The sequence below is a fragment of the Curtobacterium sp. RIT-PI-V genome, from assembly GCF_025642935.1.
GTDB lineage: Bacteria > Actinomycetota > Actinomycetes > Actinomycetales > Microbacteriaceae > Curtobacterium.
In genome coordinates this window covers 1-56239 of sequence record NZ_JANZKM010000004.1, presented here as the reverse complement: position 1 = coordinate 56239, position 56239 = coordinate 1, and the positions used below count along the sequence as shown (strand labels likewise).

Annotated in this window: 54 protein-coding genes and 2 tRNA genes (1 of these 56 cut by a window edge); 17 read left to right on the top strand and 39 right to left on the bottom strand. The window is 71.3% G+C overall.

Features of this window, described 5'->3' with window-relative positions; genetic code table 11:
* The 5 genes from OGL88_RS04535 to OGL88_RS04515 form a co-directional block, all read right to left on the bottom strand.
* Nucleotides 1-2210: the 5' portion of a transglutaminase family protein gene (locus OGL88_RS04535; protein WP_263090036.1), read on the bottom strand. The gene continues 136 nt to the left of window position 1, outside the view; only the first 2210 of its 2346 coding nucleotides appear in the window; the start codon lies at nt 2208-2210; its stop codon lies beyond the left edge, outside the window.
* Nucleotides 2207-3538 (bottom strand): DUF58 domain-containing protein, encoded by a 1332-nt coding sequence (locus OGL88_RS04530; protein ID WP_263090034.1) that lies wholly within the window; start codon nt 3536-3538, stop codon nt 2207-2209. The genes OGL88_RS04535 and OGL88_RS04530 overlap by 4 nt, the downstream gene beginning before the upstream one ends.
* Nucleotides 3538-4530 carry an AAA family ATPase gene (locus OGL88_RS04525; protein WP_235035938.1) on the bottom strand — a complete coding sequence of 331 codons (993 nt, stop codon included), beginning with the start codon at nt 4528-4530 and terminating at the stop codon, nt 3538-3540. The genes OGL88_RS04530 and OGL88_RS04525 overlap by 1 nt, the downstream gene beginning before the upstream one ends.
* 172 nt (nt 4531-4702) lie before the next feature.
* Complete coding sequence (locus tag OGL88_RS04520) at nt 4703-5707, bottom strand: sugar phosphate isomerase/epimerase family protein (protein WP_263090031.1); 1005 nt, start codon at nt 5705-5707, stop codon at nt 4703-4705.
* Nucleotides 5704-6933, bottom strand: coding sequence for a Gfo/Idh/MocA family protein (locus tag OGL88_RS04515; protein ID WP_263090028.1), 1230 nt, complete (start codon nt 6931-6933; stop codon nt 5704-5706). The genes OGL88_RS04520 and OGL88_RS04515 overlap by 4 nt, the downstream gene beginning before the upstream one ends.
* A 98-nt stretch (nt 6934-7031) precedes the next feature.
* Between OGL88_RS04515 and OGL88_RS04510 the strand changes: the two genes are divergently transcribed.
* Nucleotides 7032-8027, top strand: coding sequence for a LacI family DNA-binding transcriptional regulator (locus OGL88_RS04510; protein ID WP_263090026.1), 996 nt, complete (start codon nt 7032-7034; stop codon nt 8025-8027).
* 65 nt (nt 8028-8092) lie between these two features.
* On the opposite strand, the gene OGL88_RS04505 is transcribed toward OGL88_RS04510, so the two are convergent.
* A complete protein-coding gene (locus OGL88_RS04505) occupies nt 8093-8542 on the bottom strand; it encodes a MarR family winged helix-turn-helix transcriptional regulator (RefSeq protein ID WP_263090025.1) in 450 nt (149 codons plus the stop codon).
* A 157-nt stretch (nt 8543-8699) separates the two neighbouring features.
* On the opposite strand from OGL88_RS04505, the gene OGL88_RS04500 reads away from it, so the two are divergent.
* The gene (locus OGL88_RS04500) at nt 8700-9896 is read left to right on the top strand and encodes an MFS transporter (protein ID WP_263090024.1); all 1197 of its coding nucleotides are present in this window, start codon (nt 8700-8702) and stop codon (nt 9894-9896) included.
* A gap of 59 nt (nt 9897-9955) precedes the next feature.
* On the opposite strand, the gene OGL88_RS04495 is transcribed toward OGL88_RS04500, so the two are convergent.
* The 4 genes from OGL88_RS04495 to OGL88_RS04480 form a co-directional block, all read right to left on the bottom strand.
* Nucleotides 9956-10044: transfer RNA gene (locus OGL88_RS04495), tRNA-Ser, on the bottom strand.
* A gap of 405 nt (nt 10045-10449) precedes the next feature.
* Nucleotides 10450-11784, bottom strand: coding sequence for an LCP family protein (locus tag OGL88_RS04490; protein WP_263090023.1), 1335 nt, complete (start codon nt 11782-11784; stop codon nt 10450-10452).
* A gap of 171 nt (nt 11785-11955) precedes the next feature.
* Nucleotides 11956-12636 carry a GntR family transcriptional regulator gene (locus OGL88_RS04485; protein WP_205462989.1) on the bottom strand — a complete coding sequence of 227 codons (681 nt, stop codon included), beginning with the start codon at nt 12634-12636 and terminating at the stop codon, nt 11956-11958.
* 170 nt (nt 12637-12806) lie between these two features.
* Nucleotides 12807-14261 (bottom strand): MFS transporter, encoded by a 1455-nt coding sequence (locus tag OGL88_RS04480; RefSeq protein ID WP_308202602.1) that lies wholly within the window; start codon nt 14259-14261, stop codon nt 12807-12809.
* Between the two features lie 203 nt (nt 14262-14464).
* Here OGL88_RS04480 and OGL88_RS04475 point away from each other — a divergent pair, with 203 nt between their 5' ends.
* Nucleotides 14465-15850: an AAA family ATPase gene (locus OGL88_RS04475; protein ID WP_205462990.1), complete on the top strand. Its 1386-nt coding sequence runs from the start codon at nt 14465-14467 to the stop codon at nt 15848-15850.
* Nucleotides 15843-17861, top strand: coding sequence for a vWA domain-containing protein (locus OGL88_RS04470; RefSeq protein WP_263090020.1), 2019 nt, complete (start codon nt 15843-15845; stop codon nt 17859-17861). The genes OGL88_RS04475 and OGL88_RS04470 overlap by 8 nt, the downstream gene beginning before the upstream one ends.
* A 330-nt stretch (nt 17862-18191) precedes the next feature.
* On the opposite strand, the gene OGL88_RS04465 is transcribed toward OGL88_RS04470, so the two are convergent.
* From OGL88_RS04465 to OGL88_RS04450, 4 genes are read right to left on the bottom strand one after another with little or no spacing between them, the layout of a single operon-like run.
* Nucleotides 18192-18950: an SCO1664 family protein gene (locus OGL88_RS04465; RefSeq protein ID WP_263090018.1), complete on the bottom strand. Its 759-nt coding sequence runs from the start codon at nt 18948-18950 to the stop codon at nt 18192-18194.
* A complete protein-coding gene (locus tag OGL88_RS04460; RefSeq protein ID WP_111084657.1) occupies nt 18947-19474 on the bottom strand; it encodes a DUF3090 domain-containing protein in 528 nt (175 codons plus the stop codon). The genes OGL88_RS04465 and OGL88_RS04460 overlap by 4 nt, the downstream gene beginning before the upstream one ends.
* A 33-nt stretch (nt 19475-19507) precedes the next feature.
* Entirely contained in the window at nt 19508-20230 is a 723-nt protein-coding gene (locus tag OGL88_RS04455) for an MSMEG_4193 family putative phosphomutase (protein ID WP_263090016.1), read from the bottom strand.
* Between the two features lie 54 nt (nt 20231-20284).
* Complete coding sequence (locus OGL88_RS04450) at nt 20285-20665, bottom strand: winged helix-turn-helix transcriptional regulator (protein ID WP_263090015.1); 381 nt, start codon at nt 20663-20665, stop codon at nt 20285-20287.
* Nucleotides 20666-20759: 94 nt separating this feature from the next.
* Between OGL88_RS04450 and OGL88_RS04445 the strand changes: the two genes are divergently transcribed.
* The 4 genes from OGL88_RS04445 (at nt 20760) to OGL88_RS04430 (ending at nt 24744) form a co-directional block, all read left to right on the top strand.
* Nucleotides 20760-21713 (top strand): nuclear transport factor 2 family protein, encoded by a 954-nt coding sequence (locus tag OGL88_RS04445; RefSeq protein ID WP_263090014.1) that lies wholly within the window; start codon nt 20760-20762, stop codon nt 21711-21713.
* A 107-nt stretch (nt 21714-21820) separates the two neighbouring features.
* The gene (locus OGL88_RS04440) at nt 21821-23035 is read left to right on the top strand and encodes an MFS transporter (protein WP_263090012.1); all 1215 of its coding nucleotides are present in this window, start codon (nt 21821-21823) and stop codon (nt 23033-23035) included.
* 71 nt (nt 23036-23106) lie between these two features.
* The gene (locus tag OGL88_RS04435; RefSeq protein ID WP_123291852.1) at nt 23107-24252 is read left to right on the top strand and encodes an AI-2E family transporter; all 1146 of its coding nucleotides are present in this window, start codon (nt 23107-23109) and stop codon (nt 24250-24252) included.
* A gap of 63 nt (nt 24253-24315) precedes the next feature.
* Entirely contained in the window at nt 24316-24744 is a 429-nt protein-coding gene (locus OGL88_RS04430) for a BLUF domain-containing protein (RefSeq protein WP_263090010.1), read from the top strand.
* Here the strand turns inward: OGL88_RS04430 and OGL88_RS04425 are convergent.
* The 4 genes from OGL88_RS04425 to OGL88_RS04410 all read right to left on the bottom strand — a co-directional run bounded on the left by OGL88_RS04425 (nt 24707) and on the right by OGL88_RS04410 (nt 28828).
* Nucleotides 24707-25339 carry a ScbR family autoregulator-binding transcription factor gene (locus OGL88_RS04425; protein WP_263090008.1) on the bottom strand — a complete coding sequence of 211 codons (633 nt, stop codon included), beginning with the start codon at nt 25337-25339 and terminating at the stop codon, nt 24707-24709. The genes OGL88_RS04430 and OGL88_RS04425 overlap by 38 nt on opposite strands.
* A gap of 156 nt (nt 25340-25495) precedes the next feature.
* Nucleotides 25496-26869: an ABC transporter substrate-binding protein gene (locus OGL88_RS04420; protein WP_263090006.1), complete on the bottom strand. Its 1374-nt coding sequence runs from the start codon at nt 26867-26869 to the stop codon at nt 25496-25498.
* A 24-nt stretch (nt 26870-26893) separates the two neighbouring features.
* Complete coding sequence (locus OGL88_RS04415) at nt 26894-27835, bottom strand: carbohydrate ABC transporter permease (RefSeq protein ID WP_111084668.1); 942 nt, start codon at nt 27833-27835, stop codon at nt 26894-26896.
* Between the two features lie 15 nt (nt 27836-27850).
* The gene (locus OGL88_RS04410) at nt 27851-28828 is read right to left on the bottom strand and encodes a carbohydrate ABC transporter permease (protein ID WP_228506149.1); all 978 of its coding nucleotides are present in this window, start codon (nt 28826-28828) and stop codon (nt 27851-27853) included.
* 200 nt (nt 28829-29028) lie between these two features.
* Between OGL88_RS04410 and OGL88_RS04405 the strand changes: the two genes are divergently transcribed.
* Both OGL88_RS04405 and OGL88_RS04400 read left to right on the top strand, forming a co-directional pair.
* The gene (locus OGL88_RS04405) at nt 29029-30261 is read left to right on the top strand and encodes a Gfo/Idh/MocA family protein (protein WP_374114419.1); all 1233 of its coding nucleotides are present in this window, start codon (nt 29029-29031) and stop codon (nt 30259-30261) included.
* Between the two features lie 74 nt (nt 30262-30335).
* On the top strand, nt 30336-31349 hold the full coding sequence (locus OGL88_RS04400; RefSeq protein WP_263090000.1) for a LacI family DNA-binding transcriptional regulator: 1014 nt from the start codon (nt 30336-30338) through the stop codon (nt 31347-31349).
* Between the two features lie 57 nt (nt 31350-31406).
* On the opposite strand, the gene OGL88_RS04395 is transcribed toward OGL88_RS04400, so the two are convergent.
* Both OGL88_RS04395 and OGL88_RS04390 read right to left on the bottom strand, forming a co-directional pair.
* Nucleotides 31407-31841: a hypothetical protein gene (locus OGL88_RS04395; RefSeq protein ID WP_263089999.1), complete on the bottom strand. Its 435-nt coding sequence runs from the start codon at nt 31839-31841 to the stop codon at nt 31407-31409.
* An 89-nt stretch (nt 31842-31930) separates the two neighbouring features.
* Nucleotides 31931-32392 (bottom strand): winged helix-turn-helix transcriptional regulator, encoded by a 462-nt coding sequence (locus OGL88_RS04390; RefSeq protein WP_263089998.1) that lies wholly within the window; start codon nt 32390-32392, stop codon nt 31931-31933.
* Nucleotides 32393-32477: 85 nt separating this feature from the next.
* Here OGL88_RS04390 and OGL88_RS04385 point away from each other — a divergent pair, with 85 nt between their 5' ends.
* Together OGL88_RS04385 and OGL88_RS04380 are read left to right on the top strand one after the other, a co-directional pair.
* Nucleotides 32478-33173, top strand: coding sequence for an SDR family oxidoreductase (locus OGL88_RS04385; RefSeq protein ID WP_263089996.1), 696 nt, complete (start codon nt 32478-32480; stop codon nt 33171-33173).
* A 113-nt stretch (nt 33174-33286) separates the two neighbouring features.
* Nucleotides 33287-33688 (top strand): hypothetical protein, encoded by a 402-nt coding sequence (locus OGL88_RS04380; protein WP_263089994.1) that lies wholly within the window; start codon nt 33287-33289, stop codon nt 33686-33688.
* Nucleotides 33689-33698: 10 nt separating this feature from the next.
* Here the strand turns inward: OGL88_RS04380 and OGL88_RS04375 are convergent, their stop codons facing one another.
* From OGL88_RS04375 to serS, 5 genes are all read right to left on the bottom strand, one after another.
* Nucleotides 33699-34262, bottom strand: a complete 564-nt coding sequence (locus OGL88_RS04375; protein ID WP_263089991.1) for a GrpB family protein — start codon at nt 34260-34262, stop codon at nt 33699-33701.
* Nucleotides 34259-34801, bottom strand: coding sequence for a GNAT family N-acetyltransferase (locus OGL88_RS04370; RefSeq protein ID WP_263089990.1), 543 nt, complete (start codon nt 34799-34801; stop codon nt 34259-34261). Before OGL88_RS04370 ends, OGL88_RS04375 begins: the two co-directional genes overlap by 4 nt.
* Nucleotides 34801-34888, bottom strand: a tRNA-Ser gene (locus OGL88_RS04365). The genes OGL88_RS04370 and OGL88_RS04365 overlap by 1 nt, the downstream gene beginning before the upstream one ends.
* 88 nt (nt 34889-34976) lie before the next feature.
* A complete protein-coding gene (locus OGL88_RS04360; RefSeq protein ID WP_263089988.1) occupies nt 34977-35840 on the bottom strand; it encodes an HAD-IIB family hydrolase in 864 nt (287 codons plus the stop codon).
* Nucleotides 35837-37099, bottom strand: a complete 1263-nt coding sequence (serS, locus tag OGL88_RS04355) for a serine--tRNA ligase (RefSeq protein WP_123938376.1) — start codon at nt 37097-37099, stop codon at nt 35837-35839. The genes OGL88_RS04360 and serS overlap by 4 nt, the downstream gene beginning before the upstream one ends.
* A 72-nt stretch (nt 37100-37171) precedes the next feature.
* On the opposite strand from serS, the gene OGL88_RS04350 reads away from it, so the two are divergent.
* A complete protein-coding gene (locus OGL88_RS04350) occupies nt 37172-38248 on the top strand; it encodes a diacylglycerol/lipid kinase family protein (RefSeq protein WP_263089987.1) in 1077 nt (358 codons plus the stop codon).
* A gap of 140 nt (nt 38249-38388) precedes the next feature.
* On the opposite strand, the gene pheA is transcribed toward OGL88_RS04350, so the two are convergent.
* The 4 genes from pheA to OGL88_RS04330 are packed head-to-tail and all read right to left on the bottom strand — an operon-like array spanning nt 38389 to nt 41801.
* Nucleotides 38389-39345, bottom strand: a complete 957-nt coding sequence (gene pheA / locus OGL88_RS04345; RefSeq protein ID WP_123338582.1) for a prephenate dehydratase — start codon at nt 39343-39345, stop codon at nt 38389-38391.
* A gap of 53 nt (nt 39346-39398) precedes the next feature.
* Nucleotides 39399-39944 (bottom strand): MarR family winged helix-turn-helix transcriptional regulator, encoded by a 546-nt coding sequence (locus OGL88_RS04340; RefSeq protein WP_263089984.1) that lies wholly within the window; start codon nt 39942-39944, stop codon nt 39399-39401.
* A gap of 28 nt (nt 39945-39972) precedes the next feature.
* On the bottom strand, nt 39973-40422 hold the full coding sequence (locus OGL88_RS04335; protein WP_263089982.1) for a hypothetical protein: 450 nt from the start codon (nt 40420-40422) through the stop codon (nt 39973-39975).
* Nucleotides 40419-41801 (bottom strand): molybdopterin-dependent oxidoreductase, encoded by a 1383-nt coding sequence (locus tag OGL88_RS04330; RefSeq protein WP_263089981.1) that lies wholly within the window; start codon nt 41799-41801, stop codon nt 40419-40421. The genes OGL88_RS04335 and OGL88_RS04330 overlap by 4 nt, the downstream gene beginning before the upstream one ends.
* A gap of 21 nt (nt 41802-41822) precedes the next feature.
* Between OGL88_RS04330 and OGL88_RS04325 the strand changes: the two genes are divergently transcribed.
* Genes OGL88_RS04325 through OGL88_RS04315 form a run of 3 tightly spaced genes read left to right on the top strand, consistent with a single transcriptional unit; the run spans nt 41823 to nt 44575 of the window.
* Nucleotides 41823-43262, top strand: a complete 1440-nt coding sequence (locus tag OGL88_RS04325) for a glycosyltransferase family 87 protein (protein ID WP_263089980.1) — start codon at nt 41823-41825, stop codon at nt 43260-43262.
* Between the two features lie 5 nt (nt 43263-43267).
* Entirely contained in the window at nt 43268-44332 is a 1065-nt protein-coding gene (gene moaA, locus OGL88_RS04320) for a GTP 3',8-cyclase MoaA (protein WP_263089979.1), read from the top strand.
* Nucleotides 44333-44335: 3 nt separating this feature from the next.
* Complete coding sequence (locus OGL88_RS04315; RefSeq protein WP_263089978.1) at nt 44336-44575, top strand: MoaD/ThiS family protein; 240 nt, start codon at nt 44336-44338, stop codon at nt 44573-44575.
* Nucleotides 44576-44731: 156 nt separating this feature from the next.
* On the opposite strand, the gene OGL88_RS04310 is transcribed toward OGL88_RS04315, so the two are convergent.
* Genes OGL88_RS04310 through OGL88_RS04285 form a run of 6 tightly spaced genes read right to left on the bottom strand, consistent with a single transcriptional unit; the run spans nt 44732 to nt 50002 of the window.
* Nucleotides 44732-45832: a calcium:proton antiporter gene (locus tag OGL88_RS04310; RefSeq protein ID WP_263089977.1), complete on the bottom strand. Its 1101-nt coding sequence runs from the start codon at nt 45830-45832 to the stop codon at nt 44732-44734.
* Nucleotides 45833-45844: 12 nt separating this feature from the next.
* Nucleotides 45845-46870 carry an ABC transporter ATP-binding protein gene (locus tag OGL88_RS04305; protein ID WP_263089976.1) on the bottom strand — a complete coding sequence of 342 codons (1026 nt, stop codon included), beginning with the start codon at nt 46868-46870 and terminating at the stop codon, nt 45845-45847.
* On the bottom strand, nt 46867-47667 hold the full coding sequence (locus OGL88_RS04300) for an ABC transporter permease (RefSeq protein WP_263089974.1): 801 nt from the start codon (nt 47665-47667) through the stop codon (nt 46867-46869). Before OGL88_RS04300 ends, OGL88_RS04305 begins: the two co-directional genes overlap by 4 nt.
* 3 nt (nt 47668-47670) lie before the next feature.
* Entirely contained in the window at nt 47671-48480 is an 810-nt protein-coding gene (gene modA / locus OGL88_RS04295; RefSeq protein WP_263089973.1) for a molybdate ABC transporter substrate-binding protein, read from the bottom strand.
* A complete protein-coding gene (locus OGL88_RS04290) occupies nt 48477-48893 on the bottom strand; it encodes a TOBE domain-containing protein (protein WP_263089972.1) in 417 nt (138 codons plus the stop codon). Before OGL88_RS04290 ends, modA begins: the two co-directional genes overlap by 4 nt.
* A 53-nt stretch (nt 48894-48946) precedes the next feature.
* Nucleotides 48947-50002, bottom strand: a complete 1056-nt coding sequence (locus OGL88_RS04285; RefSeq protein WP_263089969.1) for a ThiF family adenylyltransferase — start codon at nt 50000-50002, stop codon at nt 48947-48949.
* 95 nt (nt 50003-50097) lie between these two features.
* Here OGL88_RS04285 and OGL88_RS04280 point away from each other — a divergent pair, with 95 nt between their 5' ends.
* The gene (locus OGL88_RS04280; RefSeq protein ID WP_263089966.1) at nt 50098-51750 is read left to right on the top strand and encodes a glycosyltransferase family 39 protein; all 1653 of its coding nucleotides are present in this window, start codon (nt 50098-50100) and stop codon (nt 51748-51750) included.
* 12 nt (nt 51751-51762) lie between these two features.
* On the opposite strand, the gene OGL88_RS04275 is transcribed toward OGL88_RS04280, so the two are convergent.
* The 4 genes from OGL88_RS04275 to OGL88_RS04260 form a co-directional block, all read right to left on the bottom strand.
* Complete coding sequence (locus OGL88_RS04275; protein ID WP_263089965.1) at nt 51763-52695, bottom strand: 4-(cytidine 5'-diphospho)-2-C-methyl-D-erythritol kinase; 933 nt, start codon at nt 52693-52695, stop codon at nt 51763-51765.
* Nucleotides 52696-52704: 9 nt separating this feature from the next.
* Entirely contained in the window at nt 52705-54024 is a 1320-nt protein-coding gene (locus OGL88_RS04270) for an O-acetylhomoserine aminocarboxypropyltransferase/cysteine synthase family protein (RefSeq protein WP_263089964.1), read from the bottom strand.
* Nucleotides 54024-55064, bottom strand: a complete 1041-nt coding sequence (locus tag OGL88_RS04265; RefSeq protein ID WP_263089963.1) for an LLM class flavin-dependent oxidoreductase — start codon at nt 55062-55064, stop codon at nt 54024-54026. The genes OGL88_RS04270 and OGL88_RS04265 overlap by 1 nt, the downstream gene beginning before the upstream one ends.
* Before the next feature lie 108 nt (nt 55065-55172).
* Nucleotides 55173-56162, bottom strand: coding sequence for an ATP-grasp domain-containing protein (locus OGL88_RS04260; protein ID WP_263089961.1), 990 nt, complete (start codon nt 56160-56162; stop codon nt 55173-55175).
* Between the last annotated feature and the right edge of the window lie 77 nt (nt 56163-56239).

Sequence of the window (56239 nt, the reverse complement as noted above, 5' to 3'; positions counted from 1 at the left end):
ACGTGCCGCACGAGGGCACCGCCGTCGACCGCTGCGACCCCGCCGGCCGCGAACCGTTCACGGTCGACGGCATCGACCACGGCGTCGAGGTGCGGGAGCGCTGAGGCCGGCAGCACCGGACGGAGTCGTCCGAGGACGGCACGGGCGGTCCGGGCCGCAGCCGCTGCGTCGCCGGGCGGCGCCAGCCCCGGCGCGTAGCCGTGGTCGGCGACGTCGTCGAGGGCCTCACGCCAGGCGTTCACCGCCGGTGAGCGACCAGCGGCGACGGCCGACAACCGCGAGCGCCGTCGGAGCACTCGGACGAGTCCGGGGGCGATGAGCAACGCGAGGACGAGTGCCGCGCCGAACAGCAGGCCAGCCGGACCGCCGCCGCCCGAGGCACCGGCCGAACCGGGCTCCGCCGACGCCGAGGGGGTCGGCGTCGCCGAGGACTCGGCGGGGGCGGACTGCTCGGGCGCGGGCAGCGGGGACTCGGGCGTCGCCGCGGTCGGGGTCTCCGTGGGTTCGGTCGAGGGCTGCGCTGCCGCGTCGGAGTCCGGCGTGGGCTCGAACGCGACCCAGCCGGCCCCCTGGATGTACAGCTCGGGCCAGGAGTGCAGCTGCCGGTTCGACACCGCGTACTCGCCGTCGGGCTGCGCCGCCCCCGCCCGGTACCCCACCGCGATGCGGGACGGGATGCCGAGCGTCCGGGCCATCACGGCCATCGCCGACGAGAAGTGCACGCAGTAGCCCTCGCGCACCTGCAGGAAGGTCGAGACGACGTCCATGCTGTCGCCGTCGTAGCCCTGCTCGACGGGGGCCGTCTCGGAGTAGGTGAACAGGTCGCTGCGGAACCACTGCTCCAGGGCGCGGGCCTGGGCGTAGTCGTCGGACGCGGCCCCGGCCACCCGCTCAGCGGTCGACGAGATGTTCGCGGGCAAGTTCTTCGGCAGCGTCAGGTCGGTCTGCAGCTGGTCGCCGCTCGGCTCGCGGAACCCCCGGCCGTCGGCACGGGACAGGACACCCGAGGCCGCGACGGCGTCGAGGTACGCGTTCGCGAAGGTCGAGGCGCCGTAGACCTCGTACGTCGCACCGCGCGGCGTGGCCGGACCGGTCGACCGCACGGTGCTCGAGGAGCCCATCCAGCGCCACTGCGACAGGTCGAGGTTGGTGGAACGCGAATCGATCGACACCGCCCCGGACGGCACCGGCAGGTACGTGCTCGACAGACCCGTGATCCGGACGGTGACGTCGCCGCGGGTCGCCAGGCGGGGGTTCACTCCCTCGGCCCACTGCTGCTGGTCGGCGGTGTCGGCCTCGGCGGCGTTCGTCACCGTCGGCACCCAGTCCCCGGTGCCGAACTCGTCCAGGTCGGCGAGCTTGAGGTACTCGGGCTGGCCGTCGGACGACCGGTAGCGGAGCACCTCGAGCTCGCTCGGCTGCCGGAGGTCGTTGCCGAGCTCGAGCAGGGTGCCGGGTCGCCCGGGCTGGATCGGCGACTGGATGGCCCCGGTGACGCCGGACAGCCAGCTCGCGTTGAGCGGCACGATCGCGGGCAGACCGATCGCGACGACGAGCCCGATCACACCGACGACCGCGGCCGGGACCGCTCGCTGCACGGGTCGGACCGACAGCCACAGCAGGGCGAGGAAGGCGACCGCCGTGGTGATCACGAGCGCGGTGCCCGCCGGCTGTCCGGTGATGATCCCCGGGACGATGAGGATGACGAGTGCGGGCGCGGCGGCGAGCGACGGGATCCGGGCGATCGCGGCGAGGAACAACGAGACGCCCGCCACCCAGGCGATCGACACGGTCACGACCAGCCGGATCGCGTCGGTCTGCGGCAACGGCGCGGGGTTCAGACGGATGGCGGCGAGCGTCTCGCCCAGGGCCCCGTCGGCATCGAGCCAGCCGAGGGGTTGCACGTCGTTGACCAGGGCTGCGGCGCACGAGCACAGCACGAGCGTGGCGACGAGCGCCACGAACCGGACCCCGGGGGCCCGGCGACGCGCCGCGAGCATGACGGCCACGAGCACCGCGACGACCACGACGCCGGACACCCACCAGGCGGTGCCCTGCACGAGCGGGCGGATCGCGAGCGCGGCGATGAGCACGGGCACCGGGGCGAGCGCGACGACCCAGGTGCTCGGGGTGTCACGGGTGTCGTCGTCGCGGTCCAGGACCTCGCGCACGTCGACGGGCCGACGCGACGGCGCAGCGGTGCCGCTCACCGCGCGGCTCCGGACGCGGTCGCCCCGGCGACGGGCACCACCAGGGTGCGCCAACCGCCGCGGTCGAGGATCCCCCGCACGACGGGGTCCGGCGGCACGATCGTCGCCATGATCCCTCGGCTCGATCCGCTCGTCGCCGTCACGAGTTCGGCCGCCTGCTCGGCGGTGCAGTTGCCGGTGACCACCGCGGTCATGCCGTGCACGTCCCGTCCACGCACCTCGGGCAGGACCTCGGTGACCGGACGGGCGTCGCTGCGGAGCCGGACGTCAGCGAGTCCGACGAGCACGTCGGTGAGTCCGCCGACGTCACCGGTGTGCCGGGTGCTGCCCGACGGTCCGTCGCTCACGAGCACGACGCGCGAGGTCCGGGCGGCGAGGGCGCGGGCGACACTGGCGGCGACGACGACCGCGTGCTCGAAGGCCTGGTCACCGCCCAGGTCGGACAGCTCCGCCAGGTCCTCGCGCCCGAGGCCCTGGTAGGACTCGCGCCGGACGTCGAGCGCGATGACGGCCTCGGGTGGTTGCGCCTGCGTGGTCTGCCGGACGTGCAGTTCGCCGCGGCGAGCACTCTGCGCCCAGTGCACCCGACGGATCGGGTCGCCGGGACGGTACGGCCGGAGTTCGCTGTCGTCGGCGGACCCGCCCTGCCCGACCCGTCCTTCGTCGGCGGAGACGGCCCCGGCGAGGGCGCCGGTGTCGATCGCGGCGAGCGGTGCACTCGCGGGGACGACGACGACCTCTTCTGCGGGCACCACCGGCCGGTCGATGCGGAGCAGGCCGAAGGGGTCCTCGACCCGGATCGTGACGGGTCCGACCAGCGTGCGGCCACGGTGCATCGCGAGCGCCTCGACGTCGAGCACGGCTGGCGGGACCCCCGGGCCGACGAGCGCGTAGGTCTCGGCCTCGGACGCACTGGCGAAGGCGTCCTCGAGCTGTTCCCGGACGAGCAGGGTCGACCGCGGGCCGATCGGCAGAGTCGTGCTGCCGAGGGTGATCCGCTCGCGGTAGACCTCGCCGACCTGCACGATCGCGCGCGCCGTGCTCCGACTGCCCCGGAGCGGAGCGGCGACCACGAACGCCATCACGATGCCGAGCACGACGAGCACGAGCAGCAGCAGCCCGGCCGAGACGGCGACGCTGGTGGTGCCCACGAGCCCGCCCCCGACCAGCCCGATTCCGATCGCGATGACGGTCCAGCCGCGCACGGTCGGACGGGGGAACGGCGTCCGCCGGAGCAGTGACAGCCCACGGCGGCCGAAGCGCCCGAGCGTCGAGCGCGCGGCGCCGGTGCGCCGCAGCAGCGACGACGGTGCCGATCGCCCCGGCATCAGGAGCGGACGGGGGTCGCCGTGAACGGCACGGCGGTGTCGGAGACGATGCGGACGACGATCTCGCGCACGGTGTCCTCGCCCGTGCCACCGAGTCCGCGCGCCACCGGCACGAGCCGGTGGGCGAGCACGATCGGTGCCAGGGCGGCGACGTCGTCCGGGGTCACGAACGGCCGGCCGAGCAGCGCGGCGTGCGCACGGGCCGCCTGGGCCAGGTGCAGCGTGGCGCGGGGGCTGGCGCCGAGCACCAGGTCGGGGTGGGTGCGGGTGGAACGGACGATCGCGATGACGTACGCCTCGACGTCGGGGGCTATGTGGACGTTCGCCACGGCCTCGATGATCCCGCGCAGCGTGGTCACGTCGACGATCGGTCGCAGGTGCGACAGCGGGTCGCCGCCGCCGCGGTTCGCGAGCATCTGCCGTTCGGCGTCGACGCTCGGGTACCCCATCGTGATGCGCGCCATGAAGCGGTCACGCTGGGCCTCGGGCAACGGGTACGTGCCCTCCATGTCGATCGGGTTCTGCGTCGCCACGATCATGAAGGGGCGGTCGAGCAGCCGGGTGACGCCGTCGACGGTGACCTGCGACTCGGCCATCGCCTCGAGCAGGGCGGACTGGGTCTTCGGGCTGGTGCGGTTGATCTCGTCGCCGATGACGACGTTCGCGAACACCGGCCCCGGTGAGAACCGGAACGTGCCCGAGGACTGGTCGAAGATGTTCACCCCGGTGACGTCCGACGGCAGCATGTCGGACGTGAACTGGATCCGGTTCACCGAGCCGCCCACCGAGGCGCCGAGCGCCTTCGCCAGGACCGTCTTGCCGACGCCGGGGACGTCCTCGACGAGCAGGTGCCCCTCGGCCAGCATCACGGTGAGCGCGGTGCGGATCGCCTCGGTCTTGCCGTCGATCACCGTCGAGACGGACGCGACGATGGCGTCACCGACCTCTCGGATGCGCTCGAGGGGGAAGGCGGGGTCGGTCGGCTCCGGCACGCAGGGCTCCTCGTCTCGGGACAGGTGTCGTGCATGCTACATCGGTCCGGTGACAGCGCCCGGTGGGCGTGTCACCGATGCGCACTGGACGGGAGGCCCGTGGAGCGTGCGCCGATCGGCGCACGTCCCACGGGCCTCCCGTCCAGATCACGTGGTGCGTCTCAGACGCGACTCACGCGCGCGTCGCGAGCGCCGCGTCGGCTGCGAGCAGGACCTTCGCGGCGACCGCGACCCCTTCTTCGCGACCGAGCTCGGTGTCCTCGTGCTCGATGTTGACCCACATGTCCGGGTCCACCTCGCGCAGGGCCTCGAGGAACGCCGACCAGTACGCCTCGTCGTGGCCCTTGCCGAGCGCGACGAAGTCCCACGCGGACGGCTTCGGCCACTCGTTCGCCCACTCGTCGCCACCGAGGTTCGTGCGCGGCTCGTCCGGCGACAGCCGACGGAACGAGTTGTCGAGCACCCCGTTGATCGCCGCGTGCGGGTTGATCCGGACGTCCTTCGCCGCGGCGTGGAAGACCAGGTCACCGAGGTCGCGGACGACCGCCACCGGGTCCATCTGCTGCCAGAACAGGTGACTCGCGTCGAGTTCGACGCCGGTGTTCGTCAGCCCACCACGTTGCACGAGCTCGCGGATCGTCGCCGGGTTGAAGACGACGTTCTGCGGGTGCAGCTCGAGCGCCACCTTGACCCCGTGCTCCCGCGCCAGGGCGTCGATCTCCTGCCAGAACGGCACCGCGACGCTCCACTGGTACTCGATGACGTCGAGCGCGGCGGAGTTCCAGGCGTTCACGATCCAGTTCGGCCGGGTGCCGCCGGGCTCGCCCGCCGGCAGCCCCGACATCGTGACGACGCGGTCCTGGCCGAGGCGGGCTGCGAGCCGGATGCTGCGGCGGACGTCCTCCGCGTGCTGCGGCCCGATCGCGGGATCCGGGTGCAGCGGGTTGCCGTTGCAGTTCAGGCCGGCGATGGACACCCCGGTGCCCTCGAACCGGGCGAGGAAGGCGTCACGTGCCCCGTCGTCGTCGAGGATCGCGTCGATGTCCGGCACGTGCACCGGCGGCAGGAACCCGCCGGTGTTCAGCTCGATGCCGGTCAGGCCGTTGCCCGCGATGGCGGTCAGGGCATCGGCGAGCGGTCGGTCGTGGAAGATCGCGTTGTACAGACCGAGCTTCATGCGTGCGCTCCTTCGGTGGTACGGACGGTCTCGGTCGGGCGGACGTCCAGCGATGCTCCGCCGGCTGCGGCGGACCGTGCCACCGCGTCGAGGATCTCCATGTTGTGCACGCCGTCGTCGAACGTGGCGTTGGCCGGGAGCGGGTCCGCGACACCGGCGACCTCGTCGAGGAACGCGCGTGCCTGGTACTCGAACATCTGGTTCTGCCCCCAGCCGACACCGGGCGCGTCCATCGCCATGCCACCTGCGACGTAGGGGTGGTCCGGGCCGAGGACGACCTGGCGGTACCCACCGAGGCGGGAGCCGTCGGACTGCAGCGCGAGGCCGATCTCCGAGGCGCGCTCCTGGTCCCAGCGCGCTGCGCCGTTCTCGCAGAAGACCTCGATGACCAGGCCGTTCGGGTGCGCCGTGGCGACCCGGGACACCTCGAGCGAGCCCACCACGGAGCCGTCGCCGAAGCGTGCGTTGCAGGTGGCGTAGTCGTCGTTCTCGACGTCGGCGAACTCCCCGGTCAGCGGGACGGTCTGCCCGCGCAGGGCGAACCCGGCGGCGATCGGGCGCTTCGTGATCGCGGTCGTGAACATGCCGCCGTTGACGCTCTGCACCTCGCCGGCCAGGAACTCGGCCACGTACGCCAGGTGCGAGCCGACGTCGGCGAGGGCTCCGGTGCCGGGGGCACCCGCGAAGCGCCACGAGAAGGGCACGTCGGGCGACGAGCCGTAGTCGGTCCAGTAGCGGGCAGAGACGTGCAGGACGCGGCCGAGCGTGCCGTCCTCGACGAGCTGCTTGATCGCGGCGAGGCCAGGGGCGCGGCGGTAGGTGAAGCCGACGCGGGCGACGAGCCCGCGCTGCGATGCCTCGGTGGCCGCGGTGGCCATCGCCCGTGCGTCCTCGAGCGAGTCCGACAGCGGCTTCTCGCACAGGACGTGCTTGCCGGCGGCCAGCAGCCCCTCGACGATCTCGCGGTGCAGCGTGTTCGCGACGACGACGCTCACGACGTCGATGTCGTCGGCCTCGGCGACGGCTCGCCAGTCCGTGTCGTGGCGGGCGTAGCCGAAGCGCTGCGCAGCCTCGGCCGCGAGGGGCTCGTACACGTCGCCGATCGACACGAGCCGCACGGGCGGCAGCGTCGGGGCGAAGAGTGAGGGTGCGTTCCGCCACGCGGCCATGTGGGCCTTGCCCGCCATGCCCGCCCCGATGACGGCGACGCCGATGCTGTCGCTCATGGTTCTCTCCTTCGAGAAGTCCGGTACCGATTCTGGAACGTTCCAGAACATGTCGGTAGACTGTAGCCCGATCACCCCATGTCCTGTCAAGGAGCCGCGTGTCACGACCCCCGACGATCATCGACGTCGCGACCCGTGCCGGCGTCTCGAAGTCACTCGTCTCGATGGTGCTCCGCGACGACCCGGGCGTCTCCGACGCACGCCGCTCGGCCGTGCTCGCCGCAGCCGCCGAGCTCGGCTACCGCCCGAACCGCGCCGCCGCGATCCTCGCCGGCACCCGGACGCGCACCGTCGGGGTCATCGTCGACGACTTCCGCAATCCGTGGTTCGTCCCCCTGCTCGACGGCATCCGCGACGCGCTTGCACCACACGGCCTGCGACTCACCCTCGCGGACACCCGTGCGAACGCCCACCTCGGCTCCTCGCCGTTCGACGACCTGGTCTCACTGCGGGTCGACGGCGTCGTCCTCGCCGCCGAGGGCTTCCCCGACCTCGTCGTGCCGGCCGACACCCCCGTCGTCGTCGCCGGCGCCCGGGCCGACGTGCCCGGCGGGCTCGACGTCGTCGCCTCGGACGAGGCCGCCGGCGGCCGGTTGGCAGCGGATCACCTGATCGGACTCGGTCACCGCCGCATCGCCCACGTCACCGGTTCGGGAGGCCCGGCTGCGGTCCGCCGCGAGGGCACCGTCACGCGGATGGTCGCGTCCGGCATCGCGCCGCTGGTCTACGGCGACGGCCCGACGTCCGAGACGACCGGGTACGAGGGCACCCGCCGTGCTCTGCGGGACCACCCGGACCTGACGGCGGTGTTCGCCGCGAACGACGTCATGGCGATGGGCGCGATCGCCGCTGTCCACGAAGCCGGACTCCGGGTCCCCGAGGACGTCTCGGTGGTCGGCAACGACGAGACCCCGCTCGCCGCCTCACCCCTGCTGCGCCTGACCACGGTCGACCCACACAACGACGAGGTCGGGCGGCTCGCGGCGAACCGGCTCGTGGAACTCGTCGGCGCGGCCGAACGGCCCGCCCCGACCCGGACCCTGGTGTCACCGTCGCTCGTCGTGCGGTCCACGACGGCGCCGCCGCGGGCCTGAGACGCAGGCCACCGCACGACCGCAGCGCGCGGGGCGGCGGTGATCCGGGCCTCCCGGCCGACGGATCAGACCGTGGCGTCTTCGAGCCGGTCGACCGCGACCGCGAGTTCCTCGAGTTCCGGGACCTCGCGCGCTTCGGCGAGCGCCCCCTCGAGCGCAGCGGCGTGGATCGGCGTGGCCGCATCCAGCAGCCGCTGACCGGCGTGGGTGAGCTCCGTGTAGAGCCCGCGGCGGTCGTCGGCGCAGAGCACGCGGGTGAGGAGCGCACGCTCCTCGAGTCGGTTGACCAGCCGGGTCGTGGCACTCGGACTGAGGGCCGCCGCGCGGGCGAGCTGCTGCATGCGCATGTGGAAGCCGTCCTGCCGGCGCAGCCCGTCGAGCACGGTGTACTCGACCACGGAGAGGTCGACGTCGCGCAGCGCGCGCTCGAGGCGCGTCTCGATCAGGCCGTGCAGTGCCGCCAGGGTGCGCCAGCCGTGGGCGCGAACGGCGGTGGAGGTGTCGTCGACGGACATCGGGCTCCTTCTGGTCGGCTGCGCGGTCGGTCGCCGCGATCGTGCGGGCGCGTGCAGTTGCTTGCGCTGATACCCCGCGTATGCAACTATCGATACCGAGCGTCTGCAACAACCAGCGTACGCGGCACAGCGCCACCGCACAACAGAAGGAACCCCCATGCCCGCGGGACTCATCGCCCTCGCACTCGGCGGATTCGGCATCGGACTGACCGAGTTCGTCATCACCGGCCTGCTGCCCGAGGTCGCCGCCGACTACGGCGTCACCGAGACCACGGCCGGCTGGCTCGTCACCGGTTACGCGCTCGCCGTCATCGTCGGGGCGCTCGGCCTGACCGCAGCCACCACCCGGCTTCCCCGCAAGCCCGTCCTGCTCGGGCTGCTCGTGCTGTTCATCGTCGGCAACACGTTGTCCGCGATCGCACCGACCTACGAGGTGATGATGTCCGGACGCGTCATCGCGGCGCTCTGCCACGGAGCGTTCTTCGGCATCGGGTCCGTCGTCGCCGCGAACATGGTCGAGCGCTCGAAGCGCGCCTCGGCCGTCGCCCTGATGTTCACGGGCCTCACCGCGTCCAACGTGCTCGGAGTGCCGTTCGGCACGTTCCTCGGTCAGGCGCTCGGCTGGCGTTCGACCTTCTGGGCCATCGTCGCCATCGGCGTCGTCGCCCTGGTCGGCGTCCTCGTGCTCGTCCCCGCCGTCCGTCAGGCCGAGACACCGTCACTGGCCCGCGAGCTCGGTGCCTTCCGCTCCGGCCAGGTGTGGCTGTCACTCGGCATGACCGTGCTCGGCTACGGCGGGATGTTCGGTGCGTTCACCTACATCGCGTACACGCTGACCTCGGTGTCCGGGTTCCCGTCCTCGGCGGTGCCGTGGCTGCTCGTGGTGTTCGGCGTCGGGCTGTTCGTCGGGAACTTCGTCGGCGGCAAGCTCGCCGCACGCTCGATCGACCGGACCCTGCTCGTCGTGCTCGTCGCCCTCACCGTGGTGCTCGGACTGTTCGCCCTCGTCGCGACCTCGCCCGTGCTGACCGTCATCGCCCTCGTGCTCATGGGCGCCTTCGGGTTCGCGACCGTGCCGGCACTGCAGACGCGCGTGATGCAGTACGCAGACCACGCGCCGACCCTGGCGAGCGGGGCGAACATCGCCGCGTTCAACCTCGGCAACGCGCTGGGTGCCTGGATCGGTGGGCTCACCATCGCCGCCGGGCTCGGCTACACCTCGCCGATCTGGGCGGGAGCCGGGATCACCCTGGCCGCCGTGGCCCTGACGCTCGTCGCCATGGGTGCCGTGCGGCGCGGTCGCTCGCGCGGGGCCGGCGAGCTGACCTCGACAGGGAGCGTCGCGACGGCCTGACGAGACCACTCCGGAGACGACGAAACCCCGGTCCGATCGGACCGGGGTTTCGTGGAGTGCGGAGACGGAGGGATTTGAACCCTCGGTCCCCTAAAGGGGACTCCACCTTAGCAGGGTGGTGCACTCGGCCGGACTATGCGACGTCTCCAAGCGCTCTCGCGAGCGCTCCGACCACCATACAGGAGGACCGAGCCACTCTCGACCCGACCGCACCCCGCGCGTGGCACGGTCGCAGAACGCGGGTCCCCCGAAGTGGGGACACCTCGGGGTTGTCTCGACGTACCCCGGTCAATAGCATCGTCGAGACGCGGCGATCACATTCCGGGGCTCGTCCCCGTAGTCGCGACACAGCACCGACGTCGCTCTCCGAGTCGGGCCCGGCGCGCCCGGTTGCCTGGCGCCCGCTCGGGGAGCGGCCCTTCTCCGGCCGTCCGGGTTCCCGAGACTCGGGCCGAACGCCCCGAGACTCGGGCTGGACGACGGAACTCGGGGCGCGGTGCCCGAGAAACGTCGCCTACACCGAGTCTCGGACTCAGAGCCCGAGCCGCCCGCGTCAGTACCCGAAGGCCTTCGAGCAGGTCTCCTGGTCGGCGGACTGGCCCTCGAGCCCGTCGATGGTCTCCGGCGTCGCCGATGCAGTCGGAGCAGCAGCGGGCGCAGTCGGAGCAACTGCGGCAGGCGACGACGGCGCGGCAGTCGCGGGTGCGGACGCCGGAGCCGACGGCGCCGCAGCAGCCGGCGACGAGGCCGCTGCCGACGGCGCCGCGTTCGCCTCGGATCCGATGCCCGTGCTGTCCTCCCCCAACGAGAACGACTGGTCCGCCTTGATCTTCGCGAACAGCTGGTCGGCGAGGTACGTCGTCGGCTGGACCTTGCCCTCGTAGACCCCGGTGCCGCCGGTCGTGCCCGGGTACTGCACGAAGTTCACCTGCGACAGCGGGAGGTCCTGCAACGCCCGACCCATCTGCACCATCGTCCCGATGTCGTTCAGGCTCTCGGACAGCTGCATGTTCGACGCCGCGGCGCGGGCCAGCTTGTACAGGGTGGTCGGCGAGGTGAGGGTGTCGTTCGACTTCACGGTCCGGAGCAGCGACGACAGGAACACCTGCTGGCTCGAGATCCGGCCGAGGTCGGAACCGTCACCGACGCCGTGCCGGGTCCGGAGGAACGCGAGGGCTTCGTCGCCCTGCAGGGTCGAGGTGCCGGCGGGCAGGTCGAGCCCGGTGTACGGGTCCTGGATCGGCTGCGCCACGCAGACCGGCACGCCACCGATCGCGTTCGACATCTCGATGACGCCGTTGAACGAGACCGCGGCCGAGTACTGGATGTCCAGGCCGGTGAGCCCCTGCACGGTCTGGGTCACGCAGTTCAGCCCGCCGTCGCTGAACGAGGTGTTGATCGGCTGCGCGGCCATGGCCGGTGCGGTGCCGGAGCCGTCGGTCTTCTTGCACGCGGGGATCGGAGTGACGAGGTCGCGGGGGATGCTCACCGCGGTCGCGTTGGTGTGGTCGGCCGAGACGTGGAGCAGGATGTTGACGTCGTTGAGGGTGGCGTCGCGCTCCCCGAACTCCGCGGACTGGTCCGGGTCGTTGTCCGTCCCGACGACGAGCATGTTGAAGCCGCCCGCGTACGCGCTGAGTGACGGGGCCTTCGTGCCGTTCGACTGCGGCGCCGCCTGGCCCTCGATCTGCACACCGTCGCCGAGGTCGTCCGTCACCTGTTTCGCGGCGATGGCTGCCACCGAAGCGGTGCTGACGAGCGCGACCGCGGCCACACTCGCGACCAGCGCAGCGACGGTCCGGAAGGGTGCGGACCGACGGAGACGTCCGTGCCGTGCGATCCCGTCGGCCCGGTTGAGACGGTGGGATCGATCGCGGACGTCGTTCACGGGCTCTCCTGTCGTCGGTGGACGCGCCGGGGACGGCAGCCGGTCAAGGCTGCCACGGAGACGCCTGGCGATCCAGTGCGAACGACGTCGGAGCGGACGCACCGATCCGCCGTCGACCCCCGGATCCGCGGGGCTCGATGCGGACCTGTGCGAACGCGCAGCCGAGGGGATTCAGGATGCCACGGCCACCCGGAACCGATCCGGCAGGGCGATGAGCGCCGTGGCGAGCTCGAGCAACGCTGCCGCGCAGTCGTCGGCCGCGTCGCGCTCCGCTGCCCGCGCGGCCTGGTCGACGAGTTCGAGCCGTCGCGCCCGGTCGACCACGGCGTCGATCCCGTTGGCCAGGGCGACGTCGTCGGTGAAGAACATGTCGAGCACGGTGCGCTGCGACAGCATCCAGTCGGCGCTGACCGAGGCGCCGCTCCGGCGGAGGAACCACGCGACGAGCTCGACGAAGGCCCCGGCTTCGGTCCAGCACTCGCGGAGCCAGGCCGGGTCGAAGCGGTCGTCGTGGCCCGTGCCGCTCACCGGCGGGTCGACCACCAGGGCCCGGGCGATGCGCACGCGCTCGGTCATCTGCCCGACGGTCCACCGCGTGATCACCACGCCGACGTACCGCTGCACGGTGACGAGCTGGTGCGACTCGAGCGAGACAAGGGCTTCGCGCACCGGCGTGCGGGAGACCCGCATGTCCTCGGCGATGGTGTCGAGGCGCAGGCGCTGCCCGCGGCGGTACTCGCCGCGCAGCACGTTCTCGAGCAAGCGGAGGAAGACCGCGTCGCGCAGCAGACTGCGCCGGAGGCCGTGGGGATCGCGGTCGCCCCGGCCGACGCGCATCGGTGACTGCTCCATCGCGCCAGCCTCACGCACGGTGGTCGCCCTGGGCGACCGCACCGGCACCGTCGTGGATCGTCTCGCTGGGTGTCGCGCTGTGGAGGAGTGCCATGCCAGCACGGTGACACCCCGACGGCGGCCGTGCTAAACACTCTGAATACAGAATGTTGCGTGACCGCCCTCGGCGGTCAGCGCCGCTGCTGCTCCGCGTCCCCGGTCAGGACGGACAGGGGTTGCGTGACGTCCTCGAGCCCCTTCCGCGCCGCATCGACCCCGAAGACCAGGGCTATCACCCCACCGCCGATCATCACCGCTGAGCCGAGCAAGTACCCCCAGAAGAGCGGATCACGCGACGACCCGTCCCCGATGAAGGCTCCGTAGATCAGCGGCGCGACCGCACCGAAGACCTGCGCGAGGGCGAAGAAGTACGAGATGGCCTGCGACCGGAGCTCGAGGGGGAAGATCTCGCTGACCGTCAGGTACGCACTCGAGGCACCGGCGGAAGCGAAGAAGAACGACACGCACCAGAAGGCCACCTGCACCGTCGCCGAGATCGCGTCGGCACGGAACAGGAACGCCGAGGTGGCCAGGACGAGCCCGGACACCAGGTACGTCAGGAAGATCATCTGCCGGCGGCCCCACGTGTCGAAGAACCGACCGAGGATGATCGGTCCGAGCAGGTTGCCGATCGCGAACGGGAAGAAGTAGATCGACGTCTGCGCGGTCTTCAGGCCGAAGAAGTTCGTCAGGACGAGCGCGTAGGTGAAGAAGATCGCGTTGTAGAGGAACGCCTGCGTGATCATCATCGACGCCCCGACCAGGGTGCGCGTCGGGTACTGCTTGAGCAGCACGCGCGCGATGGTCAGGAACCCGACACGGTCGGTCGGCGTGACGGTCATGGCCTTCGACTCGTCGACGTCCGGCAGCCGCTTGCCGGTGGACTTCTCGACCGCCTCCTCGATCTGGGTGACGGTCGCTTCGGCCTCTTCCTCGCGCCCGTGGGTCATGAGCCATCGTGGGCTCTCGGGGATGTGCCGCCGCAGGAAGATGATCGCGATGCCGAGCACCGGGCCGAGGAAGAAGCCGATGCGCCAGCCGATGCTCTCCGAGAAGTTGGCCGTGTCGAGCAGGTAGATGTTCGCGAAGGCACCGAGCGCGGCGCCGCCCCAGTAGGTGCCGTTGATCGCGATGTCGACGTGGCCGCGGTACTTCGCCGGGATCAGTTCGTCGATCGCGGAGTTGATCGCCGCGTACTCGCCGCCGATGCCGAGGCCCGCGACGAACCGGAACGCGGCCAGGAACCAGAAGTCCTGGGCGAGGCCGGCGATGCCGGAACCGATCAGGTAGATCGCGAGCGTCAGGATGAAGAGCTTGCGCCGCCCGAGTCGGTCGGACATGCGTCCGAACACCAGCGCGCCGACCACCTGGCCGACCAGGTAGATCGTGCCGAGGGAGGTCACCTGTTGCGTCGACAGGTTGAGGTCGGCCTGGAAGCCCGCGTTGGAGACGATCTGGATCTCCAGCCCGTCCAGGATCCAGGAGACCCCGAGTCCGACGACGACACTCCAGTGGAACCGCGTCCACGGCAGTCTGTCCATCCTGGCGGGGACCAGGCTCTTGATCGCCCCGTTCGTGCTGCTCACGAGAGGGGAACGTACGCCGAGATCGGCGAGATGGTTCAGATTCGGTACGACGGGGCCGGCTCGGAGCCGGATCCCCCTATCGAATCCGGCTCCGATGCCGGAGTCTCAATCATTGCGGTTGCTATGGAAACCCACAAGCGGACGGGAGGCCCGCTGCCAGCTGGCACCGCGCCTCCCGTCCGCAACGGCGTAACGTCCAGAACGTGACCCGACCCGACATCCGCACGGTCGGCGAGCTCCGCACTTCTGGCCACGTCCAGAAGACGGTCCGCGCCGAGATCCGCGACAACCTGCTCACCGCGCTGCGCGCGGGAGACGACCCCTGGCCCGGCCTGCACGGGTTCGAGACGACCGTGATCCCGCAACTCGAACGAGCCCTGATCGCCGGACACGACGTCGTCCTGCTCGGCGAGCGCGGCCAGGGCAAGACCCGCCTGCTCCGCACCCTGCAGGGCCTGCTCGACGAGTGGACCCCGGTGATCACCGGCTCCGAACTCGGCGAGCACCCCTACGAGCCCATCACCACCGCCAGTGCCCGCCGAGCCGAAGACCTCGGTGACGCCCTGCCGATCTCGTGGCGGCACCGCGACGACCGCTACGTCGAGAAGCTCGCGACGCCGGACACGAGCGTCGCCGACCTGATCGGCGACGTCGACCCGATGAAGGTCGCCGAAGGGCGCAGCCTGGGCGACCCGGAGACGATCCACTTCGGACTCGTCCCCCGGGGCCACCGCGGCATCGTCGCGATCAACGAGCTGCCCGACCTGGCCGAACGCATCCAGGTCGCGATGCTCAACGTGATGGAGGAACGCGACGTCCAGATCCGTGGCTACGTGCTCCGACTCCCCCTCGACGTGCTCGTGGTGGCCAGCGCGAACCCGGAGGACTACACGAACCGCGGCCGGATCATCACGCCGCTGAAGGACCGCTTCGGCGCGGAGATCCGGACCCACTACCCGATCGAGCTCGAGGACGAGATCGCCGTCATCCGGCAGGAGGCGCAGCTCACCGCCGAGGTGCCGGACGCGATCGTCGAGATCCTCGCCCGCTTCACCCGTGCCCTGCGCGGGTCGAGCGCGGTCGACCAGCGCAGCGGTGTCAGCGCCCGGTTCGCGATCGCCGGCGCCGAGACGGTGGCCGCGGCGGCCGTGCACCGTGCGGCACGCCAGGGTGAGCCGGACGCCGTCGCGCGACCGATCGACCTCGAGACCGCGGTCGACGTGCTCGGCGGAAAGATCGAGTTCGAGAACGGCGAGGAGGACCGGGCGGACGAGGTCCTCGAGCACCTGCTGCGGACCGCCACGGCCGAGACGGTGCGTGCCCGGTTCCGCGGGCTCGACTTCGGGGTGCTCGTCGAGGCCCTCGACGGCGGGACGATGGTGACGACGGGCGAACAGGTCGGCGCACGGGCGTTCCTCGAGGGGCTGCCGTCGATCGGTGAGTCCGACCTGTACGACCAGGTCTGCGAGCGACTCGGCGCCACGAACGACGGCGAGCGCGCGGGCGCGATCGAACTCGCACTCGAGGGGCTCTTCCTCGCTCGCCGCATCAGCAAGGAGTCCGGCGGGGGCGAAGCCGTCTATGGCTAGGCAGAACCGACGACTGACGCGGGACACCCGGTACGGGGCCGCAGCGCTGTACGGGAAGTACCACGACGGTCCGGATCCGCTCGCGCCACCCGCCGACCTCGCTGAAGCGCTCGACGCCATCGGGCAGGACGTGATGGCCGGCACCTCACCGGAACGCGCCATGCGGGAGTTCCTGCGCCGAGGCGGCCGGACGCAGCGCGGACTCGACGACCTCGCGCGCAAGGTCGCGGAACGGCGGCGGGAACTCACCGCGAAGAACAACCTCGACGGCACCCTGCAGCAGGTCCGCGAACTGCTCGACCAGGCGCTCCGTGCCGAACGCGGCGAACTCGCCCGCAACGTCGACCTCGACGACGGCGACCGCGCCCTCGCCGAGATGCAGCTCGACAGCCTGTCCCCGTCGCCGGCCGCCGCGGTGCAGGAGCTCGGCGGGTACGACTGGACGAGCCGCGAGGCCCGGCAGCAGTACGACGAGATCAAGGACCTGCTCGGCCGCGAGGTGCTCGACCAGCGCTTCGCCGGCATGAAGCAGGCGCTCGAGGGCGCCACGGACGAGGACCGGGCCGCGGTCAGCGCGATGATGCAGGACCTCAACCAGCTGCTCGAGGACCACCGCGCCGGCACCGATTCGCAGGAGCAGTTCGACGCGTTCATGGCCGAGCACGGCGAGTACTTCCCGTCGAACCCCGCGAACGTCGACGAGCTGCTCGACAACCTCGCGGCACGGGCCGCCGCCGCCCAGCGGATGCGGAACTCGATGACCGAGGAGCAGCGCGACGAACTCGACGCCCTCGCCCAGCAGGCCTTCGGCTCCCCCGACCTGATGGGGCAGCTGTCCCAGCTCGACGGCAACCTGCGGTCCCTGCGGCCCGGTGAGGACTGGGGCGGATCCGAGCGCATGGAGGGCGACCAGGGGCTCGGACTCGGCGACGGCACCGGGGTCTTCCAGGACATCGCCGACCTCGACGCCCTCGCCGACCAACTCGCCCAGTCCGGACCGGGCTCCGAGCTCGACGACCTGGACCTCGACGCCCTGACCCGGCAGCTCGGCGCCGAGGCCGCCGTGGACGCCAGGACCCTGCAGCAGCTCGAGAAGGCGCTGCGGAACTCCGGGGCGATGCGCCGTGGAGCGGACGGGCAGCTGCGGCTCACACCGAAGGCCATGCGGCAGCTCGGCAAGAGCCTGCTCCGCGACGTCGCCGAGCGGATGTCCGGCCGACAGGGTGCCCGCGACGTCCGGCAGTCCGGCGCGTCCGGCGAACCCTCGGGCGCGACCCGGCAGTGGGCGTACGGCGACACCGAGCCGTGGGACGTCACCCGGTCGATCACGAACGCGCTGACCCGGACCGCGGCCGACGGACGGGTCGGCCCGGGCGTCCGCCTGACCATCGACGACGTCGAGGTGCAGGAGACCGAGTCCCGCACTCAGGCCTGCGTGGCGCTGCTCGTCGACACCTCGTTCTCGATGGCGATGGAGGACCGCTGGGTGCCGATGAAGCGCACGGCCCTGGCGCTGCACACGCTCGTCTCGACGCGGTTCCGCGGCGACGACCTGCAACTGATCGCGTTCGGCCGCGAGGCCGAGGTCGTCGACATCGAGCAGCTCGTGGGTCTCGACGCCATGTGGGACAAGGGCACGAACCTGCACCACGCGCTGCTCCTCGCCAACCGGCACTTCCGGAAGCACCCGACCGCGCAACCCGTGCTGCTCATCGTCACCGACGGGGAACCGACGTCACACCTCGAGCCGAACGGCCAGGTGTGGTTCGACTACCCGCCGGACCCGGTGACGATCGCCCTGACCGTTCGGGAGCTCGAGAACGCCGGTCGTCTCGGCGCCCAGACGACGTTCTTCCGCCTCGGCGACGACCCGGGGCTGGCACGGTTCATCGACGCGATGGCGAAGCGGGTGGACGGCTCGGTCGTCGCTCCGGAGAACGACGACCTCGGCGTCGCCGTCGTGGGGTCGTACCTGGGGTCGCGCCGCGGCGGGCCGTCGTTGTTCGACTAGCCGCCGAGTCGATCCCGACAGGGACTGTTGCGCGGGGCTCCGCAGTCGTATGCTGAGCGCCACCACAGTTGCCCCAGACCCCGGCCGCCGTGATCGTTCTTCCTGCGCCGACGTCGTCGGTGCGCCGGAAGCGGTCGGCCGAGTGCACCTGATCCGTTCTCGACCGGTCGACTCCCGCGAGGTCCCGGAGTGCAACGGCGCACGCCACCTCACGGGTTTCCGCGTCCACGGATCACGGACGCGGACCGGTCGGTGGGGCCCGGACCCGACGGGCCCCACCGACCCGGACCGCAGTCGCCGCGGCCGCGCCGCAGGCTCACGACGGGCGGATCAGAACAACGGCCAGGGCACCGCGGGGCCGTGCCCCGGCGGTGGCGGGAAGATGCCGACGGCCCGGAGTGCTGCACACCGCGCGCGCACCGTGTCGACCTCTTCCGGCGTCAGGTGGTCGGCGAGTTCGTCGCCCAGGGCACCGCGGAGCGCTTCCGAGACCCGGTCGAGCCCCTCGAGTTCGTCCGGCCCGAGCGGCTCGCCGATCCACCCCCACAGCACCGTGCGGAGCTTGTGCTCGACGTGGAAGGCCAGCCCGTGGTCGACGCCGTACCGGTGTCCGTCGGGCATCGCCAGCACGTGTCCGCCCTTGCGGTCGGCGTTGTTCACGACGACGTCGAAGACGGCCATGCGGCGCAACGCCTCGGAGTCCTCGTGCACGAGCGTCACCGGCTGGTCGTGCTCGTCGATCGCCTCGAGCACGGGCAGCCACGGTGAACCGTCCGCCTCGGCGATCTCGGGGGTGACCAGGTCGACGGCGTCCTGGTCCGGGTCGACGGTCTGCCAGCGCTGCACCATGCCGGGGCCGAACGGGCCGTCACCGAGCCACGTCGGCGGGACGATCCCCCAGCCGAACGCCTTGGACACCAGGTGCGCCGCGACCTCTCGGCCGGCGAGCGTGCCGTCGGGGAAGTCCCAGAGCGGACGCTCCCCCTCGATCGGCTTGTAGACGACCGCCTCACCGTCCAGCTCGGCCAGGAACGTCGCGTTCGAGGCCTCGCGGATCCGCGCCGTGATGCTCAGTGAGCTGTCGCTCATGCGTCGCCGGGCGGACGGCCAGCGGCGACGATCTCGCGGGTGCGCTCGACGAACGCGCGTGCGGTACCGACCGGGATCTTGACCTGGAACAGTTCGTCGGGTTCGGGGATCTCGACGACCGCCTCGATCTCGAGGCCGTCCTCGCTCTCCTCGGACACGATCTCGACGTCGTCGTCGATCGGGTACGCCTCGATGACCACCTGCGCCGTCGACGGGTCGAAGCCCAGGCTCAGGGCACCGGCTCGGAACTCGGGCTCCACCGGCTGGTCGAGCGGTTCCGGGTCGCGGAGCTCCGCGGGGGCGGTGTCCGGCACGCTGAAGCGGTTCGCCTCGACCGTGGCGACCTCGTCCAGCAGCTCGTCGATCTTCTCGGCGAGCACGGCGGTCTGTTCCTTCTCGAGGGTGACGCTGGTGACACGCTTGCCGGAGCGGGCCTGCAGGTAGAAGGTGCGCTCGCCCGGACGGCCGATGGTGCCGACGACGAGGCGGTCCGGCCAGTCGAAGCCGTGGACGATGGAGGGCATACCCGCATTGTAGGAGTGCGGGCCTGCGCCCGTTCAGGGTCTGGCAGGGCCTGCCTCGGACGGGGGCTCAGGATGTCCGGCCCCACCGCCGACCGCTGCGTCGCCGCTGGGCGCCGGAGCGGCCGCGAGCCACGAGAGGTCGCCAGACTCGGTGTTCGTCGCGACCACCTCGGGACGGTGCTCGCCGTACCGCACGACCGACACCGACGCCGGCCCGACGCCGATGCGCTGGAACAGGTCGAGGTGCATGCCGAACGCGTCGGCCAGGACGGACTTGATGATGTCGCCGTGGCTCACCGCGACCCAGACCGCTCCGGGCCCGTGCTCCGCCTCGACCTCGGCGTCGATGCGACGGACGGCCGACACCGCCCGGGACTGCATGGTCTGCATGGACTCGCCGCCGGGGAACACCACGGCGCTCGGGTTCGCCTGCACCGTCCGCCAGAGCGGCTCCTTCGCCAGGTCGGCGAGCTTCCGCCCCTGCCACTCGCCGTAGTCCGCCTCGGTGATCGCCCGCTCGATCGCCGACGCGGGGTCGCCCGACTGTCGTTCCAGGATCGCCCGGGCCGTCTGCCGGCACCGCTCGAGCGGACTCGACACGACGGCCACGACCGGCACGGCGGCGATGCGCTCCGCGGTGCGGTCGGCCTGCTTCCGGCCGACGGCGTCGAGTCGCACGCCGGCGGTGCGTCCGGCGAGCACGCCCGTGGCGTTCGCGGTGGTGCGTCCGTGTCGGACGAGGAGGACGGTCGCCATGTGCCCGATCCTAGGCGGCGATCACCGGCGCCAGGTGGTCGAGCGCAACGGCGGTCAGCGACCCACGATGGTGTCGGCGTGCTCGAGGATCCAGTCCATCAGCGGGACGAGTCGCGCAGCCAGTTCGGCGCCGCTCTCGGAGAGCGAGTAGTCCACCCGGGGCGGGATCGTGGGCTGGGCGACCCTGGTCACGATCCCGTCGTGCTCCAGGGTCCGCAGGGTCGAGGCGAGCATCTTCTCGCTGATCCCCTCGATGGTGCGTCGCAGTTCGCTCCAGCGCATGCTGCCCGGCTCGAGCGCGAGGAGCACGAGGACGCCCCACCGGCTCGTGACGTGTGTGAGCACGACTCGCGACGGACACGCCGCGGGGAAGCGTGCGGAAGCATCCTCGTCGCGTGCGAGTGGTGCAGGCGGTTCCACGATTCCGACGTCCATGTGAGCAGCTTACAAAAAGGTGCGTACCTGTGCTCGAGAGAGTTTCCTGCGATGCTGCGACCACCCGATGACGTCACACGAACAGGAGAACACCATGACCGACGACCTGATCGCACGCGCACGCTCCAGCCGTGTCGCCCGTGGCGCGGCCGTCGCCGCCGGAGCCGCCCTCATCACCGGACTCGCCGTCTCCACGCCGGCGGTCGCTGCCCCCGCAGCCCGGCAGCAGTCGAGCGCGACGGCCGCCGCGGATCGACGGGACACCGTCACCGAACACCGCAACGCCAGCAGCGTCCGGCGGCTCATCACCCAGACCTTCGCTGATCCCGGCAGCAGGTCCTCCCGGCAGCTCGCGGCTCGACTCGTCTCCCCGAGCGCGGTCGCGCACGGAGCCGGAACCGCCGCCGGGCCGGACGGCCTCCTTGCACAGTTCTCGGCCGACCGCGCCCGTGTTCCCGGTGCACGAGCAGTGGTCAAGCGCACCGCAGCCGACGGCGACCTGGTCGCCGTGCACTGGCAGATCGCACCGGACCCGTGCGACGAACGCCGCGGTGACGCCGCCGTCGACCTGTTCCGCCTCCAGCACGGCCGGGTCGTCGAGCACTGGTCGCTCGAGCAGCCCATCCCGACGGGCACACCGGCCAGCGGGAACACGAACACCATGTTCAGCGACCTGTACCGGCCGGCACGTCCGACCGCCGCGCCGTCGGAACGTCAGGAAGAACGCAACCGCGTCTTCGCGGTCTCGGCGTACGACACGCTGTTCCGGGACCACGACGCGTCGATCCTCGACCGCGCCTTCGACCCCGCGTACCTCCAGCACAACTCGGTTGCTCCGAACGGGACGGCCGCCCTGAAGCAACTGTTCGGGAGTGGTGCGCAGTTCCCGGCACAGCAGTCCGTCATCTCGCTCTCCGACGGCGACGTCGTCTGGACCTTCTCCCGGGCGGTCGGAGCGAAGCCCGACGACCCGCTGCTCGCTGCTGACCTGTTCCGCGTCGACGGTGGCCCCATCCGCGAGCACTGGGACGTCGTCCCCACGAGCTAGCGCGATCAGCTCGACCGCTGCTCGCGCCGTGGGCACGCTCCGCCGCCGACCGCGCGCCGGACGACCGAACCCTTGACGGGCCGTCGGCGGACCGATCAGATGGTCACATGACCCGGCACCCTCGAGGGGCCCTGTTCGCCACGTCGACGATGACCGGCTTCGGCATCGCCACGTGGGTGACCAGGACGCCCGCCATCCGCGACGAACTCGGGGCGTCGATCGAGGCGATGGGGCTCGTGCTCCTCGGGCTGTCGATCGGGTCGATGATCGGGATCCTCGGTGCCGGTGCGCTCGTCCGACGGCTCGGGACACGACCGTTGATCCTGCTCGGCGGCGCGCTGCCCGTGGTCGGGATGGTCCTCGTCGCCCTGCTCGCCCCGGCGCAGGTGCCGGCGGGTGTCTGGGCGGGGCTGTTCCTGATCGGGTTCGGGTCCGGGGTCGCCGAGATCGGGCTGAACGTCGAGGCCGCCGCGGTCGAACGACACATCGGCCGCCCGGTGGTGCCGGTGCTGCACGCCTGCTTCAGCCTGGGGACCGTCGTCGGCGGGGTCGTCGGCATCGCGATGACGGCTGCCCGGGCACCGGTGGTCGTGCACCTGCTCGTGGGGGCCGCGGTGATGGCGGCACTCGCGGCGTTCGCGGCGCTCAACCTGCAACCGATGCCGCGTGCGGCGGCGAAAACGGACGTGGCCGACACCGCAGACGCCGCCAGCACGTCCCGCGTCACCACGGCGACCCGCCGCTCCGTCATCACCGTGCAGCTCGCGCTCATCGCGGTGATCACGCTCGCGATGGCCTTCGCCGAGGGCGCCGCCAGCGACTGGCTCCCGCTCCTGATGACGACCGACCACGACGCCCCGGAAGCGGTCGGCTCGCTCGTCTTCACCGGGTTCGCGCTCGCGATGCTCATCGGCCGGTCGGCCGGCACCCCGCTCGTCACGCGGCTCGGGCGAGCCCCGGTCGTCCGGCTCTGCGCCGCGGTCGGCGGGATCGGTGTCCTGCTCGTGGTGGTCTCACCGAGTCCGGTCGTCACGGCGATCGCCGCGGCCGTCTGGGGGCTCGGGATCGCCCTCGGGTTCCCGCTCGCGATCTCGGCAGCGGGTGACCACCCGACCGACGGGGACCGCCGGGTGTCGGTCGTGGCCACCGCCGGCTACATCGCGTTCCTGGTCGGACCGCCCCTGCTCGGCTTCGTCGGCGAGCACCTCGGGCTGCAGGCCGCGATGCTCGTGCCCCTCGTGCTGCTCGTCGCCGCCTTCCTCGTCGCGCCCGCAGCCCGGGACTGCCGCGACGCCGACGTCCGGCGGACCGTCCCCACCTGAGCCGCGGCGCCGCGCGCGGGTCCGAGCGCGGGTCCGAGCGCGCCGCCCCGCGGATCGGTACGGTCGATCCCATGCCGTTCTTCCGCGACAGCCCCCAGCCGACCACCCCCTCGAAGATCCAGGCGGCGTGGTCCGACTCGACGGGCCGCCTCGCGACGCGGTGCCTGCAGGTGATCATCGTCGTCGTGGTCATCGCCGGCGTCGTCTACGCCGGCAGCGTGCTGAGCGTCGTCACCATCCCGGTGCTCCTCGCGCTCATCATCGCCTCGGCCATGCACCCGATCGTGTCCTGGTTGCGCAAGCACAAGGTGCCGTCGGTCCTCGCGACCCTCGCGGTGCTCATCGGCGTCCTCGCGGTGCTCGGGCTCATCGGGTGGCTCATCGTCGTCGCTGTCGAGAACCAGTGGTCGCAGCTGCAGAAGTCGGCCGTCGACGGGTTCCAGCAGTTGCAGGACTTCGCGAAGAACCTGCCCATCTCGATCTCGGACAAGCAGGTCGACGACGCCGTGGCGTCCGTCACCGACTTCATCACGAGTGCGCAGTTCGGTTCCGGTGCCCTGGCCGGCGCCTCGGCCACCGCGAACTTCCTGACCGGCCTCGTGCTGATGATCGTGGTGCTGTTCTTCTTCCTCAAGGACGGCCCGAGCATCTGGGAGTTCCTGCTCCGCCCGTTCACCGGTGAGCGCTACGACCGTGCACGCCGGGTCGGCGACCGCGTCGTCTCGACCCTCGGCGGGTACGTCCGAGGCACCGCCACGGTCGCGGCCGTCGACGCCATCGGCATCGGTGTCGGCATCGCGATCGTCGGCGTCCCGCTGGCACTCCCCCTGGCCGTCGTCGTGTTCATCACGGCCTTCATCCCGATCGTCGGTGCGACCGCGGCCGGTATCCTCGCGGCCCTGGTCGCGCTCGTCGCACTCGGTCCCGTCCAGGCGCTCATCGTCGTCGGGATCGTGATCCTCGTGAACCAGCTCGAGGGCAACCTGCTCCAGCCGGTGCTGATGGGTCGCACCCTGAAGCTGCACGGCCTGGTCATCCTGATCGGCCTGACCGCGGGCACCGTCCTGGCGGGCATCACCGGCGCCATCATCTCGGTGCCGTTGCTGGCCGCCGCGTGGGGCGCGATCCTGGTCTGGGACGGCCCGAACACCCCCGCGCGTCCGTGGCGCAAGAAGCGCAACGAGGACGTCACGGCCCACGAACTCCCCGCCGACTGAGCTCCGGGGCGTTCTGCGGACATCCGTTTCGCGCAATCGCGCCCGTCGCACGAAGATGAACACGTGCTCGTCTCCATCGTCTACATGAGTCGCGCCGTCGTCCCCTTCGACGACGGCGACCTCGCGACGCTGCTCGACGGCTCACGGCTCCGCAACGAGGCGCTCGGCGTCTCCGGGCTGCTCGTCGTGAAGGGCGGCCGCTTCATGCAGTTGCTCGAGGGTCCCGCGTGGAGCGTCGACGACCGGTTCGCCGCGATCAGCCGTGATCCGCGGCACGGCGAGGTGAAGTCGCTCATCCGCGAGGACATCGAGCGACGACGCTTCGACGGCTGGTCGATGGCCTACCGCTCGCTCGACGACGCGGACGTCCACGCGGAGCCGGGCTTCAGTCCGTTCCTGTCCGGCGGGACGGACTTCCCGCGGTCGTTCGACCGCACGAGCGCCGCGTGGCTGCTCAAGTGGTTCCGCGACCGCGAGCTCCACGACCGCTGAACGCCTCGTCGACGACTCCGAGCAGCCGGTCGCGGTGCGCCGGGTCCGCCGTGGCCGTCAGCACCACCCGCCACATCGTCGCGACGGCGGGGAACAGGTCGGCTCGCCCGGTGCGGACGTCGGACACCAGTTGCACGCCCGTGAAGTACGGCACGACGGTGGCGCCGAGCTGCTCCGCGGTCAGGTCGGTGCGGAGCTCGCCGCTCGCGATCGCCAGCCGGAACACGTCGACGATCCCGCCGATCCACTGTTCGTAGAAGCTGACCGTCGCCGCGTGGAACTCACCGCGCTCCAGTGACAACCGGATGCCAGCCCGCACGATCGGGTCGGTCCGCAGCAGGTCCGCGATGGCTCGTGAGGCACCGACCAGGGCGGCTGCTGGCGACTGCTCGGTGTGGCTCACGACGTCGAACGTCCGCACGTTCTGCTCGTCGATCACGCCGAGCGCTAGGGCCAACTTGGTCGGGAAGTGGAAGTGCAGCGCCCCCTGCGAGACGCCCGCCCCGCGGGCGATGGCCGCGATCGTCGCGGCGGCGAAGCCGACGCGGTCGAACTCCTCCGCAGCGGCCACCAGGATCTGCTCACGTCGTTCCACGTGACCAGTCTCACGGACGGGAGGCGCGGTGCGGGCCCGCACCGCGCCTCTCCCCACCGACACGGCCGACACGCCGCTGGCGCGTCGCGCCGGAACCGGCGGCGTGGGCCCAGTCCGATCGTGGTCGCGTCAGACCGCGTCAGGCGACCCGCGCGCTCAGGTGAGCGCCAGCAGGTTGTTGACCTGCTCGTTGATGCCGGTCAACGTCGAGATCGGCTTGCCGTTCGCGTAGACGTTGTCGAAGGCCGGCTGCAGCAGCGCCTGCACGTCCGCCGGGTTGCGGGTGACGGGGAACAGGAACGTGGTCTTCTCCTCGACCTGCCGGGTGAACGCCGACACGTCCAGCCCGCGCTTCCGGAACGACGCGACCGCCGCCTCGGTACCAGCGGGACGGGCCGGGAACACCACGCCCGCGCGGCCGACGATCTCCTGCGCGGTGTCGCCGCCGAGGAACGCGACCCACTTCGCCGCCGCCTCCGGGTCCTTCGCCTGCTTCGTGATCGAGTCGCCGAGCCCGTTGAACATCGACGCCCGCTTGCCCGTCGGCCCGATCGGCGTCGGCGCGACGGCGATCTCGAGGTCCTGCATGTTCAGGTAGGTGCCGATCATCCACGAGCCGTTGAAGGACAGCGCGCACTTGCCCGCGCCGAGCTGCACGTCGGGACCGGTCGTCGTCGAGAAGACGCCGTACTTCGCCATGTAGCCCTTGTCGGCCAGGCGGTAGTACCAGGCGAGGGTGTCCTGCACGGTCTTCTCGTCGTAGCGGAACCTGTCGCCCCACGGGTTCTCGTTCGTGTAGAACCAGTCCGTCGACCCGGTGAAGGGCGACCACTGCGTCTGGCCGAAGCCGTCGCCGCCGGACCCGTTCGACGAGATGCCGTAGACCTCGACGTGCTCCTTGTCGAACCCGGGCTCGTCACCCCGCCGACCCTTGGAGTCGACGGTCAGGTGCGCGAGCATCCGCTCGAACGAGCCGCCGTCGTCGGGGTTCCACTCGAGCGTGGCGAGCTCGTCGTCGGACACGCCGGCCTGCTGCATCGCCTTCCGGTCGTAGAACATCGCGATGGTGTCCCAGTCCTTCGGCGAGCCGTAGCGGTGCCCGTCCTGGCCCTTCCACAGCTCGGCGAGGCCGGACTGGTAGTCGTCGTCGCTGATGGACTTCGTCGCGTCGAGCTCGTCGAGCTTGTAGAGCACGTCGAGGTCGGAGAACTGCGGGAACTTCGTCAGGTGGTCGGTGAAGACGTCCGGCGCGGTACCCGCGATGAACCCGGCCGTCAGCTTGGTCCAGTAGTCGGCCCACCCGAGCTGGGTGATCTGGACCGTGATGTCGGGGTTCTCACGGTGGAAGGCCTTCGCGACCTGCTGGTAGGCGGGCAGCTGGTTGGAGTCCCAGAGCCAGTAGCTCACGGTGCGGGCGCCGCTCTTCGACGCGGTCCCCCGGCTCGGGGACGAGCAGGCGGCGAGCGCACCGAGGGCGAGAGCTGAGGCGCCGCCGGCGAACAGTGCGCGGCGGGAGAGGGTGTTCGTCATGGTGTGGTCCTGTCCGAGCCGGGGCTACTTGATCCCGGAGAAGCCGATGGAGTTGACGATCCGCTTGGCGAAGACGCCGAACAGCACGATCATCGGGAGCGCCGCCACGAGGGTCGCGGACATGAGCCCGGCCCAGTCGGTGCCGGACTGCGGGGACTGCGACTTGAAGACGCCGAGTGCGACGGTGAGCACCCGCGAGCTGTCGGTGTACGACACCATGAGCGGCCAGAAGTAGTCGTTCCAGCTCGTGATGTACGTCAGCACGGCGAGCGTCGCGATCGGCGCGGCGGCCATCGGGATGACGAGCCGGAAGAACACCCGGACCTTGCCCGCGCCGTCGATGAGCGCGGCCTCCTCGACCTCCTTCGAGATGCCGAGGAAGAACTGTCGCAGGAAGAACACCGCGAACGGGGTCATGAACATCGTCGGCAACGCGATGCCGAGCAGGTTGTCGACGAGCCCGAGCTGCTTGATGAGCGTGAAGTTCGGCAGCAGCGTGAAGATCGCGGGCACCATCAGGCCGGCGAGGAACACCCCGAAGACCTTGTCGCGTCCGGGCCAGCGCAGTCGGGCGAAGGCGTACGCGGCAGCGGCCGAGAAGAACACCTGGCCGACCGTGACGAGCGTCGACACGATCACGGAGTTGAGCAGGTACCGCCAGAAGTTCAGGGCAGCGCCGGAGCCACCCTGGGCCAGGGCCTCCTCGGTGGACTGCAGGCCGAGGACCCGCTCGAACCCGCCCAGGCTGAACCCGACGGGCAGCAGTGACGTCGGGTCGGAGTTGATCGCACCGTTCGACGACAGGGCGGTGCGCAGGATCCAGTAGAACGGGAACAGGGTGACGACGATGACGATGATCATCGCGACCCAGGCGAGGACGCGGCCGACCGACGGACGGCGACGGTGGCCGGCTCCGAGTCGGGGCGGACGCTTCGTGGTGACGGAACGGGTGAGGGTCGTGGTCATGGTGCGGCGCTCCGTTCAGTCCAGGTCCGACTCACCCGAGCGGGTGAGGCGGTACTGGATGATCGTGATGATGCTGAGGACGATGAGGAGCGCGACCGAGACCGCGGACGCGTAGCCGAACTGGAACCGGCCGAACGCCAGGTTGTAGATGTAGTTCTGCACGACGTTCGTGGCGTTCGCGGGACCGCCCTGCGTGGTGACGGCGACGGTGTCGAACACCTGGAACGACCCGATCACGGTGATGATGAGCACCAGGGACAGGATCGGGCGGAGCAGCGGCACCGTGATGCGCCAGAACATCTTCCACTCGCTCGCACCGTCGATGCGGCCGGCCTCGTAGACGGTCTCGGGCAGCGACTGCAGTCCGGCGAAGATCAGGAGCGCCGTGTAGCCGACGTGCCGCCACACGTTGATGAGCGCGATCGACGGGATGCCCCAGACGTCGCTCTGCAGGAACGGGATGCGGTCCAGGCCGAGGGCCGCGAGCATCTCGTTGCCGATGCCGAGCTGCGTGTCGAGGATCCACAGCCAGACGAGCGCCGCGACGACGTTCGACACCAGGTAGGGCGCGAGGACGATGCCGCGTACGAAGGTCGACTTCGTCAGGCGGTGCATCATCACCGCGATGAAGAGCGCGACGACCGTCTGGATGACGATGTTGATGAGCACGTACTCGATCGTGACGACCATCGAGTGCCAGAAGATCGAGTCCTGCACGAGCCGGGCGTAGTTCTGCAGCCCGGTGAACTCCGGCTCGGTGAGCAGGTTGTAGGACGTGAAGCTCAGGTAGATGCCCCGCACGGTCGGCCAGGCGAGGAACACCACGAAGCCGATCGCGGCCGGCGCGATGAACAGCAGCGCGAGCCACAGGTCGTTCCGGGGACGGCGGCGGCGTGGGACGGTGGTGCGGGCGAGCGGGAGGTCGGCTGCCCGGCTCCTCCGTCTCGTGCTGGCGGTCGTCAAGGGTGACGACACAGGGCTCTCGGTGGCCATCGCGACTCCTTCGTCTGCGGTGGACTGACGTGCAGCAGTCCGTGAGCCGGGAATCTACACGTGGGGACAGCGGGTGGCAAGAGGCTTTTTCGCGGTTCGATTCCGGGGTTGTCACGTGTAGACAATCGTGTCAGGATGGCGCTCGATCGCATCGGCGCGACCTGCCCGGCGACGCATCCCTCACCTTGGAAAGGTCACTGATGATCTCTGTCGGAATGGTCGGCGCGGGCCAGTTCGCCCCCCAGTTCGCCAAGCTGTTCAAGCTCCACCCGGACGTCGACCGCGTCTTCGTGACCGACCTCGTCGACGACCGCGCGTCGGAGCTCGTCGAGTCGCAGCACCTCGACGGCACGTTCGCCGACTTCGACGCCGTGCTCGCCTCGGACGTCGACGCCGTCGCGATCTTCACCCAGCGCTGGACGCACGGCCCCCTCGTCGTCAAGGCGCTCCGCGCCGGCAAGCACGTCTACTCGGCCGTACCGATGGCGATCTCGGTCGAGGAGATCAGCGCCATCATCGAGGCCGTCCGCGAGACCGGGCTCACCTACATGATGGGCGAGACGAGCTACTACAACCCGGCGACGGTGTTCGCGCGGAAGCAGGTCGCCGAGGGTGCGTTCGGCCGCGTCTTCTACGCCGAGGGCGACTACGTGCACGACATGGACCTCGGCTTCTACGCCGCGTACCAGTTCAGCGGCGGCGACCAGTGGAAGCAGACCGCCAGCTACCCGCCCATGCTCTACCCGACGCACTCGGTCGGTGGCGTCCTCGGCGCCATCCCCGGCCACGCCGTCAGCGTCAGCTGCATCGGCGTCAAGGACGACCGCGGCGACGGGGTGTTCGACAAGGACGTCAGCCAGTTCGACAACGACTTCTCGAACGCAACCGCCCTGTTCGAGCTCGACAACGGCGGGGTCATGCGCATCAACGAGATGCGCCGCGTCGGCTACCCGTCGCACATCCGCGAGTCCCGCTTCCGCTACTTCGGCACCGAGGCCAGCTTCGAGCAGCTCGCCAAGGTCAGCGTCTGGCAGGACAAGGAGGACTCGCACGACATCAGCGACAAGATCAACACGCAGGCGACGATGGACCTCGACGACCCGCGTCTCGCCGGGGTCGACCCCTCGCTGCGCGACGCGTTCGTGTCCGGGTACGCCGAGGTGCACGACACCGACCGCCTGCCCGCCGAGTACGCCGGCGTGCCGACCGGGCACGAGGGCTCGCACCAGTTCCTGGCCGACGACTTCGTCCGCGCCGTCGTCGACCGGACCCTGCCGCCGGTGAACGCCTGGACCGCCGCGCGCTTCACACTGCCGGGCATCATCGCCCACCAGTCGGCCCTGCAGGGGGGCGCACGCCTCGAGGTGCCGGACTTCGGGGACGCCCCGGAGACGACCTCGGCGGTGCCCTCGTCTAGTATCGCCAGCGAATAGCAAGTGGCGTTCGGGTGTCGGTCCACACGGGCCGGCACCCGAACGCGACTTCCGACCCGACGAAGGTGGCACCCGTGACCGTCCCGACGACCCCGAGGGCGGTCACCCGCGCCGACGTCGCCCGGTACGCCGGCGTGAGCACCTCGGTCGTCAGCTACGTCGTGCACGACGGCCCCCGCCCCGTCGCGGCCGCGACCGCCGCCCGGGTCCGTGACGCCATCCGGGTCCTCGGGTACCGCCCGAACGCCAGTGCCCAGGCACTGCGCACCGGATCGTCGAAGATGCTCGGGCTCATCGTGCCCGAGCTCGACAACCCGTTCTGGTCGGAGCTCGCCGTCGAGGTCACCCACGCCGCGGCCGCCCGCGGCTACGACGTCCTGCTCGCCAACAGCGACGGTGACGGCACCCAGGAACGCGAGCGGCTCCGCAGTCTGTCGGCACGGCAGGTCGACGGCATCATCCTGACGAGCATCATGACCCACCCGGACCTGTCCAACGTCTCCGACCCGGGCATCCCGCTCGTCCTGCTCAACACCTTCTTCGAGGTCCCCGACTACGCGAGCATCGGCGTCGACGCCCTGCGCGGCGCCCACGACGGCACCCGGCACCTGGTCGAGCACGGCTACGGGTCGATCGGCCTGGTGATGGGGCACGCCGGCTCGATGGAGCTCCGCGAACAGGGCTGGATGCGGGCCCTGCGCGACGCCGGGCTACCGGACGGCCCGATCGTGCGCTGCGACTTCACCCGGCGGGGCGGGTACGAGGCCGGCCTCCGCATGTTCGCGGACGGCACGGGACCCCGCGCCGTCTTCGTCAGCTCGGACATGCAGGCCGTCGGCGTGCTGCGGGCACTGTGGGAGCTCGGCCTGCGCGCGCCGGAGGACGTGGCGATCGTGTCGTTCGACGGCGGTGCCGAAGCGGACTACACGAACCCGCAGCTCACGACGGTCCGGCAGCCGATCGAGACGATGGCGACCGCCGCCGTCGACCGCGTACTCGGGCTCGACGCGGACAACCAGTGGCACCGCGACCTGGTGCCCGCCGAGTTGGTCCTCGGCGCGAGTTGCGGGTGCGACGTGCGTCGCTGACGCACCCACCAGACGGACGGGAGGCGCGGGGCGGGGCCGCCACGGGCCTCCCGTCCGTCAGCTGGCCGTGTTCACCCACATGCTGCCTCGTGATCGCTTCCACCACGGCCGGCGTTCCGCCTCCTCGTAAGCGGCCAGCCAAACGGCAGCGACCCGTGACTTCAGCTGCCGAACAATGGCGCTGAGGAAACAGACGACGAAGAAGATCACCGTCGCGGTGACGATCACGACGTAGAACACGAGGCTGAACCCGAAAGCGGCATCGGAATCCGACGCCGCGATCGATGAGATGACCGATGATGCGGTCGTCGCCAAGATGGCGAACATCGCGGTCCCCGCTCCGAGCAGCTGCAAGAACATGCCTGGACCGAGCTGCGATCGATCTCGCAGTTCCCCGAGGACCTTCTGCCGCAGATCCGCGTCCTTCGCTGCGCGTAAGTACGCAGTCACGTCCACCTCGGTCGGCACGCGCCCGTTGGTCCGCTTCGGCATGAAGTGCTTCCATCGATCCTGCTCGGGCACGGTGTCGGTTCGGTCTCGTTGTCCCACATCGATCGCTATCGGCACCGCACACGACCGCGTCACGTGTCGGACGCACGCTCCATGACGGCGGTGAGCCGCTGGAGCGGCACACGTTGCTGGGACTCCTGCGTCACCGCGACCGCTTCGACCGGCTCGCCGGAATCGGTGTCGACGAAGCGCAGGTCCGACGTCAGCTCGGACGGCCGGTACCGGTCGGCCCAGCCGCCGAGTGCCAGCAGCACCAGCGAGAGGTCGCGGCCGGCGTCGGTGAGCACGTACTCCTCGCGCGCCCGGGCGCCCTCCGGCTTGTAGGTCGTGCGCTCGAGCACTCCCCCGTCGACGAGGGAGGCCAGTCGTGCAGTGAGGACCTCGCGCGGGACGCCGAGGCTCTGCTGGAACTGACTGAAGCGCGTGGAACCGGCGAGGGCGTCGCGCACGATCATGAGCGTCCACTTCTCGCCGAGGACGTCGAGGGACCGTGCGATGGGGCAGCGCTCGTCGCCGCCGAGGATGCCGAGCATGCGTTCATCCTAGCTGGGTTCGATTTCTGGACACAACGTGCTAGGTTCGGTTTCCGTACTCAACTTCTCTCGTCTGGAGCCCCTCATGACCGACCTCACCAACGCCATCGTCCTCGTCACCGGAGCGAACGGCGGCCTCGGCGCCGAGTTCGTCCAGCAGGCCCTGGACCGCGGCGCCGCCAAGGTCTACGCGACCGCCCGCACCCCGCGCACCTGGGACGACCAGCGCATCGTGCCGCTCGCTCTCGACGTCACCAGCCAGGAGAGCGTCGACGCCGCAGCCCGCGCCGCAGCCGACACCACGATCGTCGTGAACAACGCCGGGATCGCCGGCGCCGACCCGCTCGTCGACACCTCGGTCGCGGAGGTCGAGCGCATCTTCGCGACGAACGTCTTCGGCGCGCTCCGTGTCGCCAAGGCCTTCGCCCCCTCGATCGGCGGCGGCGCACTGGTCGACGTGCACTCGGCCCTGAGCTGGGTCGCCCTGGCCGGCGCGTACTCGGCGTCGAAGGCGGCGTTCTGGTCCATCACGAACTCGCTCCGCCTCGAGCTCGCACCCCAGGGCACCCAGGTTGTCGGCGCACACCTCGGCTACACCGACACCGGCATGACGGCGGGGCTCGACGTCGAGAAGTCCGACCCGGCCGACATCGTCCGGCTCATCTGGGACGCCGTCGAGGCCGGTGAGCACGAGGTGCTGGCCGACCAGGTCAGCCGTGACGTCCGCGCCGGGCTCAGTGCGCCGCTGACGGCGCTGTACCCGGCGCTCGCCAGCGCCTGAGGCTCGTTCTCGTCGGGGCGGTGACGGCTCTGGTTCGCGAACACCGGGATGCGCGAACCAGGACCGTCAGTCACCGCAGGCGACTTCTCGCGCCCTGCAGGTACCCTGGCCCGATGACGGCGGGGGAAGCGTCTGCTCGGCAGCGCGGCGGGTGGACATCCCGCGGGCGCGCTACGGCCTTCTGGGTGACGGCGGCGCTCGGGACGGTCGCGGGCTACGCCACGTGGCTCTGGCTGTACCTCGCGTCGGACGTCGACAACCGGCGTTCGGCTGACGACTACGCTCACCCGAACGAGGGCGCCCTGTCACTCGGTCTCCCCGTCGTGGTGCTGGCGCACGCGATCGGCTTCGGGTTGCTCCTGCTCACCGCCCGACGCGCCCGTCGCGACCGTCGGTCGGCGTGGTGGTTCGCCGCGGTCGCACTGCTCACGGGCTCCCTCGTCGGGATGGCGGCGCTGATGCCGCTCACCGAGGGCCACCTCCTGATGCCGTACCCGCCCGCGTTCGCGCCGTGAGCGCCACGGCTCAGCCGCGGGCGCCTCTGTCGGTGATGTCGCGGTTCACTTCGGTGATCGCGGCGCGCTCCTCGACGGAGATGCCTGCGGCAGCCAGGACGCGGCTGAGCACGCCGCTCTTCCGCTCGATGTAGCCGTCGATGTCCTCGGCCTCGGCGGCCGCCCGGCGCTTCACGGCGGCGTACTCGTCGCGCAGGGCCTGGTCGGCGCGCAGCACGTCGCGGACGGCGAGGTGGTTCCGGAGCGAGAGCGAACCGGCGGTGGCGACGTAGGTGTTGCTCGGGGCGAAGCGCTCGGGTGTCCGGAAGGCCTGCCGGTCGGGGACACCGAGGTCTCCCCGTGGCTCGAAGCCGATCATGGCCAGCGCTGCGACCGCCGCCGCGACTTCTTCGGGATCGACCACGATGTCCACGTCGATGACGGGCTTCGCTGCCAGGCCGGGTACCGAGGTACTGCCGACGTGTTCGATGCTGCGGTAGGGCGCATGGGCGGCGTCGAGAGCCGCGACGTACGCGTCCCGCAACACCGCGAACCGCTCGGGCCACGACGGCTGGTACTCGACGACCTCGATCATCGAGTGCGCCGCGTGGCAGGCGGTGGTGCGAGGAGCTGGAACATGACGTGGTCGCGCCAGGCTCCGTCGATCGTGATGTACTCCGGCGCGAACCCGTAGCGCTTGAACCCCGCGGACTCGAGGGCACGCTGCGACCCCACGTTCTCCGGAAGGGTCTCCGCCTGGACGCGGTGGAGTCGGAGGACGTCGAACGCGTGGGCAGCAGCAGCGGCGACGGCGCGGGAAGCGTGGCCCTGGCGCAGCCGGTCGGCGCGGATCCAGTACCCCATCGCACACGACTGCAGGGCTCCGCGGGTGGTGCCGCTCAGCGTGATGCGCCCGAGGAGTTCACCGTCGGTCGACTCGATCACGAACGGGACCGCGGTGCCGGCGCGCTCCGCAGCGAGCGACTGCACGATCACGTCGTGCTGCCCCTGCTCGGTGAAGTACGCCGGTGCCCGGGACGGCTCCCACGGGCGCAGGTGCTCGGCGCTCGCGGTGATGACGGCGGCGAGCGTCGCCGCGTCGTCGACGCGGAGCAGGCGCAACCGGGTGTCCATGGCGGAGGGTGTGGGATTCGAACCCACGAGACATCTCTGCCCACCTGTTTTCAAGACAGGCTCCATCGGCCGCTCGGACAACCCTCCAGTGACGCGACCACGTGGCGAGACGTGACCGCGTCCCGGGAAGTCTAACGGGCCTCCCGTCCGCCGTGCGCGTCAGCGCATGCCGGGGTCAGCGCGGCAGGGAGTCGAGCGCCGCTGCCAAGCCGTCGTCGGACACCCCACCGGTGAGTTCGTTGCCGGCGTCGACGACGTCGTCGGGCGCCTGGCCCATCACGACGCCACGGCCTGATGTCGAGGCCCACCGGAGCATGTCGATGTCGTTGCGACCGTCTCCCGCGGCGAAGACGCGCGACCGGGGGATGTCGAGCCACTCGCGCACGCGTTCCATGGCGGTGGCCTTCGTCACGCCCTCGGGTGCGATGTCGAGCCACGCGGTCCAGCCGACGGTGTACGAGACCTTGTGCAGGCCCATGTCCTCGACGATCTGCAGGAACTCCTCGAGCCCGTGCTCCGGCGAGATCACGACGACGCGGGTGGCCTCGACCGTGAGCAGCTGCTCGAACGGCACCAGCTCGCCGGCGTTGGTCATGGTGTCGGCGGGGAAGTTCTCGGACAACCGGAAGTGGCCGGTCTCGTCCTCGACGCCGAAGGCCGCGTTCTCCAGGGCACCGCGGATGGTCTGCAGCACGTCGCTCGGGTCGAAGTGCTCGACGTGGATGCGCTCGTAGGACCCGTCCGGACGACGGGCCAGGGTCAGCGCGCCGTTGGCGCAGACGAGGTACTTCGGCTCGATGCCGAGGGTCTCGAGCAGCGGTACCGTCATGCCCTCGCTGCGGCCCGTGGAGAGCATGACCTCGTGCCCGGCGGCCTCGGCATCGCGCACGGCGGCGACCACCGACTCGGTGATGACGCCGTCCTCGCGCATGGTGGTGCCGTCGATGTCGAGCGCCACCAGCCACCGCTTCGTGCGGGCGGGAGCACCGGCGCCCGCGCCCTGCGCCGCACCGTCCACGAACCGCCCCTGCGCGCTCATCGGGGTTCGATCACCTCGACGCCACCGAGGTAGGGGCGCAGCACCTCGGGCACGACGACGGAGCCGTCGGCCTGCTGGTGGGTCTCGAGGATCGCGACGATCCAGCGGGTGGTCGCGAGGGTGCCGTTCAGGGTGGCGACCGGGGCGGTCTTGCCGCTCTCGGTGCGGTACCGGATGTCAAGGCGACGAGCCTGGAACGTCGTGCAGTTCGACGTCGAAGTGAGCTCGCGGAAGGTGCCCTGCGTCGGGACCCAGGCCTCGATGTCGTACTTCTTCGCCGCGCTCGTGCCGAGGTCACCCGCGGCGACGTCGATCACGCGGTAGTGCAGCCCGAGGTCCTGCAGCATCTGCTCCTGGTACGACACGAGCTTCTCGTGCTCGGCCTCGGCCTGGTCCGGGTGGACGTAGGCGAACATCTCGAGCTTGTTGAACTGGTGCACGCGCAGGATGCCGCGGTTGTCCTTGCCCGCCGAGCCGGCTTCGCGCCGGTAGCAGGTCGACCAGCCGGCGTAGCGGTGCGCGGTGTTCTCGATGTCGAGGATCTCGTCCGCGTGGAAGCCGGCGAGCGCGACCTCGCTCGTGCCGGTCAGGTACAGGTCGTCGGCCTCGAGCCGGTAGACCTCGGCCGCGTGCTCACCGAGGAAGCCGGTGCCCGCCATCGTCTCGGGGCGGACGAGCGTCGGGGTGATGAGCGGTTCGAACCCGGCGGCGATGGCGCGGTCGAGTCCGAGCGACATGAGCGCGATCTCGAGCCGCGCGCCGAGACCGCGCAGGAAGTAGAAGCGCGACCCGGAGACCTTCACGCCGCGCGGGATGTCGATGATGCCGAGGTGCTCACCGAGGTCGGCGTGGTCCTTCGGCTCGAAGTCGAACTCGGGCTTGGTACCGACGGTGCGGAGGGTGACGAAGTCCTCTTCACCACCGGCGGGGACGCCGGGCAGCACGACGTTCGGGATGGCGCGCACGACGGAGTTGAAGGTCTCCTCGGCCGCGGTGACGGTCGCCTGGGCTTCCTTCACCCGAGCCGAGAGCGCCTGGGCCTGCTGCACGAGCGCGGCCTTCTCGTCCTTCGGGGCCTTGGCGACGGTCTTGCCGAAGGCGTTCTGCTCGGCGCGGAGCGACTCGAACGCGGTGATCGCGCTGCGTCGGGCGGCGTCGGCGGCGACGGCCTCGTCGACCACGGCGACGGATGCACGGCGGGACTCCTGCGAGGCCTTGATGACGTCCGGGTTGTCACGAAGCAGCTGGGGATCGATCACCGCTCCATCCTAGAGGCGAGGACATGGGGAGGAACCCGCCGCTCGCAGCGTCCGGTCGGTACCGTTGGTCGCATGTCGACCCCTTCGGAGACCGCGCCCGCGGACCAGGACGCCCTCCCCACCGAGCACCGGACGGCAGCCGTGGTCTACAACCCGGTCAAGGTCCACCTGCCCACCCTCAAGGCCACAGTCGAGCAGCACCAGCAGGAGGCCGGCTGGTCCGAGACCCTGTGGTTCGAGACCACCGAGGAGGACCCGGGCGGAGGCATGGCACGCGCAGCACTCGACGCCGGGGCGGACGTCATCGCCGCCGCGGGTGGTGACGGCACCGTGCGCGCCGTCGCCGAGGTCGTGCACGGCTCCGGTGCCGCGCTCGCACTGCTGCCGAGCGGCACGGGCAACCTGCTCGCCCGCAACATGAAGCTCCCCCTCGACGACCTGGCGAGCAGCGCGCACACGATCTTCTCCGGCCACGACCGGTCGATCGACTTCGGCCTGATCGGCATCGAGCGGCCGGACGGGGACCGCGAGCAGTTCGGCTTCGTCGTGATGGCGGGCCTCGGGCTCGACGCCCGGATGATCGCGAACACCCGCCCCGAGCTGAAGAAGCGCGTCGGGTGGCTCGCCTACCTCGACTCGTTGCTGCGTTCCGTGCGGGACACCGACGGCTTCGAGTTCAAGTACCGGCTCGACGAGTCGGCCCGCAACGGTTCGGTGCGCGCGCACTCGGTAATCGTCGGCAACTGCGGCATGCTGCAGGCCAATGCGATGCTCTTGCCCGACGCCGAGATCGACGACGGCGTGTTCGACATCGTCGTGATGCGACCCCGCGGGTTCTTCGGCTGGGTCCGGATCGGTGCCCGAGTGTTCTGGGAGAACGGCATCCTGCGCTGGTTCCGTCGCTCAGCACTGTCCGACACCCTGATCGGTCGACGCATCACGACGGCGGCGAAGCAGGAACGTCCGCTGCGCTACATGCGCGGCGAGGAGTTCACGCTGCGGCTCGAGAAGCCCGACGAGTTCGAGATCGACGGGGACCCGGTGGGCGAGATCACGGCGTTCCGCGCGCGGATCGACCCCGGTTCGCTGACGGTCAAGGTGCCGACGGTGGAGCCGCGGCCGAGCCGGGTGCGCGGCCGCAAGCGCTGAGCGGTGCGCGGGCGGTGCGGCCGGTGCGCGGTTGCTCACTCGGTGCGAGGTTGTTCGGGCGCACGGAGTGATCAACCTCGCACCGAGCGGCAGCAGCGGGCAGCAGCGGCCGACAGGCAGCGCCGGCCGATCAGCAACCGTCAGCCCGCGTCGGGCTCGCCGGACACGATGGCACGCAGCCAGTCCCGGGCCTCGACGAACGCGGCGTCCGAGTAGCGCGCCGGCACCTCGGGCTGCGCGCCGTCGGCTCGCGGGTACGACCCGAGGAACGTCACGCGCGGGCTGAACCGACGCAGGCCGAGCAGGGCGTCGGCCACGCGCTCGTCCTGCACGTGCCCGTCCAGGTCGATGACGAACCGGTAGCGGCCGAGCTCGTCACCGATCGGCCGCGACGACAACAGCCCCATGTTGATGCCGCGGGTCGCGAACTGCTCGAGCATGTCGACCAGGGCGCCGGGGTGGTCGGCGGGCAGCTCGACGATGACGCTCGTCTTGTCGGCACCGGTCGGCTCGGGCAGCGCCAGCGTCTTCGACACGAGCACGAAGCGGGTGACGGCCGAGGCGTTGTCGCCGATCGACGACGCCAGCACGACGACGTCGTGGTGGTCGGTGATGCCGGGCGGTGCGACGGCGGCGTCGGCGGTGGGGTTCGCCTCGAGCAGGGCGAGCGCGGCGGCGACGTTGGACGACGCCGGGATGTGACCGTGGCCGGGCAGGTTCGCCTCGAGCCAGTTGTGGGTCTGCGCGTACGCCACCGGGTGGGCGTTCACGGTGCGGACGTCGGCGAGCACGGTGCCGGGGCGCGCGACGAGCACGAAGTCGACCGGGACCAGGTACTCCCCCACGATCCGCACCCCGGGGATCCGGGCGAGGGCGTCCTGCGTCGCGCTGACGCCACCGTCGACGCTGTTCTCGATCGCGATGACCGCACCGACCGACCGGCCGGACATGACGTCGTCGAGGGCTTCACCGACGTTGTTGACGCTCCGCCACGGCTTGCCTGCCGCGGCCTCGACGAGCTTCAGGGCCGCCTCGGTGAAGGTGCCGGCGGGTCCGAGGTAGGAGTACGTGTCGGACGGCGCGGCGGGGTCGGTCATGGGCCGAGCCTATTGCAACGACCGAGCCTGCAGCGCCGGGCGCACAGCGCCGTTCAGTCGGTGCTGGCGCCGGTCAGCCGCTGCTCGCAGATCGCGGTGTCGTCGTCGTCCCGCGGGTACGTCAGGGCAGCGAACCGCCCCTCGGGGTCGAGCCGCGTCAGCAGTGCGGCCGCGATGCCGTCGAGCTGGACGACCTGCTCGTCGCTCAGGGCGTCGATCACGACATGGCGTGCGGTGCGGACGTGGTCCGGAGCGGCCTCGACGATGGTGGCGTACCCGGCGTCGGTGAGCCGGACGTCGGTCGCCCGGCGGTCCGAGGTCGACGGGCAGCGCGTCACGAGCCCGCGCTTCTCGAGCCGGGACACCACGTGCGACAGCCGGGGCAGCGAGGCGTTCGTGGCCGAGGCCAGGGCCGACATCCGCAGCGTGCGGCCGTCGGTCTCGGAGAGCATCGCGATGACCATGTAGTCGAAGTGCGTCAGGTCCGCGTCACGCTGGAGCTGCTGGTCGAGCGCCGCCGGCAGCAGCTCCATGACGGCCACGAGCTTCATCCACGCGCGCAGCTGCTCGCGGGTGAGCCACGGGGTCTCGTCGGTCATGTCGGCATCCTACCGAAAGGTTGTCGCTTTAACCAGTGGTCTGCGAGCCGCGCGCGACAGACCGCCGCGCCCGCACCACCCCGACGACGAGCACCGCCACCACCACGAGCAGCAGCACGCCCTCGACGATCAGCAACCGCGTGCCGTAGTCGAACGGCAGGATCGTGGGGTTCTTCTGCCCGTGCCGCTTCGCCGCGATCTCGGGCAGCACCACGAGGGCCAGCACGCTGCCGAGCACGATCACCGTCTGCACCACGACGAGCACCCACGCCCGGAGCGACCGTCCCGCGCGACGCAGGAGCAGTCCGGCGCCGACGACGAACGGCGACAGGATCGCGTCGTGCAGGATCACCGCGCCGAGCAGCCAGGCGGCCAGCCCGCCGATGCGCTTCGGGGACACGGACGTCACCAGGACGTAGGCGCCGAACGCGATCACCAGCACGCCGAGCACGACGAGCACGATCCGTGCGGCCTTCACCGCAGCACCTCGATCTTCTCGATCCACTTGGTCTGCAGCACGCCCGGTCGCCCCGGGGCGATGATCCGCGCCGGGAACCCGTGGTCCAGGTCGAGCGTCGAACCGTTCAGCTCGAGCGCGACCAGGGTGGTCGGGTCCTCGGCGTACTCCGGCCCCATGTCCATGATCCGGTAGCCGCCGTGCCGTTCCAGGCTCGTGACGCGCACGTGCGATCCGGGTTCGGCCTGCACGGCGCCGAGCAGGTCACGCATCCGCACGCCCTTCCAGCTGCCCATCTGGCTCCACCCCTCGACGCACGAGATCGGCAGGTCGACCTCGGTGGTGCCGAGCGCGACGAGTTCCGCGCGCACGAAGGTCCGTGTCACGTCGGGTCCGACGACCGTCAGCGTCCAGTCCGCGGCGGTCGCGCTGGCGAGCACCCCGGCCGCGCGGGCGGTGCGGTTGACCGGCAGGCCGTTGGCGCCGAGACCGCGCTGGCGCGCGCCGAACACGTTGAACGGTTCGGCGAGCTTCGAGGACTGCCCCGCCGTCAGGGCGACGACGCCGACGACCGCGGCCGTCACGCCGCCGAAGAACCCGCGTCGTGCGATCCGCTGGCGTCGGCCCTGTGCGCGATCGTCGACCGACCGGGAGGCCCGGGTCGGCTCCGGCACGTCGGCCGTCGGTTGGTCGGGGGCTGCGTCGACCGCGTCGACGCCGTCGATCCAGCGGAACACGCGGCCGAGCAGGCCGGGGGCCGTGGAGCCGGCCGTCTCGGCGACCGCAGCCGGCGGGGCGGACGCACCCCGGGCCTCCCGGACGGGTGGGAGCAGCTCACTGCCGGACGCGGGGTCCGCGATGAACCGGCCCTGCTCGTCGTAGGAGTCGCGCTTCCGCCAGTAGCGGGCGATCACCGGCAGCTTCGACGCGATGTGGATGACGAGCGACCCGATGATCACGTACGCCATCGCGTTGTGGACCTGGCGGAACGGGAACGGCCACGGGTACCACTGGTACGTGTTGAGCAGGCCGGTCGTGACCTGGATGATCGACGCCGACACGAGCACGGCGATCGACAGTCGCTCGAACAGGTGGAGCACGCCGCGCACCGGCGGGACCTGCACCAGCGCGGGCATGACGGTGTTGAGCTTGGCCAGCAGCAGCGGGATGATCGCGATGCCGGTGGTGATGTGCAGGCCCTGTGTGAACTGGTAGAGCTGCGTCGGCCGGGTCGGGAACCGCATCCAGCCGAGGGGCTCCTGCAGCAGGTGACTGTAGATGCCGGTGCCGAAGCAGACCACGAAGGCGATGCCGAGCAGTCGTCCGAGCACCACCGCGGAGCGCGCGTTCCGGTTCGGCGAGGCCAGTGCGGCCCGCGCCTCGAACAGCAGGTGCCGCACGCCCGCTAGCCTCGACGGACCATGAGCGACCGACTGCGTGCCGTCCGACCGTCCTCCGCCGTCGGCCCCGGTGCCCGCCTCGCCCTCGTGGGAGCGGTCGTCGGAGTACTCGCCCTCGCGGGCGTCATCGCCTTCGGCGTCACGCATCTGGGGTTCCTCCGATCCGACACTCGTTCGTCATTCGTTGCGTGGACGCTGATCGCTTGGACGGTGTTCGTGATCGCCGTGCTCGCGCTGCGGTTCGTGCCCGCCCGGTCGACGACCGCCGTGGTCGTGGTCGGGGCAGTGGTGGTCGGTCTCGCGGCGTTGGCCGGCCCCCCGAGCACGAGCACCGACTCGGCGCGGTACGCGTGGGACGGCATCGTCCAGCATGCCGGAGTCTCACCGTACGCGCACACACCCCAGTCCACGGCACTCTCCGGGCTGCGGCCCGACTGGCTGTTCCCGGACAAGGTGAACGGCACGTGCGACGACCTCAAGCCCCGGTTCCGTGGCCTCGGCGACGGTGCGGACGGCCACTGCACCCCGATCAACCGCCCCGACGTGACGACGATCTACCCGCCGATGGCGCAGCTCTGGTTCGCCGCGGTCCGCGCCTTCGTGCCGGCGACCGCGCAGTACATGCCGTTCCAGGTCGCGGGGCTGCTGCTGTCGCTCCTCGTCACCGTCGCCCTCGTCGTGGTGCTGCGGAAGACCGGTCGCCCGACGTGGTGGGCCGCGCTCTGGGCCTGGTCGCCGCTCGTGGCGTCCGAGGCCGTGACGAACTCGCACGTCGATGCCCTCGGCGCGGCGCTCGCGACCGCGGGTGCCGTGCTCGTCGCGTTCGGCCGACCGATCTGGGGCGGGATCGCGCTCGGAGCGGCCACGGCCACGAAGCTCATCCCCGCGATCGTGTACCCGCCGTTGCTCGGCCGGTGGCGTTCCTGGTGGGCGATCCCGGTCGGGATCGCCGTGTTCGGGCTGCTCTACGTGCCCTACGTGCTCACGACCGGGCTCGACGTGCTCGGGTACCTGCCCGGGTACCTGAGCGAGGAGGGCTACGAGGACGGCTCGCGCTTCGCTCTGGTGTCGATGGTCTTCCGTGGCGACGCCGCAACGGTGGTGGTCGGGCTCGCCGTGCTGCTCGCCGCCTTCGTCGCGTGGCGACTGTCCGACCCGTCGCGGCCGTGGTCCGGCGAGGTCCTGATGATCGGCGTCACCTTCCTCGCCGTGACCCCGCGCTACCCCTGGTACGCGCTGCTGCTCATCCCGTTCGTGGTGCTGTCCGGGCGGTGGGAGTGGCTGTCGATCGGGCTCGCCATCGCGCTGCGCGGGGTGTGGCCGTCGACGGACGCCTACCGGTGGTGGCTGCTCGCCGCCGTGGCCGTCATCGTGGTGGTGACGCTCCTGCGCACGAGCCGGTCGGACTGGCGACGCTGGTGGGAACGGCTGTCGTTCCGGCGCGTCGAACACGTACGCTGAGCCGCATGGCACCCGCGACCCTGCTCGGCACGACCGTGGACCCGGCGTCCGCCGGGCTCGTCGACCGCTTCGGGCGTCGTGCGATCGACCTGCGGGTGTCGCTGACCGAACGGTGCAACCTGCGCTGCACCTACTGCATGCCGGCCGCCGGGCTGCCCTTCGCCCCCGACGACGCCCTGATGACCGCCGCCGAGATCGAGCGGCTGGTCCGGATCGGGGCGTCGCGCTTCGGCGTGCGCAAGGTGCGCTTCACCGGTGGCGAGCCGATGCTCCGGCACGACCTGGTCGACGTGATCGCCCGGTGCGCCGCGCTGCCCGACGCCCCGGAACTGTCGCTCACCACGAACGCCATCGGTCTCGCCCACCGCGCCCAGGCCCTGTACGACGCCGGGCTGCGGCGCGTGAACGTGTCGCTCGACACCGTCGACCCGGACGTGTTCACCACCGTGACCCGCCGCCCGTTCCTCGACAAGGTCATCGCCGGGCTGTCCGCCGCCCACGACGCCGGCCTCGACATCAAGGTCAACGCGGTGCTGCTGCGCGGGATCAACGACGAGGCCGCGCCGGAGTTGCTGCGCTGGTGCCTCGACCGGGGCTACGAGCTGCGGTTCATCGAGCAGATGCCGCTCGACCCCGACCACGCCTGGGACCGCACCGAGATGGTGACCGCTGCCGAGACCCGGGCGATGCTGGCGTCGTCGTTCGTGCTGACGCCGGACGAGGCCCCGCGTGACGGCGCCCCGGCCGAGCGGTACCGGGTGCACGCACGCGACCACGCCGCTGCGTCGGGCATCGGCGTGCTGCTCGGCACCGTCGGGATCATCGCGAGCATCACCGAGTCCTTCTGCGCCGATTGCACCCGCACCCGGTTGACCGCCGACGGCAACGTCCGGAGCTGCCTGTTCTCCGACGCGGAGACCGACGTCCTCGGGCCGATGCGCGCCGGGGTCTCCGACGACGAGGTGACCGAGCTGTGGCGCCGGGCGATGTGGGCGAAGCCGCGCGACCACGGCGACGACAGCGACGAGCTCGTGCACCCGACGCGCGGCATGAGCGCGATCGGCGGCTGAGACATGACCACGATCCGGTTCTTCGCCGCTGCCCGGGCGGCGGTCGGTGCGGACACGCTCACCACCGCGGCCGGCACTCTCGACGAGGCGCTGCGCGAGGTCACCGCCACCGACCCATCGCGCTGGAGTGCGCTGCTGGAGCGGTGCTCGTACCTGGTCGACGGCGTGACGACCCGCGACCGCAGCACCGAACTGTCCGGAGTCGGAGTCGTCGACGTCATGCCCCCGTTCGCCGGCGGCTGAGCGGCCCCCGCTCGTTCTTTCCCAGAACGCCCGCGATGCCTGGTGTTTCCGGGCGTACCGGGGCAGAACTTCCGACCAGGTACGCCCGATCCGGCCAGGTACGCCGCCCGGCCGCCGCCGCCCGGTCGCCCGGCCGCCGCCCGGCCGCCGCCGCCCCTACGGCGAGACGGACAGCACGATGAACGCGGCGAAGATCACCAGGTGCACCCCGCCCTGCAGTCGCGTCGCCCGACCCGGCAGCACGGTGAGCACCGCCGCGACGATCGTCAACGCGAGCAGCACGATCTGACTCGGCCCGAGCCCGAGCAGCAGCGTGCCCGGCATGAACAGCGACGCCACCGCGATGGAGGGGATCGTCAGACCGATCGACGCCATCGCCGACCCCATGGCCAGGTTCAGGCTCGTCTGGATCCGGTTGCGGGCGGCGGCCTTCGACGCCGCGATGCCCTCGGGCAGCAGGATGAGCAGGGCGATCACGACGCCGACGAACGACGGCGGGAACCCGACCGCGGCGACACCGGCCTCGATCGCCGGCGACTCGACCTTGGCGAGCCCGACGACGGCGACGAGCGCGACGACGAGCAGAGCGAGCGAGGTCATCGTCGCGCGTCCGGTCGGCCGGGCGGCGTGGGCGTCCTCGGACTCCGTGAGCACGCCGCCGGAGCGGTTGACCGGCAGGAAGAAGTCGCGGTGGGCCACGGTCTGCGTCACGACGAACAGCCCGTAGAGCACGATCGACGCCACCGCGACGAAGACGAGCTGCGTCCCGGTGAAGGACGCGTCGTCGGTGCCGGTGGTGAACGTCGGCAGCACCAGGGTCAGGACGGCGAGCGCGGCCACGGTCATCGTCGCGGCACTCGCGCCCTCCTGGTTGAACCGGACGGTGTTGTGCCGGAGCGTCCCGATCAGGATCGCGAGGCCGACCAACCCGTTCATCGTGATCATCACGGCCGAGAACACCGTGTCACGCGCCAGGGTCTCGGCCTGGGCACCACCGGAGCTCGACAACGAGATGATCAGCGCGACCTCGATGATCGTGACCGCGACGGCGAGCACGAGTGAGCCGAAGGGTTCCCCGACCCGGTGCGCGACGACCTCGGCGTGGTGCACCGCCGCGAGCACGGTGGCGGCGAGCACGACCGCGACGATCGCCACGACCACGGTGCCGAGTCCGTAGCGGCCGTACGAGAACGCGAGCACGACGGCCGCCAGGATCGGGATGGCCACGGGCCACGCCTTGGGGAACCAGGAGGTCATCCGCCCATTGTCTCAACCGCGCGGCGCGTACACCGCCAGTTCCGACGCCGGGACGTCCACGCGGACGGCGTCGCCGGGTCCGATCCCGAGTGCCGTGACGCGCGACAGGGTCAGGTCGGCGACCAGGTCACCGGCGCGCACCCGCACCAGACCATCGCGCGGTTCGAGCGACGTGACGGTGCGCTCCGGTCCGGAGCCGTCCCGCGTGAGCACCGCGGCCGTCGGGTGGAAGGCGCCCAGGGCGGGCCGACCGGGAGGCACGGCGTGCGTCCCCGACGCCAGCTCGCCCCCGCCGTCGGTCGCGATCCCACCCGCGGTGGCGGTCCCGTGCACCAGCGCGAGTCCGGAGAACGCCGCCGCGAAGGCACTCGTGGGCCGTCCGAGCACGGCCGCTGGGGTGCCGTCCTCGACGACCCGACCGTGCTCGACGACGACGACCCGGTCGGCCAGGGCGACGACCTCGACCGGGTCGTGCGTGACCAGGACGCTCGGGCGCCCGCCGATCGCGGTCCGGAGGGCGGCACGGACCTCGTCGCGTGCGGCGACGTCGAGCGCCGACGTCGGTTCGTCGAGCAGCAGGACCGCCGGGTCGGTGGCGAGCGCCCGGGCGATGGCGACGCGTTGTGCCTGGCCGCCGGACAGCGCGTCGGGGCTCCGTCCCGCCAGGTCGTCGATGCCGACGTCCGCCAGGGCACGGAGCGCGCGGGCACGGGCCGCTGATCGTCGGACGCCGGCGGCCCGCGGGCCGAACGCCACGTTGCCGATCACGTCGAGGAACGGGAACAGGTCGGGTCGCTGGGCGACGAGTCCGATGCGGCGGCGGTGGGCGGGGACGGTCCGCCGCTGGTCCGACACGACGGTGCCGCCGAGGGCCACCTGTCCGGCGTCGATCGGCAGCAGGCCGGCGAGGGCCTCGACCACGGTGGACTTGCCCGCGCCGTTCGGCCCGATGACGGCCACGCACTCCCCCGTCGCGACCTCGAGGGCGACGTCGACCCCTCGTCGCTCGACGACGATCCGCGCGGTGACCCCGGTCACGCTGCCACGCCCCGGGTCCGGAGCGACGAGGCGCCGATGACCACGACGGCGACCACGACGAGCACGACCGCCAGTGCCACGGCGGTGTCCGGATCGACCTCGCGCTGCAGGTAGATCTCCAGCGGCAGGGTCCGGGTGACCCCCTGCAGGCTGCCCGCGAACGTCAGGGTCGCGCCGAACTCCCCGAGCGCTCGCGCGAAGCAGAGCACCAGGCCGGAGACGATGCCGGGCAGGACCCTCGGGGTCGTGACGGTGAGGAACGTGCGGGTGGGACCGGCGCCGAGGGTGGCGGCGACCCGCTCGTACCGGTCCCCCTCGACGCGGAGCGCGCCCTCGATCGAGGAGACCAGGAACGGCATGGCGACGAACGTCTGCGCGATGACGACCGCCGTGGTGGTGAACGCGATGTGCAGCCCGTGGTCGTCGAGGAACGCCCCGACCACCCCGAGGCGACCGAACGCCGCCAGCAGCGCGAGCCCGCCGACCACGGGCGGCAGCACGAGCGGCAGCAGCACGACGGCGCGGGCGACGCCCACCCACCGTGACCGGGACCGGGCGAACAGCACGGCGAGCGGGTACCCGAGCCCGAACGCGACGGCCGTGGCGGTCAGCGCGGTGCCCAGGCTGAGCCCGAGGGCCGTGAGCGACGCCGTCGAGGTGACGAGGGCGACGAACGACGACCAGTCGACCCGACCGAGCATCGCGAGCACGGGGACGACGACGAACAGGCCGCCCAGCACCGCGGGCAGCGGGAGCCACCAGGCGACCGGTGGCCGTCCGTCAGCCCGCGAGGCCACGGGTCACGGCTTCCCGAACCCGGCGGCGGTGAGCACCTTCTGGCCGGTGGCGGACCGGACGTAGTCGGAGAACGCCTGCGCGAGCTCCGGGTCCTCGGACGCCTTGAGCACGCCGATCGGGTACGTGTTGACGGCCTTGCTCGACTCGTCGAACGGGACACCGTCGACCTTGCCGTCGGCACCCTGCACGTCGGTCACGTAGACCAGCCCGGCGTCGGCCTGACCGGACTCGACCTTGCCGAGCACGTCGGTGACGGACTGCTCCTCGCTGACGGGCTGCAGGTCGACGCCCGAGGCGGACTCGACCTTCGCCGTCGCGGCACCGCACGGCACCGGGGCCGCGCACGTGACGAGCTGGACGTCGGAGCCGGTCAGGTCGTCGAGGCTCGTGATGCCCTTCGGGTTGCCCGGCGCGACGGCGATCTCGAGGACGTTCGTCGCGAAGTCCTCCGGTGACCCGCTCGCCAGGTCGGTCGCGGACAGCTTCGCCATGTTCGCCTCGTCGGCGGACGCGAACACGTCGGCGGGGGCGCCGTTCTGGATCTGGGTGACGAGGTCGCTCGAGCCCGCGAACGAGAACTCGATCGAGGCGCCGGGGTGCGCGAGCTCGAAGTCCTTGCCGAGCGTGGTGAAGGTCTTCTGGAGCGACGCGGCGGCGAAGACGGTGATCGAGCCCGACACGTCTGCGTCCGCGCTTGACGACGACGACGGCGACGACGACCCGGCCGGAGCATCGGCGGTGGAACACGACGCCAGGCCGAGCGCCGCGACGACGGCGAGGGGCACGAGCAGCGAGCGGGGACGACTGGTCATCGGGGGTCCTCCTGGTGGGTGGGCGCCTCGACGGTGACCATCGTGGCCTTGACGGACGCCACGGCGACGGACCCGACCTCGAGCCCGAGGTCGCGCACCGCCTCGGCGCTCATGAGCGAGACCACGCGGTGCGGGCCGCACTGCAGTTCGACCTGCGCCATCACGGTGTCGACGACCAGGTCGGTGACGATGCCGACGAAGCGGTTCCGTGCCGAACTCTTCACACCGGTGTCCGGGGCGGCCAGCTCGGTGCTCCGCGCCCGGGCGTACTCGGCCACCTGCCGACCGTCGACGACGGCGCGACCGGCGTCGTCGGTGGCCCGGCTGAAGGTGCCCCCGTCGACGAGGCGGCGCACGGTGTCGTCACTGACCCCGAGGAAGGCGGCAGCGTCGCGTATCCGCAGTTGCGTCATGATGCGACGATCCTAGCCGCGGAAGCGGCGCTCTGGACCGGATCCGTGTCGGATCAGGACATGCGCCCGATCGCCACGGGCAACCCTTCGCGGCGCCAGGCCTCGAACCCGCCGTCGAGGACCGTCACGTGCCTCCAGGCCGGTTGGGCGGCAGCCCACGCGTCCGCACGCGGACCACGGGCGCAGTAGACGACCACGTCCGCCGCGTCGGTGTCGTCGGTGACGGCTCCGGCGACCACGCCGTCCGCCCGTTCGGCGTCGGTGCGCACGTCGACGACGACGACCGGATCCGCGGGGTCGGCCAGGCGCGCGGCGAGTGCGGACGGGGCGATGCGCTCGGTCCGGGACGGATCGACCGCGACGGGACGGCGTGATGCCGGCCCGCGCCGGACGGTGCTCTCGCTCCACCGCCAGCGGCGTGCATCGACGGTCAGGACGCGTCCGAGCAGCGGTTCGCCGGTGCCGGTGACCAGGGCCAGTACCTGTCCGGCCATCACCGCTCCGACGGCACCGCACAGTGCCGGGACGACGCCGTCGAGGGCGCAGGAGCCCTCGTCCGGCAGGGCCTCGGGGTGCAGGTCGTGGAAGTCGACGCCGTCCGGCCCGGCGTCGCGGAAGACGCTGACCTGGCCGTCGTGACCGAGCACGGTGCCCCAGACGAACGGCACGCCGGCGTCGGCGCACGCGTCCGACACCGCCCGGGTGACCAGGACGGAGTCCGCCGCGTCGACGACCACGTCGTGTCCGGCGACGAGCTCCGGCTCGAAGGACCCGACCACGGCGACGGCGTCGAGTTCCGGGTCGACGGCGCGGGCACGGGCCACGGCGACCTCGGCCTTCGACGATCCGACGTCGGCCGCGGTGAATAGCGTCTGACGCGCGAGGTTCGACGCGTCGACCACGTCGGGGTCGACGATCGTGAGCCGTCCGACCCCGGCGAGGTACGCGACCACGGGAGCCCCGAGCCCGCCGGCGCCGACCACCAGGACGCGTGAAGCGGCCAGGCGCCGGAGCCCGACGGCGCCGACGTCGGACAGGGCAGCGGTCCGCGAGCCGAGCCGGGTCCGCCACGGGGAGAGCGCTGCGACGGGGGCGACGAGGGGGTCCATCCCGTCATTCTGGCCGGTCGTGCCGAATCCCTGCATGTGAATGTTCAGCGGGTGGACGCGGCGGATGCTCAGTGCCGCTCGGTACGGTCGCGGGCGTGAGTTCTCCCCGCACCGGCACGGTCACGGTCCGACGCACGACGTCGGACGCGTCGACGCGCGCACGGCTCCGGGCGCTCGCCCTGTCGACCGTGCGGGCGCTGGTGCGTGCGCCGGAGGTCACCATCGGTGCGGTCGGTGTGGTCGTCGCCGCGGCCTTCACGTGGGTGCCGTCGGTCTGGTACGACGAAGCCGCCACCCTGACGAGCGCGCAGCGCAGCTGGCCCGCGCTCTGGGCGGAGCTGCAGAACGTCGACGCGGTGCACGGCCTGTACTACGCGCTCATGCACGTCTGGCTCGCGCTGGTCGGTTACTCCCCGTTCACCCTCCGCTTCCCCAGTGCCCTGGCGATCGGGGTCGCCGCCGCGCTCGTGGTGGCGCTCGGCCGGCGGCTCGGTGGCGTCCGGTTGGGGGTCGTCTCCGGTCTGGTCTTCCTGCTGCTGCCCCGCGTCGCCTGGGCCGGCACCGAGGGCCGCCCGTACGCGACCGTCACCACCTTCGCCGCGCTGCTCACGCTCGTCGGCCTGACCGCGGTCCGTCGGACCCGGGTGCGGCACCACGCGACGCGGTGGTGGGTCGTCTACGGCGTACTGGCGGCCGTGGCCGTGGTGTTCAACGTCTACCTGTCCCTCGCCGTCGTGGCGCACGGCGTCGTGCTCGCCTGGACCGGCGTCGCCGACCGGGCGGCCCGCCGTCAGGCCTCGGTGACCGACCGCCGTGGCGCCGTGCCCTCGGCGATGGTGGACCGCGCCGTCGTCGTCCGCTGGGCCGTCGCCGCCGCGGCCGCAGCCGTGGTCGTCCTGCCGTTCATCGGGCTCGCGGCCGGTCAGGCCAAGCAGGTCGGCTGGATCACCGGCATCGGGTGGGCCACCCTGCGGCAGGTGTTCGCGACGGCCTGGTTCGGCGTCGTCTACCCGTACGCGACCCTCGGCTGGGTGCTCATGATCGTCGCCGTCGTGCTGACGGTGCGCGCGGCCCGACGCCCGTCGCCGGCAGCCCGCGACCTGCTCCGCATGCAGGCCGTCCGGGTCGCCGTGCCCTTGACGATCCTGCCCACCGCACTGCTGGTCGCCGCGACCGCCGCCGGCGAGCACCTGTACTCCCCCAAGTACGCGAGCATCAGCCTGCCGTTCGTGGCGCTCCTGATCGGACTGGCGATCACGGCCATCCGCCCGCGACGCTGGATCGCGATGGCCGTCGTCGCCATGGTCCTGGTGTCCGTTCCGACGTCGACGATCGTGCGACTGCCGCACGCCAAGCAGTCCTCGCACTGGGCGAACGCCGCGGCCGTGATCGAGCGCGAGCGCAACTGGGCGACCGACTCCGACGAAGGCGTCATCTACGGCAGCGTGTACGGGCACCCCACCACGACCGCGCAGGTCATCGCCGACGCCTACCCCGAGGCCTTCACCGGCATGCGGGACCTCGCCGTCACGAGCACGGGAGCCGAACGCGGCCAGCTCTGGAACACGAACGGCGACATCGCCACGACGGTGCCCGCTCGCCTGGACGACATCGACACCGTGTGGTTCGTCGGTGCCACGTCGCGGAACATCCGCCCGCAGGTGTCCGAGACGCTGAAGGCCCAGGGGTTCCACGTCGTGCGCTGGTGGCACGAGGACACGGTCATCCTCTGGAAGTACAGCCGCTGACCGTCAGGACGGTCAGTGCACGAGGCGGGCGCCGTGCACCGGACCGGTGGCACGGAGCGCGACCAGCCCGGCGGCGCTGAGTTCGACCTGCAGTTCGAGCGCGGCGTCGCGGTCGCCGACGAGGAACGCCACCGTCGGACCGCTGCCCGACACCAGACCCGCGAGCGCTCCGGCCTTCTCGCCGACTTCGAGGGTCGACGCGAGACCGGGCTGCAGCCGCATGGCCGGGGCCTGCAGGTCGTTGTGGACGCAGTCGGCGAGCAGGTCGGGGTCGCCGGCGCGCAGCGCCTGCAGCACGTTCGACTCCACCACGGGGTGGGACGGCGCCGGTGCGATGTCGGCGCGGTAGCGCTCCCGGTGCTCGTCGAGCGCACGGTAGACCGCCGGGGTCGACAGGCCGTCGTCGCTCAACGCGAGGACCCAGTGGAACTCGCCCTTCGCCAGCGCGGGGCTCAGTTCGTCGCCGCGCCCGGTGCCCACGGCCGTGCCCCCGGCGAAGGCGAACGGCACGTCCGCGCCGAGCTGTGCGGCGAGACGGAGCAGTTCTTCGCGCCCGAGGGCGGTGCCCCAGAGCGTGTCCACGGCGAGCAGCGTGGCCGCGGCGTCCGCCGAGCCCCCACCCATGCCGCCGGCCACCGGCACCTGCTTGTCGATCGTCAACCGGACCCCGCCCCGGTGCCCCGCGGCGTCGGCCACGAGCCGGGCCGCACGGATCGCCAGGTTCGACTCGTCGACCGGCACGTTCGACGTGTCGATCGGACCGGTGAACGTCACCGAGAAGTCGTCGGCGTGCTCGGCCGTGACGTCCTCGTACAGCGACACGGCCTGGTACGCGGTCGCCACGTCGTGGTAGCCGTCGTCCTGCAGCGCACCGACGGACAGGAACACGTTGATCTTGCCGGGGGCGCGCGTCCGCACGCGGGTCGGGGCGGCCAACGTGGTCATGCCCCCAACCTATCCCGCTGCGGCTGCCGCGAAGCCCCGCGCCAGGTCGGCGAGGACGTCGTCGATGTGCTCGAGGCCGATCGACAGCCGGATGAGCCCGTCGCCCACACCTGCAGCGGCGCGCTCCGACGACGTCATCTGCACGTGGGTCGTCGACGCCGGGTGCACGACGAGCGACCGGACGTCACCGATGTTCGACACGTGGTCGAACAGCTCGAGGGCGGCCACGAACCGCCGTCCGGCCTCGACCCCGCCGTCCAGGTCGAACGCCAGGACCGCCGACGGCCCCTTCGGCACGTAGCGCTGTTGCAGGTGGTGCCACGGCGACGACGGCAGCCCCGCGTAGTGCACGCCGAGCACCTCGTCGTGCGCGTCCAGCCACGACGCGACGGCGGCCGCGTTCGACACGTGCCGGTCCATACGAAGGGACAGCGTCTGGATGCCCTGCAAGACCAGGAAGGCGTTGAACGGCGCGATCGCCGGACCGAGGTCGGCGGAGAGCTTCGACCGAGTGCGCTGGATGAATGCTCGCCGCCCGAACTTCGACGCGAAGTCCGTGTTCGCGAACCCGGACTGCTCGGTGGTCGCGAGCTGCGGGAACCGGTCGGCGTGGGCCGCCCAGTCGAAGTTGCCGCTGTCGACGATGAGCCCGGCGATGGCGCTGCCGTGACCGGCCAGGTACTTCGTCGCCGAGTGCACGACGATGTCCGCGCCGTGCTCGATCGGCCGGACCAGGTACGGCGTCGCGATGGTGTTGTCGACGATGAGCGGGACGCCGGCGTCGTGCGCGACCCCGGCCACCCCCGCGAAGTCCAGGACGTCACCGCGCGGGTTCGGGATCGACTCCCCGAAGAACGCCTTCGTCTCCGGACGCACCGCGGCCGCCCACTCGTCCAGGTCCGTGGGGTCCTGCACGAAGGTGAACGCGATGCCGAGGTCGTGCAGCGTCGATGCGAACAGCGTGTACGTCGCGCCGTACAGCGAGGCACTCGACACGACGTGGTCGCCGGCCCGGGCGACGCCGAGGACGGCCAACGAGGTGGCCGCCTGCCCGGACGCCAGCGCGAGGGCGCCGACGCCGCCCTCGAGGTCCGCGATGCGCCGCTCGAGCGCGGCCGCCGACGGGTTGTTCACGCGCGAGTACGTGTGCCCCGGGGCGTTGAGCATGAAGCGGTCCGCCGCGTCCTCACCGGACGGGTAGACGAAGGCCGCGGTCTGGGCGATCGGCGGGACGTTGCCACCGAACCCCGGGTCGGCCTTGAAGCCCGCACGGATCTGCCGGGTCTCGAACGCCCAGCCGTCCTCGGCGCTGGTCTCCGCGGCCCCCATCAGGACTGCGCCCCGACGGACGGGCGGACGAGCGGGATGACCTGTTCGCCGAAGCGGTCCATCTCCTCGAGCTGCGGCGAGAACTGCAGCAGCAGCGTGTCCACCCCGGCGTCCTCGAACTCCTTGATCCGGGCAGCGACCTGCGCCGGCGTGCCGACGAACCCGGGGCGCAGGCCGCGGTTCGACACCGAGTAGTCCTCGAGCGAGGGCACGTGCTCGAGCTGCGACTTCGAGATGAAGTCCTGGTACGACTCGTACGCGTTGCCGTGCTGCACGTCGGTGATGCGCGCCAGCTCGGCCTGCGCCTCTTCCTCGGTCTCGCGGACGATCACGTACGCGGCCATGCCGAACGCCTCGAACGGCGGCAGCCCAGCGTCGACCCGGCGCTGTTTCATCTCGGCGATCTTCGTCCGGAGCTCCTCGACCGTGCCGCCGTGGGTGACGTACGCGTCGGCGTACCCGGTGATCGCCGCCTTGCCGGCCTCGCTCTCGCCGCCGGCGTAGATGCGCGGGGTGACGCGCGGCTTCGGCTCGAGGTGGGCGTTCTGGATGTCGTAGTACTCGCCCGAGAACGAGTACGGGGTCTCCCGCCACATCCCCTTCATGACCTCGACGAACTCCGCGGTGCGCTTGTACCGGTCGTCGTGCTCCGAGAAGATGCCGCCGTACTGCTTGGCCTCCTCCGCCCACCACGCGCTCACGACGTTGAACGTGAAGCGGCCGCACGAGATGTCGTCGATGGTCGCCGCCTGCTTCGCCGTCACCGCGGGCAGGTGGTACCCGGGGCGCATGGCCGCCATGATCTCGAGCCGCTCGGTCGTCGCCGCGATCGCCGCCGCGAGCGACCAGGCCTCGAGCGACGGCGCCGCCGTGCCCTTGATGTCGTTGAGGTTGAGCTCCGGCACCAGCGTCAGGTCGAAGCCGATGCGCTCGGCGCGCTGCGCCAGGCGCTTCACGTAGTCGAAGGTGACCGGCATGTGCTCGTTCTCGACGTTGCGCAGCCAGCCGCCGAAGAGCGGGGTCCAGTATCCGAATCGCACGGGGTGGGTTCCTTGGGGAGGTGGGGAGTGCCCGGGAAGGGGCGCGGAACGGACTGGAGGCGCGGGGCGGGCCCGCCACGGGCCTCCAGTCCGGTGGTTCTTGCGTGCTCAGGCCGTGAGTTGCGCCGCGTACTGCGTCTCCAGCAGGCCACCGAGGTAGCGCGCGATGGAACGCGGGCCGGAGGCCGGCGCGGACTCCTCGACGGCGGGGTTGTAGTTCGTGTTCGTGTTGATGTCGTAGACGACCGTGCGGCCGTCGGTGGTCTCCATGAACTCGACGCCCGCGATCGTGATGCGCTGGTCGGCGAGGAACGTGCGGAGCTGCTGGACGAGCGGGTGCTCAGCGGTGACCTCGGTCCGGACGCTGAACGCGCTCGGCTGTTCGGCTCCCGGCACGTCACAGACTGCTCCAGCGATCATCTGGGGGACCTCGCACGCGTCGGCCGGGCACAGCTCGAAGCTGCCGGCGCTCGTGTCGACGCGGACGGCGTACACGAACTCGCCGCCGACGAACTCGACGCGGGTGATGAAGGGCTCACGGGCCGTCAGGAACTCCTGCAGCAGCGTGATGCCGTCGACCGGCGCCTCGAACTCCGGGGAGTCGACGTAGGCGTCGAACTCGGCGAGCGAGTCGAACCGGCGGACGCCCAGGCCCTTGCCGCCCTGGTTGTGCTTCGTGATGAACGGGACGTCCTGGCCGTTCGTGAAGTCCCGTGCCGCCTGCTTGAGCGTCCTCGTGCCGAACACGGCGGTGGTGCGGGGCACGTCGAACCCGGCGTCCTGCAGCAGCCCGTGCTGGGCCACCTTGGAGACCTCGAGCTCGAGCACGTGGCTGCCGCCGACGACCTGGCGACCCGCTCGTTCGAGCCAGCCGAGGACCGCGCGGGTGTACTCCTTGCTGTGCTCGTGGCCGCGGGTGTGGCTCGACGCCGACATGCGGGACCAGTACACACCGGGCTCCGGCTCGGCACCGAGGTCGATCTGTCCCTCGGTCAGCAGGATCTCCTGCACCGGGACGCCCTCGGCCTCGAAGGCTGCGGCGAGCGGCGGGAACCACTCGGGGTTCTCGTGGATGACGTACACGCGGGGAGTGCTCACCCGCCCACCCTAGGCACGGTACACCGCACGCGGCCAAGTGTGTGACGCGCGGTTGCTTCGTGTGGTGGGGTCGGGAG

Excerpts from the sequence above, each read along its gene's own strand:
- OGL88_RS04530 (WP_263090034.1), bottom strand. The coding sequence starts at position 3,538 with ATGCCGGGGCGATCGGCACCGTCGTCGCTGCTGCGGCGCACCGGCGCC.
- OGL88_RS04520 (WP_263090031.1), bottom strand. The coding sequence starts at position 5,707 with ATGAAGCTCGGTCTGTACAACGCGATCTTCCACGACCGACCGCTCGCC.
- OGL88_RS04515 (WP_263090028.1), bottom strand. The coding sequence starts at position 6,933 with ATGAGCGACAGCATCGGCGTCGCCGTCATCGGGGCGGGCATGGCGGGC.
- OGL88_RS04505 (WP_263090025.1), bottom strand. The coding sequence starts at position 8,542 with ATGTCCGTCGACGACACCTCCACCGCCGTTCGCGCCCACGGCTGGCGC.
- OGL88_RS04500 (WP_263090024.1), top strand. The coding sequence starts at position 8,700 with ATGCCCGCGGGACTCATCGCCCTCGCACTCGGCGGATTCGGCATCGGA.
- OGL88_RS04485 (WP_205462989.1), bottom strand. The coding sequence starts at position 12,636 with ATGGAGCAGTCACCGATGCGCGTCGGCCGGGGCGACCGCGATCCCCAC.
- OGL88_RS04470 (WP_263090020.1), top strand. The coding sequence starts at position 15,843 with ATGGCTAGGCAGAACCGACGACTGACGCGGGACACCCGGTACGGGGCC.
- OGL88_RS04465 (WP_263090018.1), bottom strand. The coding sequence starts at position 18,950 with ATGAGCGACAGCTCACTGAGCATCACGGCGCGGATCCGCGAGGCCTCG.
- OGL88_RS04460 (WP_111084657.1), bottom strand. The coding sequence starts at position 19,474 with ATGCCCTCCATCGTCCACGGCTTCGACTGGCCGGACCGCCTCGTCGTC.
- OGL88_RS04455 (WP_263090016.1), bottom strand. The coding sequence starts at position 20,230 with ATGGCGACCGTCCTCCTCGTCCGACACGGACGCACCACCGCGAACGCC.
- OGL88_RS04450 (WP_263090015.1), bottom strand. The coding sequence starts at position 20,665 with ATGGACGTCGGAATCGTGGAACCGCCTGCACCACTCGCACGCGACGAG.
- OGL88_RS04445 (WP_263090014.1), top strand. The coding sequence starts at position 20,760 with ATGACCGACGACCTGATCGCACGCGCACGCTCCAGCCGTGTCGCCCGT.
- OGL88_RS04440 (WP_263090012.1), top strand. The coding sequence starts at position 21,821 with ATGACCCGGCACCCTCGAGGGGCCCTGTTCGCCACGTCGACGATGACC.
- OGL88_RS04435 (WP_123291852.1), top strand. The coding sequence starts at position 23,107 with ATGCCGTTCTTCCGCGACAGCCCCCAGCCGACCACCCCCTCGAAGATC.
- OGL88_RS04420 (WP_263090006.1), bottom strand. The coding sequence starts at position 26,869 with ATGACGAACACCCTCTCCCGCCGCGCACTGTTCGCCGGCGGCGCCTCA.
- OGL88_RS04415 (WP_111084668.1), bottom strand. The coding sequence starts at position 27,835 with ATGACCACGACCCTCACCCGTTCCGTCACCACGAAGCGTCCGCCCCGA.
- OGL88_RS04410 (WP_228506149.1), bottom strand. The coding sequence starts at position 28,828 with ATGGCCACCGAGAGCCCTGTGTCGTCACCCTTGACGACCGCCAGCACG.
- OGL88_RS04405 (WP_374114419.1), top strand. The coding sequence starts at position 29,029 with ATGATCTCTGTCGGAATGGTCGGCGCGGGCCAGTTCGCCCCCCAGTTC.
- OGL88_RS04395 (WP_263089999.1), bottom strand. The coding sequence starts at position 31,841 with ATGCCGAAGCGGACCAACGGGCGCGTGCCGACCGAGGTGGACGTGACT.
- OGL88_RS04390 (WP_263089998.1), bottom strand. The coding sequence starts at position 32,392 with ATGCTCGGCATCCTCGGCGGCGACGAGCGCTGCCCCATCGCACGGTCC.
- OGL88_RS04385 (WP_263089996.1), top strand. The coding sequence starts at position 32,478 with ATGACCGACCTCACCAACGCCATCGTCCTCGTCACCGGAGCGAACGGC.
- OGL88_RS04380 (WP_263089994.1), top strand. The coding sequence starts at position 33,287 with ATGACGGCGGGGGAAGCGTCTGCTCGGCAGCGCGGCGGGTGGACATCC.
- OGL88_RS04375 (WP_263089991.1), bottom strand. The coding sequence starts at position 34,262 with ATGATCGAGGTCGTCGAGTACCAGCCGTCGTGGCCCGAGCGGTTCGCG.
- OGL88_RS04370 (WP_263089990.1), bottom strand. The coding sequence starts at position 34,801 with ATGGACACCCGGTTGCGCCTGCTCCGCGTCGACGACGCGGCGACGCTC.
- OGL88_RS04360 (WP_263089988.1), bottom strand. The coding sequence starts at position 35,840 with ATGAGCGCGCAGGGGCGGTTCGTGGACGGTGCGGCGCAGGGCGCGGGC.
- OGL88_RS04350 (WP_263089987.1), top strand. The coding sequence starts at position 37,172 with ATGTCGACCCCTTCGGAGACCGCGCCCGCGGACCAGGACGCCCTCCCC.
- pheA (WP_123338582.1), bottom strand. The coding sequence starts at position 39,345 with ATGACCGACCCCGCCGCGCCGTCCGACACGTACTCCTACCTCGGACCC.
- OGL88_RS04340 (WP_263089984.1), bottom strand. The coding sequence starts at position 39,944 with ATGACCGACGAGACCCCGTGGCTCACCCGCGAGCAGCTGCGCGCGTGG.
- OGL88_RS04325 (WP_263089980.1), top strand. The coding sequence starts at position 41,823 with ATGAGCGACCGACTGCGTGCCGTCCGACCGTCCTCCGCCGTCGGCCCC.
- moaA (WP_263089979.1), top strand. The coding sequence starts at position 43,268 with ATGGCACCCGCGACCCTGCTCGGCACGACCGTGGACCCGGCGTCCGCC.
- OGL88_RS04315 (WP_263089978.1), top strand. The coding sequence starts at position 44,336 with ATGACCACGATCCGGTTCTTCGCCGCTGCCCGGGCGGCGGTCGGTGCG.
- OGL88_RS04310 (WP_263089977.1), bottom strand. The coding sequence starts at position 45,832 with ATGACCTCCTGGTTCCCCAAGGCGTGGCCCGTGGCCATCCCGATCCTG.
- modA (WP_263089973.1), bottom strand. The coding sequence starts at position 48,480 with ATGACCAGTCGTCCCCGCTCGCTGCTCGTGCCCCTCGCCGTCGTCGCG.
- OGL88_RS04290 (WP_263089972.1), bottom strand. The coding sequence starts at position 48,893 with ATGACGCAACTGCGGATACGCGACGCTGCCGCCTTCCTCGGGGTCAGT.
- OGL88_RS04285 (WP_263089969.1), bottom strand. The coding sequence starts at position 50,002 with ATGGACCCCCTCGTCGCCCCCGTCGCAGCGCTCTCCCCGTGGCGGACC.
- OGL88_RS04275 (WP_263089965.1), bottom strand. The coding sequence starts at position 52,695 with ATGACCACGTTGGCCGCCCCGACCCGCGTGCGGACGCGCGCCCCCGGC.
- OGL88_RS04270 (WP_263089964.1), bottom strand. The coding sequence starts at position 54,024 with ATGGGGGCCGCGGAGACCAGCGCCGAGGACGGCTGGGCGTTCGAGACC.